Here is a 57,671-nt window from a genome sequence, read left to right on the forward strand (position 1 = left end):
CCAGGGTGTCATCGCTGCAGGCCGGAGAGTATTCATCGCGCCAGACCAGCCCGTTCTGCGTCATCGCGCTGCGAAAACCAAGAAGGCGCTGCTCGCGGATAAGGCAGCCTTCACGTCCGCCAATGTAGGCGATATTGCGATGGCCGCGCTCGATAAGATAACGCACCGCCAGATTTGCCGCCTGGCGGTTATCGCGCATTACCAGATTGCATTTTTCATCCAGCAGCGACTGAGAAACCACCACCAGCGGCAGCGGGCAGCGGCGAATTTGCTCCGGCAGGGTGGAGGTGCGGGTATCCGAGGCCAGATAGATAACCCCGGCGACGCCCTGCTGCTTAAACGACAGCAGGCAGCGCTCAAGATGGTCATGGTCGTTCTGGGGCTGGCCGAGAAAAACCATATACCCCTGTTTTTCAAGATCCTGGACGATGCTCGCCATCACCTTGATGGAGAAACTGTCGCTAAAGTCGCGGAGGATCAGGCCAATCAGATTGGACGTATTGGCGCGGAGATTGGCAGCGGCAACGTTATGAACATAGCCCAGCGTATTGATGGCAGCGTTGACCTTCTCGATCGTTGCCTCTGAGATTTTCCCTTTCTGGCGCAAAACCAGCGAGACGGTTGAGACCGACACGCCCGCGTGCTTTGCGACATCAATAATGCTGACTTTCTTCAAAACCGCTCCCTGAAATTCACCGATTATCAGTCAGATACGACAATGCGTCTCCCAGACTACAGGAGACGCGTCGTTCAGGCATCTTATTATTTGCCGATCATGGTGGACATGGTCTGGGCGATAAACTGTGCTCTGGCACCGAAAATCACCTGAATACCGTTGTCGCCGACGAAGACCACGCCGCGCGCGCCGAGTCCGTTCAGGCCGTCCTTATCGACCACCTCGCTTTTTGCCACTTCCAGGCGAAGGCGGGTGATACAGGCGCCGACGGAGTCGATGTTGTGCGCCCCGCCCAGCAGGGTGATGATCTCGGTCGCGAGTTCTGAATCAGACTTATCATCCGCGTTGGCGGTCACTTCAGTGCGGCCCGGCGTTTTCACATCGAAACGACGGATCACAAAGCGGAACGTGAAGTAATAAATCAGGCCCATTGGAATGCCGATGATAATCGCATTCAGGAAGTTGGTCTTGTAGCCGTTAAAGGACGGCAGGATCCCGAATGACAGATAGTCGATAAAGCCCGCGGAGAACGACTTGGCGATATGCGCATGCAGCAGATACATGGTCATGTAGGCCAGGCCCGCCATGATGGCGTTAAAGACGTACAGGATCGGCGCCACGAAGATAAAGGTAAACTCGACCGGTTCGGTGATCCCCGTCAGGAAGCAGGTCAGCGCCGCAGAGAACAGAATACCGGCCGCGATTTTCTTATTCTTCGTATGGGCTTCGTGATACATCGCCAGGCACGCGGCGGGCAGCGCGAACAGCATCAGCGGGAATTCGCCCTGCATGAATTTACCGGCATTCTGGTAGGTGTCGCTGCTGAAGGACTTCACTCCTTCTTCCAGCATCTTAAACCAGATGGTCTGGTCGCCGTGGATCACCTGTCCAGCCTGGGTGGTGTAATCCCCGAACGAATACCAGAAGGACGGATACCAGATGTGGTGCAGGCCGAGCGGGATCAGCGCGCGCTCTACCAGACCGAAGATAAAGGTCGACGCCGCCTGATTATCGCCGTTAACCACCACGGAGAGCGCGTCGATACCGGCCTGGATATGCTGCCATACGTACGGCAGCAGCAGCCCCATCAGGAACGACAGAAACGCCGTTGCAATGGCCACGAAGCGCTTGCCGGAGAAGAAGCCCAGGAACTCCGGCAGCTGCATGGTGTGGAAGCGGTTATAGCACCAGGCCGCGAGAATACCGCAGATCAGGCCGCCGAAGACGCCCATCTGCAGCGTCGGGATGCCGACCACCATGGCGTATTTCCCACCCTGGGAGGCCATTTCCGGCGTGATGCTCAGCACGGTGCTGATGGTGATATTCGTGACAAACACCGACACCGCCGCAGACAGCGCCGCGATGCCGGATTCTGACGCCAGACCCACGGCGGAGCCAATGGCAAACAGCATCGGCAGGTTATCAAAAATAACCCCGCCCGCGTTCATCATCAGCGGCAGATGGAACTTATCGCCGAAGGCCAGCAGCAGGCCCGCAGCGGGAAGCAGTGAAATTGGCAGCATTAAGGCGCGACCAATCATCGATAACTTAGACAGCGATTTAACAAACCCTGATATCAGACTCATGCTGATTTCCCCCGAGTAGCGCTTTTTTGGCGCTGTTATTGTCAGTAGAACGTTTTAGTAGAACGTTCTACTTATCGTGGGCAAAGAGTGAAAAACGCGCAACAGAATTTTCATGTTTCAACAGATGAAATAGTGATTATTTGAAGTTGATCGATAAATAACCGCGATGGGTGTGAGGGGATTTTATATCCCCTCTCCCTGTGGGAGAGGGTTAGGGTGAGGGCATAATACGGCTCAGGCCGTAACGGTTACGCTCTGTCCTTCAAAGCTAACGGTCTGACCCGCGACAATCTTGCAGCGCTTGCGCGTTTCTACCACGCCGTCGACTTTTACCAGCCCGTCGGCGATAACGATTTTCGCCTGCGCGCCGCTTTCGCTCCAGCCTTCCAGCTTCAGCAGATCGCACAGCTCAACGTGCGGGTGTTTACCTAATGAAAAAGTCGCCATCTTACGCGTCCTCTACGTCGTGATATTCTTCGCACGCCTGCAGCGTGTTCTGAATCAGCGTTGCTACGGTCATCGGGCCTACGCCGCCCGGTACGGGGGTAATGTAAGACGCGCGCGCGGCGGCATCTTCGTACACCACGTCGCCGACCACTTTGCCGTTTTCCAGACGGTTAATCCCGACGTCCACGACAATCGCGCCCTCTTTGATCCACTCGCCCGGAATAAAGCCCGGCTTGCCGACCGCGACGATCAGCAGATCGGCGTTTTCGACGTGGTGACGCAGGTTTTTGGTGAAGCGGTGGGTCACGGTGGTGGTGCAGCCCGCCAGCAGCAGCTCCATGCTCATCGGGCGGCCCACGATGTTGGACGCACCGATAACCACGGCGTTCAGACCGTAGGTGTCGATGTTATAGCGCTCCAGCAGCGTCACAATGCCGCGCGGCGTGCACGGGCGCAGACGCGGCGCGCGCTGGCACAGGCGGCCAACGTTGTACGGATGGAAACCGTCCACGTCTTTATCCGGCGCGATACGCTCCAGCACCTTCACGTTGTCGATACCCGCCGGCAGCGGCAGCTGAACCAGAATACCGTCGATCTCTTTATCGGCATTCAGGGTGTCAATAAGTTCCAGCAGCTCTGCTTCGCTGGTGGTTTCCGGCAAATCGTAAGAGCGGGAGACGAAGCCCACCTCTTCACACGCTTTGCGCTTGCTGCCGACATAAATCTGCGATGCCGGGTTGCTGCCAACCAGCACAACGGCCAGCCCGGGGGCGCGTTTTCCGGCAGCTTTACGCGCCTTCACTTTTTCCGCGACCTCAGAGCGCACCTGCTGCGCAATCGTTTTACCGTCAATAATCTTTGCTGCCATCAGAGAGAAGATTCCGTCTGTAACGTTTGAAAGGGGGGATGGCGTGTATTTTGTCAGAAGCGAGCGTCGCTGTCAGTCACCCTTTACGCGTTTTTATCGGTGAGACGCAAAAACCCTTCTTAAGGGATGGTCAATTTCTTAGGCGGGATTAGGATGTGACCTGGCGAAATGGCAGCGTTTTGACATATTTAAAAAACGCGTCCTGAGCTACTTTGTCTCCTCCGAAATAAGCTTTCAATTAATCAATTGAACGTATTTCTTATTCCCGATTATTCGCGGGAAGGGTTATTTACATTTTAAAGGAATAGACATGAAACTCAGCAACATTGCTTCTACTGTTATTGCTACTTTGGCCCTGGTTGCAGGTGCCGCAAATGCAGCAGATCCTGCTGCGCCGGTTTCCGTAAATGGCGGTACCGTACATTTTAAAGGTGAGCTGGTTAATGCGGCTTGTTCAGTAAATACTGATTCTTCCGAGCAGACCGTTAATCTGGGTCAGTATCGCACCGCGAAATTTACCAAAGTGGGCGACACCACCTCTAATATTCCATTCAACATTGAACTGAATGATTGCGATCCGCTGGTTGCCAAAACTGCCGCTGTTGCGTTCACCGGTCAGATCGACCCAACCGACAAAACCCTGCTGGCCGTGACCTCCGGTAACAACGACAACACCGCGAAAGGCGTGGGTATCGAAATCCTCGACAGCAAATCCAGCGTTCTGACCCCAGACGGCGCGACCTTCTCTGCTGCGCAGACGCTGATCGAAGGGACCAACACCCTGAAGTTCACCGCACGTTACAAATCAACGGCTGCCACCACTGAGCCAGGCCAGGCAAACGCTGACGCCACCTTCGTAATGAAATACGAGTAATTCCTCCGCACAGGGATGTTCAGGCCTCACGGACGAGGCCCGTCATACGCTAATGCCAGGAACGAAGGATGACAAGGACTGGAACACTACTGCTATTAACCCTTGCGATGGCTTGCCCGGCATCGGCGCATACCGTGGTGATCGAAGGTGGCAAGGTTCATCTCAGAGGTGAACTGGTGAACGGCGGCTGCGCCGTGGCGCCCGACAGCCAGAATATGCGCATCGACATGGGGCAGTACCGAACCAATTCATTTTCCGGTGTGGGCAGTTTTTCCACGGTTAACGTGCCTTTTACCGTGCGGCTGCTGGACTGCAGCGTTGATGTTTCGCGCACCGTGGGGATCCAGTTTCAGGGCGTGACGCCCGCAGAAGATCCGCAGGTCTTTCTGGCGACCTCGCGGCCGGGTGAAACGCCCGTCAGCAGCGGCGTGGGGCTGGCGCTTTTTGACGAACAGCAGCGTCAGATTATCCCAAATGCCACGGCCGTCAGCTGGCTGCCGATCGATACCCGCGAGCTCGCGTTCCATTTTAGCGCCCGCTATCGGGCTATTTCCGAACACCTCGAGCCAGGCAAAATTCAGTCGGATGTCTGGTTTACGTTGATTTATCCATAACACCTGCGAACACATTATTAAAGGTACGGTTGTGATGAATACCCTAATTAAACCAGGACTTTTTTTATCGTTTATTTTGATGATGGTTTCTGCCTGCGCAAATGCTTCCGGCGGTATTGCGCTGGGGGCCACGCGCGTTATTTATCCCGCAGAGGCGAAGCAAACGTCGCTGGCGATCACCAACAGCAACAAACAGGAACGCTATTTAATTAACGCGTGGATCGAAAATGCGAGCGGGCAAAAAGAAAAAACCTTTGCCGTCACTCCGCCCCTGTTTGTCAGCGAGCCGAACAGTGAAAACACGCTGCGTATTATTTACGCCGGGCCAGCGCTGCCAGCCGATCGTGAATCGCTCTTTTACATGAACGTGAAGGCGATCCCGTCGGTGAATAAAGCGAAAACGGAAAACAATAACGTGCTGCAGCTGGCGATCCTCTCACGCATCAAGCTGTTTGTGCGCCCGAACAACCTGGCGATGCAGCCGGAAGAGGCGCTTTCCCAGCTGCGGTTTGAGCGCGCGGGCAGCCATCTCAAAGTCAGCAACGCTTCCCCGTATTACATCACCCTCGTCAATCTGAAGATGGGCGGGCAGACGCTGGAAAACCTGATGGTTGCGCCGAAAAGCTCGGCACAGCAGGTGCTGCCAGCCGGTGCCAGCGGCACGCTTTCCTGGCAGAGCGTGAATGACTACGGTGCCATCACCCCGGCGCGTAGCGTCAACCTGTGAGCAGAGTCAGGGCGATGAAAAACCACCAGGGACGTTACTGCCCGGTTGCACTGGCGCTGATGGCTGCGCTCTGGCCGCAGGCTGGCTGGAGCGAAAGTTATTTCAACCCGGCCTTCTTGTCGGACGACACCGCCAGCGTGGCGGATTTGTCGCGTTTTGAACAAGGACACCAGCAGGCACCCGGCGTTTATCGCGTGGATATCTGGCGTAACGATGAGTTTATCGGTACCCAGGACGTGCGTTTCGAGCAGGCCGAGAACACGCCGCCGGTGGCGGGCGGTTTGTCGGCGTGTATTACGCGCGCGATGCTCGATCGCTTTGGCGTCAACGTCGCGGCGTTTCCCGAGCTGGCTAAGGTGCAGGGCGACACCTGCGTTCCGTTGACCACGGCCATACCCGGCAGCGAAACGGTATTCAATTTTGCCTCTCAGCGTCTGGACGTCAGCCTGCCGCAGGTGGCGTTGCAAAACAGCGCCCGGGGCTACATTCCGCCTGAACAGTGGGATGAAGGCATTCCCGCTGCGCTGGTGAACTACAGCTTCACCGGTAACCGGGGAAGCGAAGACGACAGCTATTATCTGAACCTGCAGAGCGGGTTGAACTATGGCGCCTGGCGTTTACGTAACAACGGCGCATGGCGGTACACGCAGAATAACGGGCAGCGGCACAGCGAGTGGCAGAATATTGGCACCTGGGCGCAGCGCACCGTCATCCCGCTCAAAAGCGAACTGGTGCTGGGCGACAGCAATACCGGGAATGACGTCTTCGACAGCATGGGTTTTCGAGGTGGGCGGCTCTTCTCGTCTGACAGCATGTACCCGGACAGCCTGCAGGGCTACGCGCCGACCGTGCGCGGGATCGCCCGTACGCCCGCCAAAGTGGTGGTTCGCCAGAACGGCTACGTTATCTATCAAAGCTATGTCCAGCCGGGCGCATTTGCGATTACCGATCTTAACCCGACCTCCTCAAGCGGTGACCTGGAAGTCACGGTTGAAGAGAAAGACGGCACGCAGCAGCGCTATACCGTGCCGTACTCCACCGTGCCGCTTCTGCAGCGTGAAGGGCGCTGGAAGTATGACCTCGTTGCCGGGGATTACCGCAGCGGTAACAGCGATCAGGATACGCCGTTTTTCACTCAGGGCACCCTGATTACCGGCCTTGCCAACGGTTACACGCTCTACGGCGGGACGCAGCTGGCGTCACGCTATACCGCGGTGGCCGTCGGGGCCGGGAAAAACCTGGGCGACTGGGGCGCGGTCTCGCTCGATATCACCCACGCCCGCAGCCAGCTCGCAGACGACAGCAGGCACGAAGGGCAGTCTCTGCGCTTCCTCTACGCGAAATCCCTTAACGGCTTCGGCACCAACTTCCAGCTGCTGGGCTACCGCTACTCCACAAAAGGGTTTTACACCCTCGACGATGTCGCCTGGCGCTCAATGGAGGGCTATCAGTATGCCGATAGCCAGAACGATAACGATGTGCCGGACGTGCAGAGCTATCACAACCTGACGTGGAATAAAAAAGGCCGCTTCCAGCTCAACGTTTCTCAGTCGCTGGGTGACTACGGCTCGGTCTATATCTCCGGCAGCGAGCAGACCTACTGGGGAACAGACGAGACGAACCTCTGGTACCAGCTGGGCTACGCGGGAGGCGTGAAGGGGATCAACTACTCCGTCTCGTGGTCGTGGAACAAATCCGTTGGGATAGACGGCACCGATCGGATCGCGTCGTTTAACGTCTCCGTGCCGTTCAGCCTCTTTACCCGTCAGGGCTATCGCCGGGACAGCGCGATTGACCGCGCCTACGCTACGGCATCCGCGAGTCGAAACAGCGATGGCGACACAAGCTGGCAAACCGGTGTCAGCGGAACGCTGCTGGAGGATCGCAACCTGAACTACAGTGTGACCCAGGGACACGCCAGCACCAACGGCGCAAGCGGAAGCGCCAGCGCCAACTGGCAGGCGACCTACGGCACGCTGGGCGTGGGCTACAACTATTCCCGCGACCAGCACGATCTCAACTGGCAGCTCTCCGGCGGGGTGGTCGGCCACGCCGACGGCGTGACCTTCAGCCAGCCGCTGGGCGACACCAACGTGCTGATCAAAGCGCCGGGGGCATCGGGCGTCAGTATTGAAAACCAGACCGGCGTGAAAACCGACTGGCGAGGCTACGCGGTGATGCCGTATGCCACCGTCTATCGCTACAACCGCGTGGCGCTGGATACCAACACCATGAGCAACAACACCGATATCGAAAACAACGTGAGCAGCGTGGTGCCGACCAAAGGCGCGCTGGTACGCGCCAGCTTTGATACCCGCATTGGCGTGCGCGCCCTGCTGACGGTAACGCACGGTAACCAGCCGGTGCCGTTCGGCGCGGTGGTGCGTGAGACCAAAAGCGGCGTGACCAGCATGGTGGGGGATGACGGGCAAATTTACCTGAGTGGGCTGCCGCTGGAGGGCGAACTGCTGATCCAGTGGGGCGACGGGGCGCAGTCCCAGTGTCGCGCACCTTACAGCTTGTCTGAACAGAGCCTGCAACAGGCAATCACACTTAAGGGGATCGGCTGTGATTAAAACTCAACTCTTTGCCTTATCGCTGCTGGCGCTACTGCCCGCGACAAACGCATTAGCGACCGTGTGCGTCAATGAAAAAGGCGTACCGACGGAAGTGCATTACGACCTGACGGATAAATTCAACAGCTCGAATAACCAGATTGGGCAGGTCGTGACGCTCAGCGAGAAATCGCAGTGGGTAGGGGTGAATGCCGTCTGCCCGAAGGGCACGACCGGGAATACCACCAAGCGCAGCTATGTCACCGATTATACGGTCACGGGAACGAGCGATGGCTATCAGTATCTGAAGCTTAACGACTATCTGGACGGGGCGATGAAAATTACGGACAGCTATGCTGGCGTATTTTATCCGCCAAAAAGCTATATCCAGATGGGGAGCCATCCTAACGTCTCCAAAAACAAACCGTTTGGCGTTCAGGATTCCAGCCTGGTCTTCCGTCTTAAGGTGACCCGGCGTTTCATCAACATGGTGGTGATCCCGCGTGCCACCATGTTCCGCGTTTACGTCACCACTACCTCTTCCGATCCGTTAACCACGCCGGTCTATACCATCAGCTACAGCGGAACCATTCAGGTGCCGCAAAGCTGCGCCATTAATGCCGGTAACGTGGTGGAGTTTGATTTCGGCGACATTGGCGCCTCCTTGTTCAGCAAGGCGGGCGTGGGTAACAAGCCTGAAGGAGTCTCATCGCAAAGCAAAACCATCGCCATCAAATGCACCAACGTGGAGGCGAACGCCATGCTGACGATGCGCGTCGAGGCGGAAAAAGTCTCTGATAATGTGCTGGTGTCGGATAACCCGGATGTGGGGTTCATCATCGCCAACGAGAGCGGGGCGCCGCTGACGCCCAACAACCTGACGAGCAAAATTCCGTTCCGCCTCGACGACAGCGCGCAGGCGCAGGTGGGGATCCGGGTCTGGCCGGTGAGCGTGACGGGCAATAAGCCAGCGGAAGGGCGCTTCACCTCGCGCGGGTATTTGCGCGTGGATTACGACTAAGGAGCCGATATGCGAAACAGGATCCGTTTTCTCACCGTAGCGCTCTTTGCGCTTTGCACGCAGGCTCAGGCGGACACCGCGTTGGGCGAGATTAACATTCGGCTCTACGGCAATATCGTCGATTTTACCTGCGTTGCCGAGGGCAGCGACAGCGACAAGGCCGTCCCGCTGGGCACCTGGCCCACGAAACAGCTCAGCACCACCGGGAGCCGCACGCAGCCGATGCCGTTTACGCTGAAGCTGACCGGCTGCCCGCCGGGCGCGGCGTCCATTACGTTTTCGGGTAAAGCCGACGGAAGCAATAGCGGCCTGCTGGCGCTGAATGACGCCAGTACTGCAAGCCATGTCGCCGTTGAGATCAGGGATGCGGATAAAACGCGGCTGGCGCTTCAGCAGGCCAGCCAGCCGGTCTCGGTTGATGCGCAGGGGAATGCGATTCTGTCATTTTATGCCAATTATATTGCCACTGCCGATAACCCTCAGCCCGGACGGGCTGATGCGGATGCCACCTTCATGATTAATTATAATTAGCACTGACCGCACTCCCTGCAGCTCAGATAAGCTGCAGGGAGTGAATTCAGGTTATAGCAGCTCGTGGGCTTTAGCGTAATCAATTAATTCCACGATGCTTTGCACACCCAGCTTGGAATAAATATTGGATTTGTGCGCGCTAATGGTCTTGTTGCTTAATAGTAGCTGTTCAGCAATTTCCTTGTTGGATAATCCATTCGCCAGATACCTTAATACCGTGACCTCGCGATTCGATAATGGCATATCTACTGCCATCCCTTTCCCTGAACCCAGGTGGTTTATAAAGTTCAGCGTTTCCGACGGGAAAAAGGAATAGCCCATCAGGATCATTTCTACGGCGTTGTAGATCTCCCCTAAATCTTTTCGTTTACTGACGAAGCCATTTGCCCCGGCGCGAATGGCGCGACCCGCGTAAAATAACTCTGATTTAGACGAGAGGAACAGAACCTTAATGTTCTTGTTTAAGTTTCTGATTCTCTTAAGTAAAGCGAAAGCATCCGTGCCCGTGAGTTCAATGTCAAGGATCACCAGATCGATAGGGTGATTGCGGATACAGTCAAGGACTTCATGGCTATCGCCAGACTTGAGCTTGACTGTGATATTCTTATTTTTCTGTAGCAGGACTTCTATCGACATTCTGACGATAGGATGTTCGTCCATAATGATAACGGATGCCGGTTTCATTTTTAATGCCTCAGATTGTTAAAAGCGTTATGCAGAGTTTGGTAAAACTCTCGAAATGCCGGAAGGATATAATGTGCAGATCCCTATACCGTAGTATTTCCCTGGAAAGAGCGAAAGCATCCTTGTTTACGTAATGAAAAGAACTATGCCTCAGCGCGGTCATCTCATTAGGCTGGTGTTGGCAAAAAGGTTTTTCTTATTCATATTTGATACGCATCTTATTATACAGGGTAAGTTTTTTCCGAAAACCCTGTAAATTAATATGAGGGTATTGGTTTGTATTATCTTCTGGATCTGAATCGCTATTTTTTTAAATTTAGCGGAAATATCCTGTTATCTCATTTACCGCATATTTTCATCTTTATGTAATAACAAAAAATAACAGATATCTCTGTATGTTGATTAATTGTTAACAAAAATACGCCTCTTTGAAAGGGACGAACCCGCAAAAGTGAGGTTGAAAATTGCCCTCGCAGGCCGTCTGACCTTCATCTGAAAGTGCTTACGCCGATCCGGATAACGGCGTCTGGTGCACAGGAGAACGTGCTGCCCGCTTTGCTTTTTACTCCTGGCAGTTGTCGCTAAGCTGCTTGTTTTTACATCATTATCATCTTGTTAACGCCTTCTGTATTCGCTTAACGGATGGAGGAAAGTGCTGCCGTTCCGCTAATCTGTGGCATTTCACAAGGTTCGCGCCCATAAATTAGGAATAGTTATAAATTCGATTATATTGTTAAAAATTAACATTTTCGCAACGCAAGTGGTAAGTAAATTCTTAAACCGCTTTAGGAAATAAGGGGTTAGGAGGTGAGTGAAAACGTGCAGTCTGAGAGGTTATTAAGAAGATGCAGCAATTCCTGGCGATGGCTTAGCCCCAGCTTTAGGAGGATGCAGCTGAGACGATAGATAATGCGGCTATAGGGGCGATTCTGCATAAGGGCAATCTGACGCAATGTCTTGCCCCGGGAAAGCTCCTGCAGAATGGGCCATTCGTTGCGCGAGAACCAGTCTTTCTCGGTACCCGGCGGAGGGAGGGGATCCTGCAGGCTGTGCTGGAGCGCGGCGGCGTTCAGCTGACGTTCGAGCACATGAAAGGGACCTGCCGCTTTGCAGAAGAGGCGGGTGTCGTAATTATCGGCCCGGACCAACAGCCAGGGCGTCAGGAACGGAGAAAACAGGCTATGCCGTCTCAACTGATCCAGTTTCTCCAGAAGCCCCGTGGATCGGCTTTCAATATCCACGACCAGACGGGCTGAGGGCCACTGCGTCTGAGCGATAAGGGCGTCGTCCAGCGTGGCGTAGTCGCAGCAGCTGCTCAGGGGAAACTGCCCGTGGAGAAAACCGGTGCGCAGGTAGTGATCCTCTGTCACCAGAAGGATAAACGGGGCGTCTGTTTTGCGGGGCTGGCTGATGGACTGGCTCAAAAATTCGAGCCGGTCGAAAAAGGGGGGAGCAAAAGGTGAGCGCGTAAATCCCAGTGCATCACTTCCTGTACGCCGCCGCCGGTAACGGCGCACTGTCATTCGCATGGTCTCCCTCCTGGAAATGGCGTTTTAATCCTCCGGCCATGTCCAGGACGGCCAGTAATATCCCTGGCCGAGGTCTGCGCCTGCCTGCAGTGCCCAGGTACGATCGCGTTCAGTCTCAATACCTTCAATAAGCACTTTCCCGGCAAGCTGAAAGCAAAGGGAAACCAGTTGCCTCAGCGCAGGGGTGTCGCGTAAACGCCAGAATGCTTCCTTATCTATTTTGATGCCGCTTAACGGGAGTCGGCAGGATAAAAACGACTGCACTGTGACGTCATCCACGTCATCAAGCCAGATTGCGTGTCCCTGTCTGCAAAGTTGCCGCAAATTTTGAACGACATGCTGCTTCTCTACGAGGGAAAGCGCCAAAAAGGACGCGAGGCCGACAATCTCAATATTGAGCTGCACGCCTGTTAACCGGATAAGTCGCTGAAAAGACGCGGGCTCTGTCAGGACGGTTATCGGCAGATTAATAAAAAGATTATGACCGTGCGGCGTATTTTTTAACGCGGCAAGCTGCGCTTCAAGCAGCGTTATCGACCACTCTGCGGAGCGATCGCAAAAAAAGTTCTCGCTGTCCCGCGTGTCGGACAGAACGCTAAGGACCTCCACGCCAACCTGGCGCAAGGAGGAAAGGGCGACGATGGGCTCAAGCTTAATGCCGACGATGTCCTGAGAAATGTACTGTAACCGGGGGGGCGTATCGATCAGGTTTTGCGCTGTCACTCCATTGTCCTGTTGTCTGTCAGCCTCCAGGCGGCCGGGATACCTGACTCTAGTGTGACGAGCTGACGGTCAGGAAAACAGCAGGCGTTACTTAAATGCAACTAAGCCTTTTCGCAGCGCTAAATTTTACGGTGAAACAGGGCGAAATGTTGAGAAAATAGCCGTATTTACAATCGGCTAGCGGTAATTGGCCCTGAAAACGGAAAAGGCATTGACTCACCTGCCATTGACCGTATAATTCTTCGCGTTTCACCACCGCGAAGTACACGCATATCAGTGCGCCCTTAGCTCAGTTGGATAGAGCAACGGCCTTCTAAGCCGTAGGTCGTAGGTTCGAATCCTACAGGGCGTGCCATTTCATTTCATAGAGTTACGCCTCTTTCATATCCTCCTGATTTCCGTTGTGGGACATATTTGGAACATCGCCCCTAAAATTTACCGGTCAAGAAGGACATTTATGTGGTATCTACTCGCAACTTCGCTTGCCGCACTCTCCCTTAATAAAAGCCTGGCTTATCTAATGCTGGTATTAACGGCATTTCTCGGCTGGAAACAGGGCATTCTTGACGCCCCGGCGCTGCTGGTTATTGCATCGATCGTTGTTGGCTGGTCTGCTGTTGAATGGCTACGGAATAAAAATAATAAATATACGTATCTGGTCGAAGGCCTGTGCGTGGCCATCGCCGTTGCCCTGGTTTTGCATGTGATCCCGGGTTTTCATAACCCCAAAGTGCTGGATGCTGTCGTCGTTGGTCCGCAAAGCATACCGTTCAGTATGTACTTTAATATGGACAAGGCAGTGGTGCCGTTCTTTTTAATTACGTGCATGCCAACGTTATTCGTCGCAAAACCCCTCTATAAAGCGGGCAAGGTCGGCTGGGGAATATTGGTTCTTGCGATACCCGTGCTGTTACTTCTGGCTGTTGCGTTGGGCGGACTTAGAATTGAGCCGCATGCGCCTGAATGGTTCGCTCAATTTGCCCTTGCGAATATTTTTTTCGTCTCTTTGGCTGAGGAAGCCTTGTTCAGAGGCTACCTGCAGCAACGCTTGTCCCGGATTATTCATCCTGTTGTCGCGCTGTTGATTGCCTCAGTCATCTTTGGACTGATGCATTATAGCGGCGGTTTACTACTGATTATTTTTGCCAGCCTCTCCGGCATTATTTACGGCCTGGCGTGGATGTGGAGCGGCAGGCTCTGGGTTGCGACGTTATTCCATTTTGGGCTGAACTGCATGCATTTATTGTTCTTCACCTATCCTATGTATGCCCCTCATGCGGTTATGTGATGCTTTTTAAATTAGTCGCCTTATAAATTTAGCGACCTCCGGATAAGCATAAAAAGCCCCGCAAAATCGGGGCTTTTATATCTTCCGGGCGCATGAATAACAGATTTAACTTCGCGTCATAATGAATAGAAGGCTAATGAATTTCACTGTAGGCAGGCTTAAGGTTTTCTTAATCTAAAAATTATCTCTCATTAAAATTTGGATTTTTATCATTCTAAAATCTGCTAAAAAGAAATTTTACACTTTTACGACTAAACTCGATTGATACTAATTATCATTAGCGTTGTTGTATGCTTTAATCCTGTCCCACAAAGCTATGAGTTGTTAATCCCGTTGGTCTATAAAGGATATGTTCATGAATTCTCGCCTGCTGTCCTGCTTCTCGCTTGCCTTGTTGTCTTCATCCCTTTTCCTTTCCACACAAGCGGTTGCCGCCGATAACAACGAAGGTATCGTTGTTTATAACGCGCAGCACGAAAACCTGGTGAAGTCGTGGGTTGACGGTTTTACCAAAGAAACCGGCATTAAAGTCACTCTGCGTAATGGCGATGACAGCGAGCTGGGTAACCAGCTGGTTCAGGAAGGCAGCGCGTCCCCGGCAGACGTATTCCTGACGGAGAACTCGCCTTCTATGGTGCTGGTGGATAATGCCAACCTGTTTGCGCCGCTGGATGCAGACACCCTGAAGCAGGTACCGGCAGAATATCGTCCGGCGCACGGCCGCTGGATTGGCATCGCCGCCCGCAGCACGGTGTTTGTGTATAACCCGGAAAAGCTGAACGAAAAGCAGCTGCCTGAATCGCTGATGGATCTGGCAAAACCCGAGTGGAAAGGCCGCTGGGCGGCATCACCGTCAGGCGCGGATTTCCAGGCCATCGTGAGCGCGATGCTGGCGCTGAAAGGCGAAAAGGCCACGCTGGAATGGCTCAAGGCGATGAAAGCCAATTTCGTTGCCTATAAAGGCAACAGCACCGTGATGAAAGCGGTCAACGCCGGTCAGATTGATGGCGGCGTGATTTATCACTACTACCGTTTTGTCGATCAGTCCAAAACCGGTGAAAACAGCAAAAACACCCAGCTCTACTACTTCAAACACCAGGATCCGGGCGCGTTTGTGAGCCTCTCTGGCGGCGGTGTGCTGGCGTCCAGCAAACACAAAGCGCAGGCGCAGGCCTTCATCAAATACATTACCGGTAAAGAAGGCCAGGAAAGCCTGCGGACCAACAACGCCTTTGAATATGCCGTGGGCGTGAACGCGGCCTCAAACCCGAAACTGGTCCCGCTGAAAGATCTTGATGCACCGAAAGTTGAACCTTCAACGCTCAACAGTAAAAAAGTTATCGAGCTGATGACGCAAGCCGGTCTGCTGTGATCCTGAGAGTGAAGTGAACGTCTTATGTCTGGTCTGAGTCTCGACATCGGAAAAAACAGAGCGCAGGAGCCTGCCCGCAGGCGTCCTGCACTGCCGATGGTTGCGTTAGCTGTATTGTTTTCATTGATGGCGCTTCTGCCTTTGGGTTTTATCATTGCCATTGGCATTGAGACCGGCTGGGAAACCATTAAGGCGCTGGTGTTTCGCCCGCGTGTTGCTGAGCTGCTCAGCAACACGCTGTGGCTGACGGCTTTAGCGGTTCCGCTGTGTATCGTGACGGGCGTGGCAATCGCCTGGCTCACGGAGCGCACGCAGCTTGCCGGGCGAGGGATCTGGTCCGCACTGGCGGTCGCCCCGCTGGCGATCCCCGCGTTTGTGCAAAGCTATGCCTGGGTGAGCGCTGTCCCGTCCATGCACGGGCTCTCCGCGGGCGTGTTCCTCTCGGTTCTTGCCTACTATCCGTTTATCTATATGCCGGTTGCGGCGGTGCTGCGTCGCCTGGACCCGACGCTGGAAGATGTCGCCGCTTCGCTGGGTACGCCGCCGTGGCGGGTCTTTTTCCGCGTGGTGCTGCCCCAGCTTAAGCTCGCTATCTGCGGCGGCGCGCTGCTGGTGGCGCTGCACCTGCTGGCGGAATATGGCCTGTACGTGATGATCCGCTTTGATACCTTCACCACGGCAATTTATGACCAGTTCCAGTCTACCTTCAGCGGCCCGGCGGCGAACATGCTGGCGGGCGTGCTGGCCTTGTGCTGTCTGGCTATATTAATGCTGGAGGGCGTGACGCGCGGAAAAGCACGCTACGCGCGCATTGGCGCCGGGGCCGCGCGCGAGCAGAAACGCTGGCCGCTGAAGCCTGCGGCCGCCGCGCTGGGCCAGCTGTTTTTCATCGTGCTGATTGTTCTGGCGCTGGGCGTGCCGTTAATTGTCCTGTGTCGCTGGATTTGGCTCGGCGGCATGCAAAACTGGATGAGTGCCGATCTCTGGCACTCCCTGCGCCAGACGCTGATGCTCGGCGTGGGCGGTGCGCTTTTGACGACCGCGTGCGTGATCCCCATCGCGTGGCTCGGTATCCGCTATCCGCACCGCATCTTCCGGATGCTGGAAGGGTGTATCTATATCACCAGCTCGCTGCCGGGCATCGTCACGGCGCTGGCGCTGGTCACCGTCACCATTCATTACGCCCGTCCCATTTACCAGACGGAAATTACCCTGTTCCTGGCCTACCTGCTGATGTTTATGCCCCGCGCGCTCATCAACCTGCGGGCGGGGATTGCGCAGGCGCCGGTTGAGCTGGAAAACGTGGCGCGCAGCCTGGGCAGCACGCCCGCGAAGGCGCTCTGGAGCGTCACGATGCGGCTGGCCGCGCCGGGTGCGGCGGCAGGGGCCGCGCTGGTTTTCCTCGGCGTCAGCAACGAGTTGACCGCCACGCTGTTGCTCTCTCCGCTGGGCACGCGCACGCTCTCCACCGGATTCTGGGCGCTGACCAGTGAAATTGACTATGTTGCCGCCGCGCCTTACGCGATGCTGATGATCCTGATTTCACTCCCGCTGACCGCCATTCTCTATATGCAGTCGAAAAAAATTGCAGGGCTATGACATGCTTGAATTAACCGCCATTTCTAAATCGTTTTCTGATGTGCAGGTGCTCGACAGCTTAAACCTGAGCGTGGCGCCGGGGAGCAGGACGGCGATTGTCGGGCCGTCCGGGTCGGGGAAAACCACGCTGCTGCGTATTCTTGCCGGGTTCGAAACGCCTGACACCGGGCGCATTGTCATGCAGGGGAGAACGCTGTTCGATGAAAACAGTTTTGTTCCCGCCCACCTGCGCCGGATCGGTTTTGTGCCTCAGGAGGGTGCGCTGTTCCCGCACCTCAATGTGGCAGACAACATCGCCTGGGGGCTGGACGGCACTCGCCACGAGAAGCGCCAGCGCGTTGAGGCGCTGATGGAGATGGTTTCTCTGGACTGGCAGCTCGCAACGCACTGGCCCCACGAGATTTCCGGCGGACAGCAGCAGCGCGTGGCGCTGGCCCGTGCGCTGGCCCAGCGACCTTCACTGATGCTGCTGGATGAACCGTTCTCGGCGCTGGATACCGGCCTTCGCGCCATGACACGTAAGGCAACGGCCGATCTGCTGGCCGAAGCGGGCGTGGCCTCGATTCTGGTCACCCACGATCAGAACGAAGCGTTGTCCTTTGCCACGCAGGTTGCCGTCATGCGCTCCGGGCGCTTCACGCAGGTCGGGACGCCTTATGACGTTTACACCCGTCCCGTTGATGAAGAGACAGCGCTGTTTCTTGGCGATGCCGTGATCCTGCCTGCTCAGCTCGCTGCCGGGTATGCCGTGTGCGCGCTGGGTGAAGTGCCGACGGACAACGCGCAGGCGACAGGACAGGGCAGGGTAATGATGCGTCCTGAACAATTACGCGTGACGGCATGTGCAGCGCATGAAAGCCCGATCTCGATTCTCGACGTGGACTTCACCGGCCAGCTGTCGACGCTCACCCTTGCGTTAGCCGGGGAGAAACAACCCGTGATTCTGAAGACCGTAAGCCAGCCAGGATGGAACCCGGGCACGGCGGTACGCATTGATATTGCTGGCACCGCGCGGGTATTCGAATATTCTTAATATTCGTTAGTAATTTCATGCAACGGGTTGTTATAAAAGATTTTTCCCGAACACATGGCAATTCCTGAGATTCTCTACCATGCTCATAAAACCTCACCACAATGCGTGAGGTTTTTCGTAGTTGCTGATTAATCTCAAGGAAAAAGGTTATGAAAAAGACGACTGCTATTTTGTTGGGAACGGCGTTACTGTTTACGACCAATGCTTTTGCTGCCCAGCTGCTGACAAAAAATGAGTTCAAAAAAGTTGCTTCTCAGTATCAAAAGATCGGTACGGTAAGCACCTCGAATGAAGTATCGGTGGATGATGCGAAAAAAGAACTGATTGAGAAAGCCGATAAGCAAGGCGCGGATGTCCTGGTGCTCACTTCAGGGAACACCAACAATAAAATTCACGGTACGGCCAATATCTACAAGAAAAAATAACGTTATTGCAGCCATCCCCGAAACGGGGTGGCTGTTCCCCCTCTTTTCTCGCCAAATCTCCTTATGAACGCGGTTACACTTGCTAACGCATGGATAATGCGTATAGTTCTCATTTGCATTGCATTCAATACATTCTAAGGCCCGACAACGGGTCATTTTTGCGCGCACTTTAAAATGAGTTAACGATGAACAACACCATCATGCACAAAACGCTGCTGGCGCTCGCCGTTGGCGCGGCGACACATTCCGCCTTCGCGGCGGACAATCAAAAAGAGGACACCCTTGTTGTCCAGGCTGCTCCAGCCAGCGATTTCAAACCCGGTGGCGACCAGTTGGTACCGGCCTTCCTTGATGGACAGGTGGCGAACGGCGGGCGCATGGGGATGCTGGGCCAGCAAAACGCCATGGACGTGCCGTTCAACATCATCAGCTACACCTCGAAGCTGGTGGAAGATCAGCAGGCGAAAACCATTGCCGATGTCGTCGCGAACGACGCGGGCGTGCAGTTCGTTCAGGGGTACGGCAACAGCGCGGAGACCTACCGCATCCGTGGCCTGAAGTTCGACGGCGACGACATGACCTTTGGCGGCCTGTCCGGCGTGCTGCCGCGCCAGGTGGTGGATACCCAGATGGTTGACCGCATCGAGATCTTCAAAGGGGCCAACTCGCTGATGAACGGCGCGGCAAGCTCCGGCGTGGGCGGGATGATTAACCTTGAGCCAAAACACGCGGGCGAACTCCCGCAGGCGAAAGTCGGCGTGGACTACACCTCGGATTCCCAGATTGGCACCACGCTGGATGCGGGTCGTCGCTACGGTGACAGCGACCAGTTCGGCGCGCGGGTGAACCTGGTTCATCGCGAAGGGGAAACCGGCATACCGAATGACCGCCGCCGCACCACGCTGCTCTCTACCGGCCTGGATTACACCGGCGACCGCTTCCGCACCTCGCTGGATCTGGGCTATCAGAAGAAAACCTTCCACGGCAGCCCGACCAGCGTCAATATTTCCGCGGTGGATTTCGTTCCCGAGCCGCCGAAAAACGATCGCAACTTCTCGCAGAAGTGGGCCTACAGCAACATCGAAAACGAATTCGGGATGTGGCGCAGCGAGTACGACATCACCGACGGCTGGACCGCCTATACCGGTCTTGGCGCGCAGCACGCGCACGAGGAAGGCATCTACAGCGCGCCGAAGCTGGTGGATAAAAGCGGCAAGGCAACGGTCAGCCGTCTTGATACCAACCGCATCAGCGATTCCGTCAGCGGCATGGCGGGCGTTCGCGGTAATTTCAATACCGGCTTCGTCTCGCACAAGGTCAACGTTGGCTATTCGGCGATGACCAAAAATGAAAAAATCGCGTGGAAAATGTCGGCGACGAAGGATAACCCGACCACCAACATCTACCACAACACCGGCGTCGACATGCCGGACAGCACCAACTTCAACGGTTCCGGCGGAAAGTACAGCGATCCGCTGACCAGCGGGCGCACCCGTACCCAGGGCTGGCTGCTGAGCGATACGCTGGGCGTGCTGGACGACAAGCTGCTGTTCACCGCAGGCGCCCGCCATCAGAAGGTGGTCATTCGCGGGTATAACAAAGTCACCGGGGCGGAAAACGCGGCGGACGGTTTCGACGGCAGCCGCTGGATGCCCACCTATGGCGTGGTCTACAAGCCGTGGGAGGCGATCTCCCTTTATGCAAACCACACCGAAGCGCTGCAGCCGGGCAAAACCGCACCTAACACCGCCACCAACTACGGCCAGAGCACCGGTATCGTTCACTCTAAGCAGAACGAAGTGGGCGTGAAGGCGGACTTTGGCCGCGTGGGCGGATCGCTTGCGCTGTTCGAAATCAAAATGCCGTCGGCGATCCTCGACGACAGCGGCCACTACGGCCTGGACGCCGAGCAGCGTAACCGTGGCGTGGAGCTGAACGTCTTCGGCGAGCCAATGCTGGGGATGCGTCTGAACGCCAGCGCCACCTGGCTGCAGGCCGAACTGACCAAAACCAAAAATGGCGTGAATCAGGGCAACGATGCGATCGGGATCCCGAACTTTTACGCCGTGCTGGGCGCTGAGTACGACATCAAGCCGATTGACGGCCTGACCGCCACCGCCCGCGTGAACCACTCCGGCGCGCAGTACGCTGACCTGGAAAACACCAAAAAGCTGGACAGCTACACCACGCTGGATCTGGGGATGCGTTATCGCTTCGCGGTGAACCACAATGAAAACCAGATGACGGTTCGTGCGGGCATCGACAACGTGACCAATGAAAACTACTGGGCCAGCGTGGATGATTCCGGTACCTATATTACGCAGGGCGAACCGCGCACCTTTAAGGTTTCGGTTGGCTACGCGTTTTAAGCGTTCCATCTCGTTATCCGGGGCAGGGATGCCCCAATCCCTTGCTACCTCCAGCATGAAGTGTTAAAACGTGCCCCTTCTAAAAAAGAGACAGGGGTAGGACGTGAAAGACGCGTCATCCGCTTCAGGCCATGGTAGCGCTGAAGCCTCGTCGGATCAGATTCCGACGCTGCAACGTGGTTTGCAAAATCGACATATTCAGTTAATTGCCCTTGGCGGCGCGATCGGTACCGGGCTGTTTCTCGGCATCGGCCCCGCTATTCAGATGGCTGGCCCGGCGGTGCTGCTGGGTTACGGTATCGCCGGGATTATCGCCTTCCTGATCATGCGCCAGCTTGGCGAAATGGTCGTTGAAGAGCCGGTTTCAGGCTCCTTCGCGCACTTTGCTTATAAATACTGGGGCCCGTTTGCTGGCTTCCTGTCCGGCTGGAACTACTGGGTAATGTTCGTGCTGGTGGGGATGGCGGAGCTGACCGCCGCAGGCATTTACATGCAGTACTGGCTGCCGGACGTCCCGACATGGATCTGGGCGGCGGCCTTCTTCATCATTATTAACGCCGTTAACCTCGTCAACGTGCGCCTGTATGGCGAAACCGAGTTCTGGTTTGCGCTGATCAAGGTGCTGGCGATTATCGGGATGATCGGCTTTGGCCTGTGGCTGCTGTTCTCTGGCCACGGCGGCGAGCGCGCCACGATCGACAACCTGTGGCAGCACGGCGGCTTCCTGGCGACCGGCTGGAAAGGGCTGATCCTCTCCCTGGCAGTGATCATGTTCTCCTTCGGTGGACTAGAGCTGATCGGCATTACCGCCGCGGAAGCGCGCGACCCGCATAAAAGCATTCCCAAAGCGGTCAACCAGGTGGTGTACCGGATTCTGCTGTTCTACATCGGCTCGCTGGTGGTGCTGCTGGCGCTCTATCCGTGGGTGGAAGTGAAGTCCGACAGCAGCCCGTTCGTGATGATTTTCCACGATCTGAACAGCAACGTGGTGGCCTCGGCGCTGAACTTCGTCATTCTGGTGGCGTCTCTGTCGGTCTATAACAGCGGCGTTTACTCCAACAGCCGCATGCTGTTCGGCCTCTCCGTGCAGGGCAACGCGCCGAAGTTCCTCACCCGCGTCAGCCGTCGCGGCGTGCCGGTGAATTCCTTGTTACTTTCCGGCGCCATTACGTCGCTGGTGGTGCTGATTAACTATCTGCTGCCGAAAGAGGCCTTTGGCCTGCTGATGGCGCTGGTTGTTGCCACGCTGCTGCTGAACTGGATCATGATCTGCCTTGCGCACCTGCGCTTTCGCGCCGCGATGCGCCGCAAGGGACGCGAGACGCAGTTCAAAGCGCTGCTTTACCCGGCGGGGAACTACATCTGTATCGCTTTCCTCGGGCTGATTCTGGTGCTGATGTGCACTATGGATGAGATGCGTCTTTCGGCGATGCTGCTGCCGGTGTGGGTTATCTTCCTGTTTGTGGCGTTTAAGATTTCCCGCAAAAAGTGATCCGCTTTTCTCCCTCTCCCTGTGGGAGAGGGCCGGGGTGATGGCACCAGACTGCACCAGCCTTCACGCCCGGCAACCCACCTCACCGATGCTGTAGAGTCAACGAGCGAATATCGTTTCCGGTCGGGGACTGATGAATACGCAGCCCAAATTCATCCACCACCGCGAAAATATGGTCGAAGATGTCGGCCTGAATCTCCTCATATTCTGCCCAGACCACCGTGTTGGTGAAGGCATATATTTCAATCGGCAAACCATTCGCGTCAGGCGCTAGCTGGCGCACCATCAGCGTCATATCTTTGCGAATACGCGGATGGTTGCGCAGATATTCATTCAGGTAGGCGCGGAAGGTACCAATATTGGTCATCTTACGCAGATTTAATACCGATTCCCCTTCACCGTTCTTCTGATTCCACAGGCTAATTTCCTCATGTCGCGCGGCCAGATAGGGCTTCAGCAGCTTCGCCTGAATGAGTTTCTGCTGCTCCTGCTCGTCGAGAAAATGAATGCTGGCGGTATCAATATTCAGGCTGCGCTTAATGCGTCGCCCGCCGGAGGCTGACATGCCGCTCCAGTTGATAAAGGCGTCGGAGACCAGCGCCCACGTCGGAATGGTCGTAATCGTATTATCGAAGTTGCGCACTTTAACGGTGGTCAGACCGATGTCCGTTACCGTGCCGTTGGCACCGTATTTGGGCATCTCCAGCCAGTCGCCGAGCTTGAGCATGTCGTTGGCGGAAAGCTGGATCCCGGCCACAAGTCCGAGTATCGGGTCTTTAAACACCAGCATCAGCACGGCGGCCATGGCGCCCAGACCGCTGATCAGAATCGCCGGGGACTGGCCGATCAGCAGGGAGATAATCAATATCCCCACCAGGATGGCGCTCACCAGCTTGATGCCCTGGAAGATCCCCTTCAGCGGGAGCTGCGATGCGGTGGCCATTTTCTGCGACAGATTAAAAATCACGTCCAGCAGCGAGAAGAAGGAGAGCAGGGCATACACCATGACCCACAGCTTTGCGCAGGTAGTGAGAATTTCCGCCGCTTCGCTGCCCTTTTGCAGCCACAGTACCGCCTGAACGTTGACGATTATCCCCTGAAGGGTGAAGGCCAGACGGTGAAATAATTTATTCTGGGTAATGATCTGCAGCCATAAATGGCTGCTGGCCTGCGCGCGTTTTTCGAAAGCGCGAAGCACCACTTTGTGCAGAATAAAATGAACGATGATGGCGGTAAGAAAAATAATACCAAAGATAATCACTAAAGAGGTGGTGTGATTAATTTCAATGCCTAACTCTTCAACCTGAGCAATTAATTCCTGCATAACGTCTCCTGTATTGATGCAGCCCCATAATGGCGGCTGCGGATCTATTATGCAAATTCCCGGGCTTATTTGGTGGCCTGGCAGACCTTCACCACCGGCAGGCACAGGCTATGGCGGATGCGCAGCGTCGCCAGGGCGAGCACCACCATCATCGCCGTTTCCACCATCAGGAAGACGTTCACCGCCTGGGTGTAATCCCCGTGATGGTTTTGCAGCGCGTGGAGCAAAATCGCGCCAAAAATGGCCGGGCCAAGCCCCAGCGCGGCCTGCTGCAGCGTGCTGAGAATGGCGCTCGCGGCCCCCGCGTCGTCAGGCTGAATATCGCGCATCCCGATGCGGTAGAAGCTGTTCACGATCAGCGCCTGCCCGTAGCCGACCAGCCCGGTCGCGGGCGCCAGCGTCAGGGCGGTATTCTCCATTCCCCAGACGCGGAACGTAGCGATCAGCGCCAGCAGGCCGGCAATCTGGATCGTCAGACCCGTCAGCAGAATGGTACTGGTGCTGTAGCGAGCAATCAGCCGCGGCGCGAACCACGCCGAAATAAAGTAAGTTACGCCCAGCGCGATAAAACTGTTTCCGGACTGCCACGGTGCCATCCCCAGACCGGTTTGCATGGTCAGCGCCATACAGAACATAAACCCGGACCAGACGCTGAAAAAGAGCATCGCAATCAGAATGCCAAAGCGAACGCTGCGAAGCTGCAGCAGGCGCGGCGGGATCAGCGGGTGGGCATTCTCACGCTCCTTTTTGCGCGCATTCATCGCCGTCAGCCAGCCCAAAGGAATAATGGCGAGAAGCATAACCTTCAGCGGCCACGACCAGTGCCACTGTGGGCCGAGCGCCATCGGGAACAGCAGGCAGCAAAGAATGATCGCCAGCAGCACGGTTCCGGTCCAGTCGATGCGTGACGGCGTCTCGCGACGGGTTTCGGGTACGAAATGTCGGCTCAGCCCCAGCACCACCAGACAAATCGGCACGTTGATGAAGAAGGCGTTACGCCAGCCCAGCCCGGCGATATCCGCCGACACCAGCCAGCCGCCGCCCATCTGGCCGACGATAAACGCAATCCCACCGATGCCGCCAAACAGGCTGATGGCTTTAGCGTGCGCCGTACCTTTCAGCGTCACGTGCAGGGTAGCAAGAATTTGCGGCACGATCAGCGCGGCCCCCGCCCCCTGAACGATGCGTGCGGCCAGCAGCTGTTCAATGTTCCCCGCCATCCCGCACAGCAGCGAGGCCAGGCCAAAGCTCGCGACGCCCCACATGAACAGACGCCGACGGCCAAAGTTATCCCCCAGCTTGCTGCCGAGCGCGAGGCAGACGGCGAAGGCTACGCCGTAGAGCGCGACAATCAGCTCCAGCTCGGTGGCGGTCGCGTGCAGCGAGTGGGTGATGGCATCAAGCGCGACGTTGGTGATTGAGGTATCAATCATCGGCAGCATCTGGCCGGTTAGCAGCAATATCAGGCCAGCGCGGCCCGGTGAAACAACTGACGTATTCATGGTAACTCCATTGCGTCATTCAACAGATGGTCGTAGCATCAACCATCTGATAAACGGGTACCAGTTCTTGCTTATACTGGTACTGCCACTACCATGCAGGGGGATTTATGGCCTTGATGTCTGAACCCGTCGTCTCACTTCAGGATGACACCCGAAAACAGCTGGGGGCATTTTTACGCGCGCGACGCGAAAGCCTCGATCCGCAGCGTCTCGGCCTGCCGCGCAGCGGTCGTCGCCGCACGCCGGGTCTGCGCCGGGAAGAGGTAGCGATGCTCGCGGACGTGGGAGTGACCTGGTACACCTGGCTTGAGCAGGGCAGGGACGTCAATCCGTCCAGCGCGGTGATGGCGGCTGTGGCAAAAGCGCTGCAATGCACTCCGACCGAGGCCCGACACCTGTTTGTGTTAGCCGGGTTGCCGCCGGGTGAAGCGCCGCAGGCGGTTTGCTGCGAGGGTATCAGCGAGGGCACGCGCCGCCTGCTGGATACGCTGATGCCTAAACCCGCCAGCATTCAGAAACCGAATTTCGACATCGTGGCGTGGAACGACAGCTTCGGGCACCTGATGGGCGTCGATTTCAATGAAATCCCGCCGGAAGACCGCAACTGTATTTATCTGTTCCTCACCCATCCGGCGTGGCGCGCGCGTCTCGGCAGACGTGACGATGTGCTGCCGATATTTGTCTCCTATTTCCGGGCAGCGATGGCCGAGCACCGGGGCGATCCGCTGTGGGAGGCCAAACTGGCGCGCTTCTTTGCGGTGTCAGAAGAGTTTAAAATCCTGTGGCACCAGCGCAACGACGTGCGCGGCGTGGAGAACCAGCTCAAGCTGTTCACCCATCCCGAGCTGGGGGATTTTACGCTGCAGCAGATGTACTGGTACTCCGCGCCGCGAAACGGGTCGCGGCTGCTGGTGTATTTACCGGTGGATGAGGCGGGAGAAAGGGCAATGGCATGGTTGGCGGAGCAGAACAAATAAACCTGGTTTACCGGGTCAGTAGTTATCCGGAAGCCTGTTTATTGCCATTAAGAGCCCACGTTCAATTTTAATATAGTTGCCTGTTTTCAAATCGCTCAGGATCTTCATAATTCGACTGCGCGAAAGATGAGTTTTTTCCTGTATATAGTCACAGGCATTAATCGACAGACGAAGGTCCTCTTTTTCGGTCATTAGTGACACAAGGTTTAAACGAATCAACTCGTATGTAGACAACCCAACCGAAGTTTCGTGAGCTTGCAGTAACCGTTTTATGGCATACATATACGAATAGGCGGCTTCCTGCCAAAGATTGCGATTGTTAATAATTTCAAGTGTGGATTTTCGTGGTTTGATTTCATATCTAATCTCACCGCAGGCCTGCATATAAAAGCCCGCATTGGTATCAATAAGGTCATTCATGCCAACGATCATCGGGGCTTCGATAAACTTCAGCAGAAGCTGGTCTCTCGTACGGTAGACGGCGACGATGCCGGAGTGAAGAATGAACGTCATCGGTTCTTCAAGTTGATCGAGTGAGATGATTTGGCGTTGGCGGCCGACTCTTATACGCGCGGGTTCAGAGAGCTCACCAATAAGTTTTATAATGTAATTTTCAGGTTTCATAGCGCACAGCATTCCCAGAGAAATATCACTACGAGTATATCAGAGGCTGATAAAAGCGCTGCCAGTACGAAAAGGTTCGTGCTTACCCCACCAAATTACACAAGATATTAGGCGTTGTTTTGACGGAGACAAGAACGAGTAATGGGGGTAACGTTCAATAGAGGACGAAAGGGGATGAAGCAGGAAGTGAACGGCAGCGTGAGAAAAAATAAATCCCTTTCAGCACTCAACATCGAAAATATACCCGGAAACCGCCATCCACTGGCCGTTTCCGGATCAAGCATACGATAAGCCAGCCTGTCAGTTATAGGTGAACGACATGGTGATGGCGGCTTTAATGCTGCCTGGCGTCACGCCACCGGCTTTACTGAAGGCACGCGTTTGCATTTTAAAGGTGGGGGTTGCACCTGCTGAAGCAATGTCGATGGTCGCCGTTTTGCCATCGCCGTAAGGTTCGCTTTCCAAACCTTCCAGCTGAACCGCGACATTTTTCGCCGCTAAGTTTGTACCGTCATCGACCGCTGTATTGCTGTAGAGTGTTGTAGCATCGTCATCGTCAGCTGTTCCGTGGAATGTCGCGGTAATGCTTGAGGTACCCGCCGGGCAGCTTTTAAACTTAACGTTAATGGGTACCCATGCTGAGCTACTTCCTGCTGCGTTGAGGTCGGCGCTTTGCAATGTGCCAAGCGGAATAGTTAAGCCCGAGGCGGCGGAGTCATCAATCGTACAAGGTGAAGCGACAACCGTTCCGGTTACGTTAATGGCAACCGGGTCAGCTGCAAAAGCAGAATGGACCATACCAGCAGAGAGCAAAAGACATGCTACTGGTGACAAAAAAACGTATTTGAGATTAAACATAGTCATAACCATTTTATGCTGAATGAGAGTGCATATTGCCGACAGCGCCGAAGTCGCTGATGACGCTGTACTGGATATTTCCGCCATTCACACCTGCAGGCAGGGTAAACGAAGCGGTACTTCCCGGTGCTGCCCAGGTGACATTGGATAATTTTTTCCCGGCCACTGTAATTTCATTAAAATTAATGAAATACGGTGTCGGGTTTTTAACCTCCAGCTGGTTACCGGTTATCCGCCAGCTCAGTTTTTCGCTCTCTTTTTCCACATCAGCGCCTTTTAGCGCATCCGGGCGATAGATCAGCTTAATACTGGTGGCAACAGCTATCTGCAGAGTATTCTTTTCACGCGGTGCTGAAGGGATCGCTTTAACGCGCAGCCAGTACATTGACTCTTTATCCTGCGGCAGCGTACCTGCAAGGATTATGCGCATCAGGTTCTCCTTGCCCCCATTCAGACGATAAAGAGGCGGAGTGATGACAAACGGCGGTTTTTGCGCATCGTCGTTGAGATTGCTCACCACCGTCTGGATTAAATAGGGTGTGCTATCCGGATTACGTACGCTCAATGACACTTCTTTCTTCGCACCGTCATAAAGCAAACGTGTGCCGCCAATATTAACGGTGGCGTTAGCGTAAAAACAGCTGGACGAAATAACACAGCTAAGAAGTGCAGATAATATTTTTTTCAACGATAAACTCCAGGGTAAATAAATCACTCCATAATAAATTTGCAGGCATAATCCTTGCTTATTGCAACACTATATTCGTTATGTCTGTGTAATGTCTTTACGCTTTCTGTCCTGTTTGAAATCCTGAAAAGGACTTTTTTGAAGTTGAGAGATGGATTGATACCGGAAACAATATTCCTGTCAATAAAACGTGGTAACAACGTGGGTTATTGAAACATGGCAAGGATAATTTTAAGTTTGTTTATGGAGTTTTGAATAATGAAAAAGCAAGTTTTGGCTATTATTGCCGCGTCCTTTATCGCTGGTACTGCGTTTACTGCACAGGCAGCAAGTACGACACTGACGGTAAGCGGCGGCACAATCCAGTTTATGGGGTCTGTTGTGAATGCACCTTGCTCCGTGAGTGCTGATTCTGAACACGGTATCGTGATTCTCGATCAGGTTACTCTGGACAGCATGGGTGCTAAAGGTGAGACCTCTGGTCAGGCTAAGGCGTTCAATATCAGCCTGGAAAATTGCGATGTGACCACCTATACAAACGCGACAGTGACCTTCCATGGCCAGTCCAGTCCAGACCAGGCCGGCGTGCTGGCGAATACCGCGGGTTCTGGTGCGGCAAAGGGCGTTGCGCTGCAGTTGTTTGGCCCAGATGGTAACAAACTGAACGTGGAAAAAGAGTCCTCGAAGCAAATTCTGTCTACCGGAACGAACAAAATCCCGATGAGTGTGGATTACGTGACGACTGCTGATGCCGCTACTGCAGGGGCAGTGGAATCAGTAGCAACATTCCAGGTTACCTATTCCTGATCAAAACGCTCTCCCGGAACAAAGGGAGAGCGCGCATTTCGCGTCATATAATTATTCTTAATGAGCAAGAGAAAATGTTTCGTCTGTTTTTAATAATAATTATTACACCGTTACTCAGTTTCTTTGCTTGCGCCAGTAGTTCTAATAATCTGACGGGGGGCGATATGCATTTTTATGGTTCAGTGGTTAATGCCCCCTGTTCCATAGAAGCACAAAGTCTTCATCAAATCGTCATGATGGATCCAGTTTTGGCAGCAAGTTTCCCGTCGCCCGGCAGTTGGGCTGCACCGAAGACTTTTTGGATCAAATTGGTTAACTGCAGTAATAAGCTATTTCAGTTTGCCACGGTGGCTTTTACGGGTACAACCGATGCGAATGACCCACAGGTTTTTAAGGCCGGGTTTGGCCCAGATGCAGCGAAAGGCATGGGGATCGGTATTTTTGACAGTAAAGGAAATTTAATTATTCCTAACTCAGCACCGCTTTCACAATATCCACTTCTTGATGGAGAGTCCGTTTTATATTTTACCGCAAAATATCGGTCGGTTTCTGAAAAGGTTGTAGCAGGCGACGCCAGTGCGGCGGTAAACTTCTCAGTAATCTATCAGTAAGCAGCACAGGAAAAGGAACAAGGATTACATAACTTTTATTTCGGAATTTGCTATGAAATCTATTTTGACATTATCACACTATGTACGCGTTTTGTTAACCGTTGTTGGTTTAATGGCTTCTGTCATTTCCCTCGCATTGTCAAATAATGCTGCTGCTGCGGGTGTAGCTTTAGGGGCGACTCGTGTGATTTATCCGCAGGACGCTAAACAGGCCAGTATTAATGTGACTAACAGCGAACTGCATGAATCCTTCCTGGTCCAGTCCTGGGTATCAGACGATAAGGGTAATAAAGTGCCATCTTTTGTCGTCACGCCGCCATTATTTGTATTAAAACCCGGCAAGGTCAACATCCTGCGTATTATCTATAGCGGCCCGGCTCTGCCTGAAGATAAAGAATCCGTTTTCTATCTCAATAATAAAGCGATTCCATCGCTGGATAAAACCACCCTGACGGGTAACTCCTTGCAGATTGCTACCCAGTCTGTGATCAAACTTTTTGTTCGCCCGGCGCACCTCACTGTTAAGCCAGTCGATGCCGCTGCCATGTTGCGTTGCCAGTCAGAAGGCCCAAACCTCACTATTTCTAATCCATCGCCTTATTTCATCACCCTGGTCAATTTTACTGTTGCCGGTATAAAACAGCCGAACATGATGGTGCCGCCAAAAAGCAGCCAGACGATCAAAGGGGCTGGTGCCGTCAAATACCAGACGCTGAATGACTACGGCGCGGTGACCGCTGAGCTGAGCTGTAAAGCTTAACTGTGGTGGACACGATGGGTATCCGGAAAGAAAAACGCATGTTATCAGTAGTGCGCTGGCGCATTTCGCCGTTGGCGCTGATGATTGGCGCCAGCCTGTTTTCAGGCTGTGTACTGGCGGATGAGTATTTTAACCCGGCCTTTCTGAGCGACGGCAAAGGGCAAGTGGCCGATCTCTCGAGCTTTGAGGCGGGTGGCGGCCAGGCGCCAGGCACCTATCGCGTTGATATTTACCTGAATAATGATTTTGTGGTCAGCCGTGACGTGGAATTTAGGGCACAAAAAGAGGTTAATCCCAACGCCAAAACTGTGGATGACACGGGGTTGGTGGCATGTCTGTCAGCAAAAACGCTGTCAGATATGGATATTGAACTTAACATTCCTGACGATAAAAAGCAGGCTGCTGACGGGCAATGTATCACTATTGCTTCCCTGATTGACGGCGCGACAGCAAGCTTTGATTTTGGCCATCAGCGTCTGGATCTCAGCGTACCGCAGGTGGCGCTGAAGAACACCGCGCGAGGCTATATTGCACCAGAAAAATGGGATCAGGGCATTAATGCCCTGCTGATGAACTACAGCTTCAGCGGATCCAACAGCAAAGATCAGAGTGGTAAAAGCAGCAGCAACTTTCTCGGCCTGAACGGAGGGGTTAACGTTGGCCCGTGGCGCTATCGCGATTACTCTACCTTTAACCGTAATACCAGCAGTAATGGGCAAACATCAACCGAGTGGGAGCACGTCAGCGGCTTTATTGAACGCACCATTATCTCTATGAAAAGCGAGCTGACAGCTGGAGATAGCTATACCTCCGGTGAGGTCTTCGACAGCATCAGCTTTCGCGGCGTACAGCTGGCTTCTGATGACAACATGCTGCCGGACAGCCTTAAAGGGTTTGCGCCAACGGTGCGCGGCATTGCTAACAGTAACGCTCAGGTCACGATTAAACAGAACGGTTATATCGTCTACCAGACCTATGTTGCACCGGGTGCATTTGCTATTAACGATCTTTTCCCGACATCTTCGAGCGGAGACCTGATGGTCGAAGTCAAAGAGCAGGATGGGAAAACACAAACGTACAGCCTGCCGTACTCGGCGGTGCCGTTGCTACAACGAGAAGGGCGTCTAAAGTACTCTCTTACCGCCGCGAAGTACCGTACCAGCAACGATCAACAGGATCAGACTCCGTTTGGTCAGGGTACCCTGATGTGGGGTCTGTCGCACGGCATTACCCTTTATGGCGGCACGCAGTTCTCCAGCAATTACAAAGCCGTTGCGTTAGGAGCGGGGGTCAATATGGGAGACTGGGGCGCTCTGTCTGCAGATATCACTGGCGCGAAAAGTACGTTGATTGACGACACGCAGCATACCGGGCAGTCGCTGCGCTTGCTGTACGCTAAATCCCTTAACGACTTTGGCACTAACTTCCAGCTGTTGGGTTATCGCTACTCCACATCCGGGTATTACACCTTCGCAGACACTACCTATAAGCATATGGATGGTTATAACAGCGATCCGGAGAACGAAGATACCGATCCGGGCAATGACCATCCTCACTGGTATGACTATTACAACCTTTACTACACCAAACGTGGCAAGTTGCAGGTCAACATTTCCCAGCAGCTGGGAGAACTGGGTTCATTATATGTGAGCGGTAGTCAGCAGACCTACTGGCACACCGAGGGTAAGGATACACTGTTACAGGTGGGGTACAACACGTCGTGGCACGATATCAACCTCGGTCTGAGCTACAACTACAGCAAATCCTCTGGCCAGCCGGAGGCGGATAAAATAGTCGCTTTTAACGTTTCTCTGCCTATCGGCAAGTGGCTGTCGCCAAAAGACACGACTACGCCAAATAACGCCTTTGCCACCTACAGCGCAAACCATGACAACCACGGTAGCGCCACGCGTAATGCCGGTATCAGCGGCACCCTCCTGGAAGGTAACAACCTGAGCTACAGCGTGCAGCAAGGTTTTGCCAACAACGGAGCAGGCAATAGCGGCAATGCCAGTCTGGCTCATCAAGGCAGTTACGGCAGCTCTAACATCAGCTACAACTACAGCGATAACGGTGATTCCCAACAGGTTAACTACGGTATCTCTGGCGGCGTAGTCGCCCATCGTCACGGAGTGACCCTCAGCCAGCCGCTGGGAGAAACTAATGTACTGATTGAAGCCCCGGGTGCGAACCGCGTGCGCGTTGCAAATGCCACCGGCGTGAAGACTGACTGGCGCGGGTATGCCGTCGTGCCATACGCCAATACCTACCGCAAAAACCGCATTGCGCTGGATACCACAACGCTGGGTGACAAAGTGGATATTGATGATGCCGTAGTTGACGTGGTACCGACCAAAGGGGCACTGGTGCGTGCTTCATTTAAAGCCCATGTGGGGATTCGTGCACTGTTGACAATGCTGCACAACAGCGAGCCGATTCCGTTTGGCGCCACCGTCACGCGCGACGATGAAGGCACAGGCAGCATTGTCGGGGAAGACGGTCAGGTCTACCTCTCAGGACTTGCACCGAAGGGCAAGCTAAAGGTTCAGTGGGGTGAGGGGGCCGATCAGGCTTGTAGCGTAGACTATCAACTGCCTGTAGATGCAGAAAACGCCGCTATTACCCAGATGAACGTTATCTGCCGCTAACAGGGATGAACATGAAGAAGCCATTATTTTTGATGATGTTCTCAGGCGCTTTAATGATTTTTTTGCTGCCTTCAGGCGTGTCGGCTGCGGACTCAACGTTGGCGGTCACCGGCAACGTGATCGCCAGTAGTTGTGAGGTGGATACGGGAAGCGAAAATCAGAAAGTGAAGATCGGCACCTTTTCCGGCAAAGATTTCCCGTCTGTGGGAAGCACTTCTGCATTTAAGGCGATGAACATTAATCTCTCAAATTGCTACGACAAGCTGACGACGATTCAGGTGACATTTTCCGGCACGTCTGATGTAGATAACCCTACATTATTGGCGGTGACAGATAACGGGACTGGTGGGACGGTGGCAACAGGGGTTGGCGTAGAGTTACTGGACAACAGCGGTAAAACCATACCATTTAACGAGGAAGCCCCACAGACGTTTGAACTGGATGCAGGAAATAACACGCTTTCGTTCCTGCTGCGCTACAAATCTACACGTTATCCCGTCACTGCGGGTGAGGCCTCGGCTGTGATGTATTTCGATTTAACCTATCAGTGAGTATTACTTAATGACTTCTGGACAATGGAAAGGTGTGATTATTCTTCTGATGGTGTTATTTATTTCGGCGGCTCAAGCTCATGATGGTACGGTGAGTATTTCTGGAACCATTCAGGATAATACCTGCGAGCTGGCACCGGATTCAAAAAATAAAACGGTCAATATGGGGGCTGTCGCAGGGCCGCAGTTTAGACGGATTGGGGATATTTCTCCGGCTAAACCTTTTACGCTTAGCCTGGAGAATTGCGGCCCGGCGGCCAGCGAGGCGACGGTGACATTTTCGGGCATGGCAGATACGCAGAACCCTGGTCTCTATGCTCTCGACGCGGGTGCTGATTCAGCCAGCGGTCTGGCTCTGGGGATTTATGACAGTAAGGGTCAGCGCATCGCACCGGGAGAAACCAGCGCGGGCGTTGTTCTGAAGCCAGGGCAGGCTTCGGTGACGATGGATTTTTCAGCGAGATATGTGGCTGTTTTGGATAGTGTTATGGTGGGAAGTGCGAATGTGACGGTGACGTTTGTTGTAAATTATAATTAGCCACGGTCCTGTAAAAGACTAAATATTCATTTCAAATATTGATTTAGAGACCTATTCTTCGGGTAGTAATTTGGCTGATGGGCTTACAATCTCGTATGAAATACTGTGTTTTATTGATGTTGTTATTTATTTCGTTCTCACAGAGTTGTTTCGCTGTAGGATCGGATGAAAATGTATGCACCAGCAATCCCGTATCTGTCGTCCTTTCGGGTGATGTTCATTTTCAAAGGGACGATCCTGTTGGTCAGGAAAGTGATTTTATAAATCCTTTGATCGGAACAACATTGACATGCAATGGTATTCTGGATACCGGAGGGGCTGATAGAGATTTATGGTTCAAATTTTTAGTCGTACCTACTCAGAGTGTTTCTGGATTTGATGGTGTTTTTGCAACAAATCTTGCCGGAGTGGGTATAAAATATTATTTCACTATTAGTGATTTTTCTGGTTTTTCAGTATGTGGTGCAGAATCTTCACAGGATTATTTTAGGAATAATAATTCATATTACGGATTGAAATGTCATTGGGTGCATGGTACTCAAAATTCCTCAGTCACAGTCCAAATAAAAGCAAAGTTGGTAAAAATAGCCCAGTCTTTAAACCCTGGCGCTCTTTTGACTATTCCTTCAGTAATTAACACAAAGGTTGAATATAATTACACAGGTTATACGAAAAAAACCTCAGACATTAATCTGACATCATCAGTGAAGGTCTTTTCTGATAAATGTACGTTGATGAATGATAAGTTGCTGTTTGATATGGGAAATGTCAGCGTTGATAAATTCTCATCACAAATAGGCTTTTCACCGGACAACAGTGTCACTCAAAATATGGTACTTAGCTGTGATGCAAATGCAAATATTAATATTATGTTGACTGGGGTTAAAAATCCTGACTCATCTAAAGATTCAGTGTTGTCTTTAAGTAATCAAGGTCAGCCCGGAGTGGCGGATGGTGTGGGTATTGAAATACTGTATGATGGTCAGTCTCTGGAATTAAATAAACTGCTAAACCTTATGCGATCTAATGGAGGACAGGAAATCTTACCAATAACCGCCCATTATTATCAAACGAAGAGTCAGGTAAAACCTGGCAACGCTAACGGGATTGCAACGCTGAACCTAACCTATCAGTAAATTCATTTGAGATAAACCGGGCAGGATGCCCGGCCTCGTATTCTTCACCCGTGCTTCTTTTTAATTCTCTCGCCTCTCGCACCGCCAGAGCTAATTCCACTGCTTTTACCACGAGCTTCTCTGGCTTAAGCTGTGCCGTTATCACATCTGGGCGTCTTCCACTACGACCTAAATACTGATGAGAATTACAGATCCAGCTGGCAACGTAGAGTCCGTTTTAAATTACTTAAGTCTGTATTTAAATTATATCTTGAAATATATTAAGCCGCGTACCATCACGCGGCTTAATATTAATGAGCTATCTCTCAAGGTTTAAATCTGTCGTCCCACGGCATTAAGCGATGGGCTTCGGTTTTTAATTTTTCTGCTTCTGTATGCCGGTTTAAAAAATAAAGAATATTGATCTGATCGTTATACGCATCTTCTTCCATATGCAGCTTTATCCACTGGGCGTTACTACGCATGAACATTTCCAGTTCCGCCAAATCTCCGTGTTCATTGAAATTCGCCAGATGCAACAGTGTAATATCGCGCTGATAGCGCATCTGCATCAGCCATGGAACATGCAGACGAGTAATGCTCTGCCGATCCGCAAGCCGGGCAGTTTCAAAATTGCCGAGCGCGATGCTGGCAGAAAAGAGCTGGAAGGAGAGTACGATGCCGTATGACGCAATAGCAACCAGCGGCAGACGGATCAGGGCAGGGCGCATGGTGAAAGCAGTAGCATTCCCTTCTGAAGCCGCCATCAGCAGCAGCACGGCAAAGAAATGCGCCACAGAATAGTAAAGCGGAAACTCCACCTGCGTATGCAGCAGGATCGGCAGCGTGGTTAACAACGCCGCCCACTGCCAGAGGTTTTTGCGTCGGCGGCACAGTACCATCCAGCCCAACAGCAGCGCCACGCCCCCCGCCAGCGCCGGTACGCCGCCTTCAGCCCAGATAAAGAGCGTTTCGTTGTGCGGGTGCTGCATCATTTCGCGGCTCGGGTTGTCACCGGGTAACGCGGCCATAAAGAGCTGAAATGCAGATTCGAACATCCCCAGCCCCCAGCCCTGCCAGGGGTGGACGCCGATCATGCGCAACGTGTACGCCAGGGTCACCCAGCGCTGGTGGTTAGAACCTTCATGCAGGAGCGATGCCACAACCGACTGCTGAAGTATCATCGTGCTGAGCAGGCCGCCGAGTACGGGTAACAGGATTATCAGCGTGCGCCGCCAGCGTGTAGTGCGATGTCGAAAACGAGCCTGTGCGAACAATACCGATGCGCACCCTATGGCCGTGATTCCGCCCATCCAGCCAATACGGGAATGGAAGAGCACCAGCGTCGCCGTTATCACGATAATGGCGACGCTGATGGCCACGAATCGCACACGCTCGGCTTGCGGCAGATAAAGCGCGCGCCGCGTATCGGCAAGAAGATAGAGCAGGGCGGCAAGCCCGGTCGCGAGAAATGAGGCGGTCACGTTGAGCTGTTGAAAGATGCCGGGCGCGTGCCCGTCATATATTTCCGCCAGCGAATTGAGTGGAAAAGGCAAATATTGAGGACAGTAAAACCCGGCCAGAGAGAGGGTGCACTCAATAACAGCTGCGGCGGCCAACAGGTAAAAGAGGGCAACGGTTTCATTTTCGCGAATGGGTTGCTGCAGAAGCGTGATATAAACCAACGCTCCGCCCCAGATGCCGACAAGCCTCGGCAGAGCGATGGGTAAGGCCTCGTGCGGGGACCAGAAAGCCGGAACGGTAAACAGTATCGCGCTAGCCAGCATCAGCAAACCGGTAGGGGTGAAGCGCACCGTTTTTTCCCGCTGTAATAGCCAAACTATCAAACCCAGCAGTGAGATAATGCCCCAGCTCAGCAGGTTCATGGGCAAGTTCATGCCGTAATCGCCGCTGTTCGGCCAGGGAATATGGAGCAGCACCAGCCAGTAAAGGCTGAAAGTGGACAGTATCAGCACGCGAATCGTGCGGGCGTTTAGCAATGTATTTGCCAGCGTAATCAAAGAGAATGTCAGCGTGTTCATTAGAGCCTGAAGAGGGTAAATCATCATTGTATTTACCCTCTCCGACAAGGGTTAACGCTCCCGCGTCCTTTCTTAGACTTTCTCCGTCAGTACTGCCATTGCACCGAAAACCCAAGCGTGACGGGACTGGTATGCATCTCATCCGGTTTTGCCAGAGGCACACCCGCAAAAAGGTCATACCCCAGATAGCCTTTTATCCCGCGCGCGCCTGCGACCGCACCGGCAATGTGCGCCCCGCTCCAGTAATCATTTTCTGAGCCGCTGACTTCGCCATAGTCTGCGCCAATGTACGGCTGCATTCCCCATACCGGCAGATTCAGGTTGATATCGTTGCGCAGATACCACCCTTTGTCGGCATACAATGAGGACTCTCCGTCAAAGCCGCGCACCGTCCAGCGGTTGCCGATGGTGAACTTATCGGGCTGGGTCAGCCTGTCCGGAGTGGTCTGTTGCTTGAAATGCGGTTCATAGCTGAGGGAAAACTTGCCCAGTTTGAACGGGAAAGTACCGTCTGCACTCAGCGTAATGATGCGCGCCTGCGCGTCGGCACTGCCCACTATCTCTTCAGCATCGGGTTCTTCACCAAACCACGGTGCGGCATGTTGATAACCGAGGCTTGCCGTAAGCTGACCGAAGGGAAGATAGGCTAAATGTTCCAGGCTGAGCTGCCAGCTGCTGGTGTCCCGGTGCTGAACCTCCACTTCCACGTCGTTAAGATCGTAGCGGGAATCCCGCTTGATCCCTTTAAAGTCCAGCGTGGTTTTCTGGCTCGCGCTGCGGTAAACCACGCGGTTAAGCGCGGCGGTCATTAACTTTTCATCGCTACTGTACCGGTAGTTAAAATCACCGCTATGGAGAGTCTGCGTCGTTCTGTACTGACTGGCATAAAGTTCCAGCGCCCAGTATCCCCAGGGAACGGAGTAAAACGCCGAGGTATTATCGTTACGCTTGCCGTTTTCATTTTTGAAGCCACCGCCATACGCGGCATAAAACATATCGTTGAGCGAGGTGGGGTTATCCAGATACAGCGCCAGGCCCCCCTGGTACCGTCCGGTGTATTTACTACCGGAATCATCAAACCAGCTGCCCAGTCGCCAGGCTTTACGCTGGTCGCGCTTGATCTCAATGCGGGTATCGCCAGGATTTTCCCCCGGCACCAGACGAATACTGGCCTGCGAACCGGGAATACGCTGCAGGTTTTCCAGCCCCTGTTCCAGACCGCGTAAATCGAGGAGATCGTCCGGCCCTTGTGGGACGTTATTCCAGCGATGAACGGGGAGGCCGCTTTCATCCTGAATAATGACATCACTGACGCGTCCAGGCAGAATTCGCAGGGTTAACGTTCCCTTATGCAAATTTTGCTCCGGTATTAATACGCGGGTGGTAATAAATCCGTGGGATATTAATCGATTCTGCACGGCCGTATGTATGGCTTTAATTCCCTTCACGCCGATACAGTTATTCTCAGCCTGACGAATGATATCGCGAAAAGTGAGCCAGTGTGGAAGCGACTGCGTATTGTCGATGTTCAGATGCTGAATGTCGTAGCACACTGTCTCATGTGGCAGTGCAAGTGCATCAGTTACGAGCATGCCTTCTGATGAAAGGACTGACTTCCCAGGCGGTGCAAGCTGTTCGTGCCTCGCCTGATCCTGCTGCTGAGTGGTGGCCGGTTCAGCATGTACAGTGTCGGGAAGTGACGCGAGCAGTGATAGCAGAACGAGGCCAGATCGATAATTAGTCATGTAAATAACTTTATGGACCGCGAAGGATCCTGAATATAACGAAAAAATAGATAGCCCCATTCCAGGAATGGGGCTTTGGTTTATTTCAAACGATTACGCGGTATAAATGGAGTAGCCGCCTGGGTAATAAACGATATCCTGAATGGGATACCCGTAATACAGATCGCCCGGATAATAGACAACGCCGTTTTCCCAAACGCCATTACCTTCAGGTGTACCGTTTGGCTTAACGGTGGTATTTCCACTATTATTCGCCGTGGTATCTGAATCTGGGTTGGTATTATTGTTATCAGCAGTGTTACTACCGTTGTCTTGATTTGCTGTACCGGTCTCGTTAATCACACCCATGTTATTGACGTAACCCATGGTGTACACGCGATCGCCGGTAATATTACCGCTGGCTTCGTTGTTAATGCCGTTAGCCGTGTTCAGCGTAATACCGCTTGCACTGGTGATGTTACCGCTGTTGGTCAGGTAGTTGCTGACCAGGGTAATACCGTTATCAGCAGACAGCGTACCGCCGTTGATGAGGGTTACGCGGTCCATCTGTGCGTTCAGTTTATTACCCGCGGTCATCGTGCCGTAGTTATAGGCGGTACTCTGAGACCAGCCGTAGCTGCCCATTACGTCGAGATTAATGTCATGCGCCGCGCGGATGTCACCGCTGTTGTCCAGATTGTTCATGACAAACAGCATGGCATCAGAACCCGCGTTGATCTGGCTGCCTGCATCGGTCATCAGATAAGAGGCGGTAATGTTGATGTTATGGTCTGCGACGAGCGTACCGTTACCCCGGTTTTCCAGGCTAGTGGTGTTCAGGTTGATATCATTCTTGCTGACGATCGAGCCGCTGTTGGACAGGTCTGCCAGCTGAAGATCCATCTGATTAGCGGTAATGTCACCGCTGTTGTCGAACTGACTGCTGTTCATCTGCAGCGCCAGGCGACCGCCAGCCGCGATGGAACCGCTGTTCTGCGCCGGGCCGCCATAGTTATTCCAGCCATTAGAACCGATGGTTAACATCATATCCTGACCCGCTTTAAGGGTTCCGGCGTTCTGGAACGTACCGGTCACGGTCATGTCGATATTGCCGCCTGCTTCCATCTTACTGGCAAGGTCAGAATAGTAGGACGTGCCGTACATAAAGAGGTCTTTTTCGGCTGCGATGGTGCCGGACATATTATCCAGCGCGCCATTGATTGAAACAGAGCCGTCGCTGTGGATTGATCCATTGCGGTTAGAGAGCATGTTGTTGCCGCTCACCTGAAGCTGGCTGTCAGATCCCAGAGACTGAATCACACCGTTATCGTTATTCAGCATGGAGGCGCTAATCATGTTCCAGCCGTTCCCGGCGGAAATGAGACCGTTGTCGTTCGTCAGCGTGTCGACATTGACGCTCATCGCACCGTTGGTTTCTACGCGGCCAGCGGAGTTGTTCAGGCTGGCAGCGTCAACGCTGAGGGCACCCTTAGCAACAATGCGGCCATGGGTGTTATTCACGCCCTGCGCATTGTAATTCCAGGAGGCGCGGCCGATCGTCAAATCGCCATTGCTGAGAATTTCACCGTCGCTGTTGTCCAGCGAGTCAGCGGTAATAAAGGTATTCTGGCTGCCCTGAATGGAACCATGGCTGTTAACGGTATTTTTGCCGGAAACATTCACCATCGCGGCTTTAATGACGCCGTTAGTGTTGTCCAGCGTGTTGTCTGCGGTAACGGACACCATACCCTCAGAGGTAATCTGACCGTTATGGTTCAGGACATCACTTCCCATCACGTTAGCTGAATTTTTACCGCTGATACGTCCGCCGTTGTTTTCGACCACACCCTCAACGTTGATTGACAGCGTGTCGGATGCCGTCAGGTCAGCACGATCGATATGCACGCCAACACCGGCGTCAGTGCCTTCCATATAGATTTTATTCGCGTACATGGAGCCCAGCGCAGACACATCCAGCGCTACGTCCGGGGCATTGCTGCTGTCATACTTCTTCTGCACACGGCCATATTTATCAATGTGGTTATTACCCGTGACGATATTCAGTTCGTTAGCCTGAAGTTTCGCATTGACCTTCACTGAACGGGCAATAATGTCGGTGTACTGCGTAGAACGAGTATCCATCCCTTTACCGGTGATGGTCACCTGACCTTTGCTCACATCCAGACCGCTAACATCACCCTTGTTGTCGTAGGTGGCAGTACCGGTGGTCAGCGTAGCGTGGTTGGTATTGATAAAGCCGCAACCGTCACAGGTGATGCCTGATGGGTTGGCGATAATCACCTGCGCGGACTGGCCTGCCACTTCGACCATGCCGTTCAGCTGGCTCGGATCGGATGAACGCACTTCGTTCAGGATCACTTTAGCGCTGCCGCCGGCCATATTAGCGTTGCCATTGATCTGGCCTGCTAATTGGGTGTTGGTTGCTGTGCCGCTGTTATTCAGGATCACGCCGTTGCTGTCGACGTTAAATTCGGAATAAACGTTATGGGAAACTCCACCTGCGCTCGCCTTGTTGATATCAACAATGGTAGCGCCACTTGCATCCGTATGAATGGCCGGTTTATCGGTATTACCTGCCACGATGGCAGCCTGAGCTGGCATAATCATGCCCAGTGCAAGCATGGTCGCAAAGCAGGTCGGCGCCAGTTTGGCGTGCAATACCTTTGAATTAGCCTGTGTGCTCACTGCACTTTTATTTTTCATATATCTATCCTTGTAATTCCTTGAAAAAGTATTCCCATTTCTCTTTATGTGAAATGGACGCACATAAAAACATGCACAACCTCGATTACAAAAATAGACATGTAACAATTCATACAAAATGCGCATTAATTAATGCTGCACCAGAAGGGAATAATTAACGTGAGCGTGACAAAAAATAAATGGATATATTTTTGAGGGTTATTGATTGGAGTGCTGAGAGGCTATAACTGGTTGATATCACATAAAAGAACGTAATTATTAATTATAAAATTGTATGCGAAATTTCCGATATAAGTATTTCTATGCTGTTACAAATAATTTGCCTGCTAACGGATGCATCTATACACAACGGGAGTACGCGGTATTGAAAACAGGCACGCCGGATCCCAGCGTGCCAGAGGAGATCAGCACTCAGTGACAATCGTGCTCAGCGGCAGGCGAGACTTCGGCAGCGTGGCGTTGAAATCTTCCACGCTGTGGTGCCCAACCGGTACTACCACCAGGCTGGTAAAGCCTTTCTCTTTCAGGCCAAACTCTTCGTCGAGAATAGCGGCGTCGAAACCTTCAATCGGTACCGCGTCCAGACCCATCGCGCCCACGCCCAGCAGGAAGTTGCCGACGTTCAGGTAGACCTGTTTCGCCATCCACTGGTCGTCATCCTTCAGATCCACGCGGTGCATGTCGGCGAAGTAGGTGCGGCCCTTGTGGTTTGCGGCTTTGGCTTCCGGCGTGTTGAAACGGCCATCGGCCTCTTCCTGATCCACGACGCGCTCCAGCCATGCGTCATCCAGCGCGGTTTTCGCGCAGAACACCACCACGTGAGAAGCATCCAGCATTTTGCGTTCGTTGAACACATAGGTGCCCGCGGCGGATTTTGCCACGCGCGCTTTTCCTTCCTCGGTGCTGGCCACAATGAAGTGCCACGGCTGGGAGTTGGTGCTGGACGGGCTGTACTGCAGCAGGGTTTTGATTTTTTCCGCTTCTTCCGCGGTCAGTTTTTTGCTTGGGTCGAACGCCTTGGTCGAGTGGCGTTTCAGGGCGACAGAAATGATATCCATAACAACTCCTGGTGATGAAATTCGCCCGCACGCGGGCGCGAAAGGAAAGCAGATTACAGCGGGACGCGGAAAAAGATAAGTGCAATTCGAGCGCTTAATCTGTTCGTCTCAGACGAACAATCAGACCGGACGGATCCACTTCTGGTCTTTTTTCGGCAGCTTATCCACCACCAGATTCCAGGAATCATGAATGAGGTCGGTAACCAGTTCCGGCGTCACGTCGTCGGTGCCGTAAAGGGAAATCCAGTGCTTCTTACTCAGATGGTAGCCCGGCTCTATCCCGCGATAGATCTGCTGATTTAACAGCGATTTCTCCGGGTCTGACTTCAGGCTGACGTGCGGTCGTACGTGCGCGACCGCGACGATCATGAAAATCTTTCCGCCCACTTTAAACACGTCAAACTCCGGCCCAAACGGCCAGCAGTGTTCAGTAAAGGGCAACTCAAGGGCCACGCGCATTGCGTGCTCCTGCAAGGATTTACTGTCCATCGCTCTCTTCCTGGGCTAGCCCGCGCCACATCACTTCAAAACCGAGCGCTTTAAAATCAACGGCGCGGGAAGGGTCGCGAGTGGCAAATTCCATCGTGGATTCGGCCAGCGATAAGAAAAGCGCATCGCCAAAGGTTTTAAATTCATCTGACATAAACACCTGACGCACCGAGCGGCGGCACAGCTCATGGAGTTCCGGGAACATCTCTTTCACCGCCTGTTCCGTTTCGGCGCTCAGCTTTTCACTGACGCCAATCTGGCGGATAGCCGCATGAGAAACGGGGTTACGAATACCCCAGTCCACGTAGCTGTTCCAGATATTGCGGGTATGTTCTTTGGGCAGCGTGATGGTGCGATCGAGGTTTGCCAGCATGGCCTGGCAGAGATCCTGCTTCAGGTGCAGATAGAGGGCATTCAGCAGATCGTCTTTAGTGGGAAAGTAGCGAAACAGGGTCCCTTCGGCGACGCCCGCGTTACGGGCGATTAACGACGTTGAGGCGGCAATACCTGACTGTGCAAACGCCACCGTTGCGGCTTCCAGTAAGGCCTGTTTTTTATCTTCACTCTTCGGACGTGCCACTAAATTTTTCCCCCTGTCAATTATAAAAACCCTGATTGAAACACGTGCTTTGACACGCTGCAACGCGGAATGTCAAAGATCGAAAACGTCTTGACGACTTTATCATCATATCTATAATGAGTGCTTACTCACTCATAATCAAGTTTACCCCGCGCAAACTATCGGATGGGGCGCGTTTTCGGGTCTGGATATGAAAAAACCTCTCTTCATCTGCGTGGTGTTAATCATGATTATTGCTTCAGCTGCGAGTTTACCGTTTGTACTGAATGCCGGATTCGGCCAGCCGCCGCAGGGTGAGCAGCTCACTGAAGTGGAGGCTTCTCCCCAGTATCGCGACGGGAAATTCCATAATACGCTGCCGACGCCGGGCTATAACGGCGACAAAAACATGCTGGTCGCGACGTGGGATTTTCTGACCAAAAAAACCGAAAACGCGCGCCCGGCCCAGCCGCTGCCGCTGGTGAAAACCGATCTTGCGAGCCTGCCGCTGGAGGAGAACACCCTGGTGTGGCTCGGCCACTCCTCGTGGTACCTGCAGCTCGCGGGCAAACGCATCCTGATTGACCCGGTGCTCGGCAACTACGCCGCGCCGTTCTCGTTTCTGAATAAAGCCTTTGCCGGGGAATATCCGTGGCGCGCTGAAAGCATGCCGGAAATCGACCTGCTGATTATCTCGCACGATCACTACGATCATCTGGATTACGCCACCATCCGGGCGCTACTGCCGAAGGTGAAGCGCGTGGTGACGCCGCTGGGCGTGGGATCCCACCTGCGCTACTGGGGGATGAAGCCTGAGATTATTGACGAACGCGACTGGAACCAGTCGGTACGCATCAGCGATGAACTGACGGTGCATGTTCTGCCGGCGCGTCACTTCTCCGGGCGCGGCATCAAGCGCGATCGAACCCTGTGGGGCAGCTTTATGTTCGTCACGCCAGAGCAGAAGGTTTATTACAGCGGGGATTCCGGCTACGGCCCGCACTTTAAGGCCATCGGCGAGCAGTTTGATGGCGTGGATGTCGCCATCATGGAAAACGGCCAGTACGACCAGGACTGGAAGTACATCCACATGCTGCCGGAGGAAACGGCGCAGGCCTCGGTGGATCTGAACGCGAAAGCCGTGGTGCCCGGGCATAACGGGCGCTTCGTGCTGGCGAAACATACGTGGAACGATCCGCTGATCCAGCTGGCTAAAGCCAGCAAGGATAAAAACTATCGGCTACTGACACCGGCGCTGGGCGAGCCCGTGCGGGTGAATGACGCCACGCAAACCTTTCGCGCGTGGTGGGAATAATGTTTAAGCGAGAAGCAGAGGGGGACAGCAGCATGACCATTTCCGCTCAAGTCATCGACACTATCGTCGAATGGATCGACGACAATCTGCATCAGCCATTACGTATAGAAGAGATTGCCCGCCACGCGGGTTACTCGAAGTGGCACCTGCAGCGGTTGTTTATGCAGTACAAAGGGGAGAGCCTGGGGCGTTATATCCGTGAGCGCAAGCTGCTGCTGGCGGCGCGCGATCTGCGTGAATCCGACGCTCGGGTGTACGACATCTGCCTGCGTTACGGGTTTGACTCGCAGCAGACGTTTACCCGTATCTTCACCCGCACGTTCAACCAGCCGCCTGGGGCGTACCGCAAGGAGAACCACAGTCAGGCGCATTGAGTTGTTATCGCCCGGTGGCGCTATGCTTACCGGGCCAAAAGTATACCCTGGCATTTCTCTATTATCATTTCCTGTAAGATCCTCGCTATTTCATTACTATGCTGCTTATTATTCTACTTCAAGTAATTTAGGATCCTGATTTGGATTGCCTGTTTCTTGTTATATTCACGGTCTGGATATTTAATAGGCGCCACGGTGGGGTTAATTAATATTGCTTGATATTTGTATATGTACCTTTTGGGTTAGGGCGATATATAGCGTGCACCGTTAAATATTATAGCAGAACGGATAAAATATAGGTGTCGTAAATGAAAAAAGAAATGATTGGTAAGGTATTGACCTCAGCATTATTAGTAAGTGCAACCTTCTCTGCATTTGCTTCTGATACAGTTGATCTGAAAGTAAAAGGGGTGTTGGGAAATACAGCCTGTACACCAACACTGAGTAATAATGGTACTGCCGATTTTGGTCGTATTAAAATGAGTGGGCTCAGTGCTACTGATGTAAATCAGTTAGGCAAAAAAGAAATCACATTAACGATTACATGTGATGCAGCTATGGCAGTCGGTGTTTCTACAATGGATGGTCGTAGCTCAAGCCTGCAAGCACTCCTGATTACTCAGGGTACGAGCAATAACGTTAACATCAACTCTGCTGCCTGGGAGTTTGGTTTAGGTCAGACAACGGGAGGCGTTAAGCTAGGGGCTTATACCATTACAACCGCTACCACAGATGCAGCAGGCGTAACTCTGGATGGCGTTGCGGCTGATGCGATTGTCCAGAAAACAACTGGCGCTTCGACGACCAGTACTGACTGGAGAAAAATAGCGGCAATGAGCACCGATTTCAAACCGGATGGTACAGAAGTCTGGAGCTTTGCCGCAGCAGGTACTCTTGTGCCTAAGGCTTTTAAAGTTGCCGTGCTGCCACTGCGTGTGACCGCTGCGATTCAAAACACAACGACTCTTGCTATCACCGACGACACGAATCTCGATGGGCTGGCAACCTTCTCTCTGGTTTATCTCTAATATCTATTTAGATACGAATTTAAATTTTTGTTAGAGGTATTGAGGGTGTAATGATTTCATTGCACCCTTATTTAAATATGTTTTATTTTCGCCCTTCATTTTCATGGTGAAATCAATGTCTAACCGTAATTATCCTTTCAGTTTGTTATTTTTTATTTTGCTTGGTGTTTTAAATACTCCTTCCGCTAAGGCAATGGGATTGATTCCAGAAACGTCCATGCTCTTCATCAATGAAGAAGCGAAGGGTGGAAGCATGAATGTTAAAAATAGCGATGAAAGTCCGCAGCTTCTTTATACCAGTATAACCGAGTTGCCCGGAGAAAAAGGTTTTCACCTGATTGCCACGCAGCCAGTAACGCGTGTGGAGGGTGGCGATACTCAGCATGTACGATTTGTATTGCAAACCGATGCGCCATTGAAAGTGGAACACATGGCACGCGTCGTTTTTGAAGGAATTCCGCAGAAGAAGGTTGGAAAAGACGCTGTTGGATTTAATATCCGCCAGGATTTACCGGTGATTATTCATCCGTCAGGCATACCTGAACGACAAGATGCATGGACTCTGCTTACCTGGAAAGTGAATGGCACAACTGTCACTTTGCAGAATACCAGTCCATACGTCGTACGTTTTCAGCCACAGAGTGTAGCATTACCGTCTAAAACGACGATCAAATTTCCGCGCAGCTATATATTGCCAGGTCAATCCATAGTGGTTGATACGGGTAGATCTCTCGCGGGAGATACTCAGGTCACGTTCGCGCCGGTCAGTCGCTATGGTGTGCAAATAGAAAATTATACAGCACAACTGAACGCACATTAATCTCGTTATCGAGTAATCAAAACAACTTCTGGTATTTTTTTGTTCGTTAATTATGAAACCTGAAAATATAACGTTTAAAATAGGCATTGTGTGCAGTGTACTCCTCTGTGCTGCGATCGATGCAAAATGTTTTGCTGCAGATAACATGGCTGAATTTGACAAAGACGTTTTGAAGACACGTGGTCTTGATAGCGCTTTGAGCGATTACTTTGCGGATAAAGCAAAATTTGCACCAGGACGAAGCCCGGTTACTCTGTATGTTAATGGAAAAAATATTGGTAGCGTGACTGCTCGATTTGATAATGCCGGTGAGTTATGCGTCGATAATGATTTCCTGACAGCGGCAGGGCTGCAGATCCCCGATGAGATAAGCCAGTTTTTTACCGGGCAAGAAAATCAGGATGCTAAAGCTATTCCAGAGAAAAAGGCTGATACCTGTTTTGATTATAAAAAATATTATCCTACAGCCATTATTATTAAACGCCCTGGTCAAGAGCGTCTGGACCTCATTGTACCAGAGGAGGCACAAGTCCATGACAATATGCTTATCAAAAACTATCAAAAGGGCGGAGCAGCAGGTCTGTTGAATTACGACGTCTTTACGACTAAAAATACCTACAGTAATGATCAAAGTCATTATACTCAGGCTTCGGCGGAAGAAGGTCTTAATTTTAACGACTGGCTTTTACGCAGTCGTCAGATTTTCACAAATAATGATGGCCAGTTGAGTAATGATGCGCTGTATACCTATGTACAACATACGTTTGTTGATCAGCAAGCATTAGTGCAGGCTGGGCAGATCTACATCAGTAATACCTTATTTTCTGGCTCCGCAATTTCTGGCGTGCAAATGGTTCCAGAAGCAGGTCTTAACGTTAACTCGGGTTCAGGTGTGACGGTTAAGGGTATTGCCCAGGGTCCACAAGCGCGTGTCGAAGTTCGACAAAATGGCGCACTGGTGTATTCTACGCTGGTTCCTGCTGGTCCTTTTTCGCTAAGTAATGTTCCGATTACCAGCGTAAATACACCGCTTGATGTTAAGGTAAAAGAAACTGATGGCTCAGAGAACCATTATGTTATTCCCGCTGAATCATTGCATCCTAACCAGCTAGGTGGACCACAGGGGTTCTCCATCGCCGCAGGTAAGCTTCGGGATATAGACAGTAACGATGAATTGCCCTATCTGCTGACTGCATCCAAAGGCTGGAAAATTTCGCCCTGGATGAATGTGAGTGCCGGTGGATTGACGGCAACAAAATATAATGCCCTGGCTTTCTCTGCGGATGTTTCACCTGTGTCTGAAACGCTTCTGTCTTCGGTCATTAAAGCTTCACAGGATTCTAAAGATGATAATAAAGGAACGGAGGCCACGCTCAGTGCCAGTTATTCACCAGGCAATAATATTTCCTTGTCTGCCGCCGCGTCGCATTTCACCTCAGGTTATCGTGAATTAGCCGATACACTGCAGGATGATTTTATTCAATATAGCGGTCAATACAGCGGTAACGTGGGATGGAGTAATAACATATTAGGTTCATTTAATCTTGGATACAGCCTGAATAAAGGCAGTAAGGGTGAAAGCGACACGCGTTACGTTACGGTGGCATGGGGCAAAACCTTCTCGCGATTCAGCATAACGGCAAACTGGCAAAGCCAGTTAAACCGCGATGACAATGACAATGACAATCGCAACACCAATGCTGATATGTTTTATGTGAATATGAGTGTTCCTATTGGTTCTCAGCGTGTCGGCGCGTATATGCGCAAACAAGGTGATTCCGAGCATAGTGGATTACAAAGCAGTGGAACTATTAGCCCTGAGGTCTCTTATTCCATCGCCGCGGAGCGCGACATGTCTGACAATGAAAACAGTTTTGATGGCAGCCTGAGCGACAATTTGCATTTCACTCAACTGGGTCTCAATGCAGGGACAACGGGTAATGACAACAAGAATTATGGTGCACGACTGAGCGGCGGTGTACTGGCCCATTCCAAAGGCGTGACATTTTCATCGTATCCAATTGATGACACCTTCGCGTTAGTGTCGCTGGATGAAAAAGTGAGTAATGTTGAAATATCGACTCCGTCCGGTGACGTTTGGACAGATCGCTGGGGGCGTGCGGTGATCCCTTCACTGCCTGCTTATCATAATGCTCGCATCGAAATTAATACTGAAACCTTACCCAAAAATATCGATGTAAACAACGGTATTTCAATCGTTGCGAGTGGACATGGTGCCGTGAGCCAGGTTCATTTTGGTGTGATCAATACCCGGAGAATCATGTTACATGTTTCGCGCCAGGATAACGGAATATTGACGAAAGGGAGTTCTGTGGTTGATAGCAAAGGTAATTATGTTGCCACTGCGATTGAAGATGGTCTGGTATTTTTAAGCGATGTGCAAAATTTACCGGCCTTGTATGCAGTTGATGAGCAGGGAAGACATCAATGTCAGTTGCATTTCAAATTGCCAGAAAAACAAGACCTTAATAACTTCTATGAGGATATCACCGGAGTATGCCAGTGAGACATTATATGAAATATATCGTGGCAGGACTGATGCAATTGGTCTGTATGCCATATTCACTTGCTGATTGCCAGGTATCTCTGTCACAGCATGATGTTAACTATGGTCAAATTAAACCTGACGATCTCGTCAATACCGTTAAACAGTGGAATGCGTTAGCGCAACGAGATGTTCATCTCACGGCTTTGTGTACTGAACCACAAAAGATGGCGCTGTTCTTTAGCGGTAAATCGGGAGAGCAAGGGGCATTTATTTTCGGCGATCGGAGTGGGCTGTACATTCAGGCCACTCAGGCCACACTGGATGGGAAAAATGTTTCGCTGAGCCATACTGTTTCCCATGACCCGTTTGTTATTGCAGGGCAAAGCGGGGATGATCATCTAGTCCAGGCGCAACAGGGATTGATTCCTGTCCAGGGTTCGCAGATTCTGGCTGGTAAGCAGTTCAGCGTTACGCTCACACTCAAACCTGTTCTTAACAAAAATGAGCTTCATGTCAGAGATAAGCATGATGTTATGAGCGATATACAGATTAATGTTGAAACGGAATAAGGCTTTTTAGCGTTATATCCAGAACATATGCCGGGTAAGCATAAGCGCTACCCGGCAATTTCGCTTTACTGGCAACCGTTCACCGTCGCCATCATCGTGTGGCCAATCCCATATCAGCTCGCCGTATTGCTTGCGCATGACGCCACATACCTGGTATCCGCCACGTTGTCCTGGGTTAAATCGTGTAGCGCGACAGTCATCGGTGTGCTATTGACCCGCTGTTCCGCGAGGCCACGGCTTCGCGACCTGGTGTGAAGCGCTGATCACGGCATACGCGATTTCATCGGCTTACGATGCCAGTGAAAACCAGCGGCGCCAGACGAAACGCAGCACGAAGAATTCGATGGCACCCAGCAGTAAAAACCACACGCAGAACAGAATGGTGTAAAGCTGGTTCAGATCGACCATGTGAAAGGTCTGAACCAGCTTCTGCGCCAGCACCAGACCCAGCGACGGCGCGGGTAACAGCAGGCAGGAGAGCAGGGCCAGCAATAAAATGCCGCCTGCCGTAAGCAGCGATTCTAACGGGTGTTTCATCGTAATGTTAATCGTCAGTTAAAAATGTCATTGTCCGGCATCCTGTAACGTAAAGCAATATCAGCGACTAAGACGTTATTGAACAAAACGAAGATATTATTTTTCGAATAAATAACAAAATACGACCCGGCATTTATATTAATATCGCGTTATGTAAATAAATGTCTTTGTCAGGAAAGTAATTTTACAAATGTATAGGTGCTATAACCAATTAACGTAGCAATAACAATGGCCGCGATAACGTATAACACCAGTCGGCGTCCGCGATAAATACCCCACATGGTTCCCCCTCGTTTAGTGTTGGTTTAGAAATATTTTGTAAAAATCAGGCCATCGAAATAGTTTTAATCAGTTTTGAATAACCGAGAAGTCATTATATTGCGGTAGATCAATTTTACCCGCAAGACTTTAAAATGAATTTATTTAAGCCAGAAAGGAATTCAGGCTTCTGTTCACCGGATATTGAAGGAAAAATACGATGACCGAAAAAAAATTGTCCCCAAACGTGCCGCCTTCCGGCGGGCTGGCATACCAGCAGACCGTAGAGCAGGTGCTTACCCACACGCAGAGCCAGGCCAGCGGTCTGGATCGTGCAGAGGCGCAGGCGCGTCTGCAAAAAACAGGGCCGAACGCGCTGCCGGAGAAAAAAGGCAAACCCGCCTGGCTGCGTTTTTTGGCCCATTTTAATGATGTGCTGATTTATGTCCTGCTGGCCGCCGCCGTATTAACGGCAATAATGGGCCACTGGGTTGATACGCTGGTTATTCTGGGCGTGGCGGTAATCAATGCCTTAATTGGCCATATTCAGGAAAGCAACGCGGAAAAATCCCTGAAGAGTATTCGCAATATGCTCTCCAGCGAGGCGCGCGTTATTCGTAACGGCAATCACGAAACTCTACCCACAACTGAAATAGTCCCGGGCGATATTATTGTATTACGCGCGGGAGATCGTATTCCGGCGGATATGCGTTTAATCGAAGCGCATAATTTACGCGTGGAAGAGGCGATTCTGACCGGTGAATCCACCGTGGTGGATAAACATATTAATCCGCTGAGCGGCGAACTGCCGCTGGGCGATCGCACCAATATGGTCTTCTCCGGGACGACCGTAAGCGCGGGCGGCGGCGTCGGCGTGGTCACCGCGACCGGTAAGGATACGGAGCTCGGCCACATCAACCAGATGATGGCGGGTATCGAAAAGCACCGCACGCCGCTGCTGGTGCAGATGGACAAGCTGGGTAAAGCGATCTTCGCCATTATTCTGGCGATGATGGCCGCGCTGTTTGTCTTCAGCCTGGTGTTCCGCGAGATCCCGATGGGCGAGCTGCTGCTCTCTCTGATTAGCCTGGCGGTGGCCTCCGTGCCGGAAGGTCTGCCGGCGATTATCTCCATCATCCTCTCGCTGGGCGTGCAGGCGATGGCGCGCAAGCGGGCGATTATCCGCAAGCTGCCGACGGTGGAAACGCTCGGCGCGATGACCGTGGTCTGCTCGGATAAAACCGGCACCCTGACCATGAACGAGATGACGGTTAAAGCCATTATCACCGCTGACGCCTGCTACCGCGTGGACGGCAACAGCTACGAGCCGGTGGGCAACATCTACCTGGAAGGCAGCGACGAGCCGGTCCACATCCAGCCGGGCACCGTGCTGGAACAGTACCTGCGCACCATCGACCTGTGTAACGACAGCCAGCTGATTCAGGACGAGCGCGGCCTGTGGGGCATCACCGGTGGGCCGACCGAGGGCGCGCTGAAGGTGCTGGCGGCGAAGGCCAGCCTTGAGCCGGTCATGACCACGCTGGTTAACAAGATCCCGTTCGACTCGCAGTACAAGTACATGAGCACCCACTACCAGATTGGCGGTGAGGAGCAGATCCTGATCACCGGCGCGCCGGACGTCATTTTCTCCCTGTGCGCGCAGCAGCAGACCCGCAACGGTGCGGAAGCCTTCAACCGCGCGTACTGGGAAGCCGAGATGGAGCGTTATGCGCGTCAGGGGCTGCGCATGGTCGCCGCGGCGTTCAAGCCGGCAAACGGCGAGCAGGAACTGACGCACGACGGCCTGAGCCACGGCCTGATCTTCCTCGGTATCGCCGGGATGATGGATCCGCCGCGTCCGGAAGCCATTGATGCGATTAACGCCTGCCAGCAGGCGGGGATCCGCGTGAAGATGATCACCGGGGATCACCCGCAGACGGCGATGAGCATCGGCCAGATGCTGGGGATCGCCAACAGCGAGCAGGCGGTCACCGGCTACGAGCTGGAGAAGATGGACGACGCCGCGCTGGCGGAAGCGGCGGTGAAGTATGACATCTTCGCCCGTACCAGCCCGGAGCATAAGCTGCGCCTGGTGAAAGCGCTGCAGGACAAAGGCGAAATCGTCGGCATGACCGGTGACGGCGTGAACGATGCCCCGGCGCTGCGTCAGGCTGACGTCGGCATCGCGATGGGCATCAAGGGCACGGAAGTGACCAAAGAGGCGGCGGACATGGTCCTGACGGACGACAACTTCGCCACCATCGCCAGCGCGGTGAAAGAGGGGCGTCGCGTTTACGACAACCTGAAGAAGACGATTCTGTTCATCATGCCGACCAACCTCGCGCAGGGGCTGCTGATTGTGATTGCGCTGCTGGCGGGGAACATCATTCCGCTGACGCCGGTGCTGATTCTGTGGATGAACATGGCCACATCCGCCACGCTCTCCTTCGGCCTGGCCTTCGAAGCCGCCGAGCGCAACATCATGCGTCGTCCGCCGCGTCAGACCGGGCAGCACGTGATGGACGCCTACGCCGTGTGGCGCGTGGCCTTCGTCGGCACCATGATTGCCATCGCCGCCTTTGCGCTGGAAGCCTGGCTGGCCCCGCGCGGCCACAGCGCGGAGTTCATCCGCACCGTGCTGCTGCAGATGCTGGTCTGCGCCCAGTGGGTGTACATGATTAACTGCCGCAACACCGAAGGGTTCTCCCTGAACCGCGGCCTGCTGGCGAACAAAGGGATCTGGCTGGTGACGGGCGTGCTGTTCCTGCTCCAGGCGGCGATTATCTACCTGCCGTTTATGCAGATGCTGTTCGGCACCGAAGCCCTGCCGCTGCGCTACTGGTTTGTGACCCTGGCGGTAGCGGGCGTGATGTTCTTCGTCGTCGAAATCGAGAAGCGACTGACCCGCAGGTTCCGTAAGGCTGCATAACCTTTTGCCCTCACCCTAACCCTCTCCCACAGGGAGAGGGGACTCTGACCTCCCTCTCCCCGTGGGAGAGGGCCGGGGTGAGGGGAACACATCTGAGGTACCTCTTAATGAAACTCCCACTCCTGTTCGCGCTCCTCGCCTGCACCCTGCAACCCGTATTCGCTGCCGCCATCCCCGTTCGTGTCGCCACCGTGGAGCAGACCGCCCACGCCGCCGAGCGCCAGATCCCGGGCCGCATCGAAGCCATCCACACCGTTGAGCTGCGCGCGCGTACCGAAGGCGCGATCGCCAAAATCCACTTCCGCGACGGGCAGTACGTGAAAAAAGGCGACCTGCTGTTCGAGCTGGACGACGCCGAGCCGCGCGCCGCCCTGCGTCTGGCGCAGGCTGAGGTGAGAAGCGCCGAAGCCACGCTGCGCCAGGCGCAGCAGCAGCTGTCCCGCTTTGAAAGCCTGGGCAGCAGCAACGCCATCAGCCGTCACGACGTGGACAACGCCCGCATGCAGCGCGACGTCGCCAGCGCGGCGCTGGAGCAGGCCAAAGCCCGTCTCGAAACCCGTAATGTCACCCTGAACTACACTCGCATCACCTCACCGATTGACGGCCGCGTGGGGCACCGCCGGTTCCACGTCGGCAGCCTGGTCAACCCTGCCAGCGGCGTGCTGGTGGAGGTGGTGCAGCTCGATCCCATCCGCATCGCCTTTGCGCTGGAAGAGGGCGCGTTTGCCACCAAAGCCGGACAGCATGCGGATATCAGCGCCATGAAGCAGGCCTGGCAGACGTTCATTGACAGCAACGGCCAGCGCGTCAGCGGCGAGCTGACGTCCGTGGACAACCGCATCGATCCGCGCACCGCCAGCGTGATGCTGCGCGCCGAGTTTGCCAACCCGCGCCATCAGTTGCTGCCCGGCGGCAGCGTGAACGTGACGCTGCGCCCGGCCAGCGAGCAGCCGGTTCTGACCCTGCCCGCCGCGGCGGTCCAGCAGAACGGCGACGGGTTCTTTGCCTGGGTGGTTAACGCCGACGGCAAAGCCGAAATGCGCCCGCTGAAGGTCGCCGGACAGATCGGCCAGCAGTTCCGGATTTCATCCGGCGTGAAGTCCGGTGAGCGAGCGATTACTGACGGCGCGCAGCGCGTGCAGCCCGGCGCGGCCGTCCAGATACTGAATTAAGGAGCCATCATGCTGACGTTTTTCATCAAACGCCCGCGCTTCGCGATGGTGATTGCGCTGGTCATCTCCCTGCTGGGGGCCATTGCGCTGAGAATTATCCCGGTGGAGCAGTACCCGCAGATCGCGCCGCCGGTGGTGAATGTGTCTGCCAGCTGGCCGGGCGCCAGCTCGGCTGACGTGGCGGAGGCTATCGCCACGCCGCTGGAGACGCAGCTGAACGGCGTGGATCACATGCTCTACATGGAGTCCACCAGCTCGGACGAAGGCTCGTATAGCCTGAACATCACCTTCGCGGCGGGCACCGATCCGGACCTCGCCGCCATCGACGTGCAGAACCGCGTCTCGCAGGCCGTGGCGCAGCTCCCGACCGAAGCGCAGCAAAACGGCGTGCAGGTGCGCAAGCGCGCCACCAACCTGATGATGGGGGTAAGTCTTTACTCACCGGACAACACCCATACGCCGCTGTTTGTGAGTAACTACGCCAGCACCCAGGTGCGCGAGGCGCTGTCGCGTCTGCCGGGCGTCGGGCAGGTGCAGATGTTTGGCGCGCGCGACTACAGCATGCGCATCTGGCTGCGTCCGGACCGCATGAACGCCCTGAACGTCACCACCGACGACGTGGCGCAGGCGCTGCGCGAGCAGAACGTGCAGGGGGCGGCAGGCCAGGTCGGCACGCCGCCGGTGTTTAACGGCCAGCAGCAGACCCTGACCATCAACGGCCTGGGGCGCTTAAACCAGGCCGAAGACTTTGCCGACATTATCATCCGCGCGGGCGAGATGGGCCAGCTGGTGCGCCTGAAGGACGTCGCCACCATTGAGCTCGGCTCGCGCAGCTACAGCTCCGGCGCGCAGCTGAACGGGCACGACTCCGCCTATCTCGGCATCTACCCGACGCCGTCCGCCAACGCCCTGCGCGTGGCCGACGCGGTGCGCGCGGAGCTGGATCGCCTCTCGACGCGCTTCCCGGACGACCTGGTCTACGAGGTGAAATTCGACACCACCTCCTTTGTGGCCGCCACCATTAAAGAGATCGGCGTCTCGCTGGCGCTGACGATGCTGGCGGTGGTGGTCGTGGTGTCCCTGTTCCTGCAAAGCTGGCGCGCGACGCTGATTGTCGCGCTCGCCATTCCGGTATCGCTGGTGGGCACCTTCGCGGTGCTCTACACGCTCGGCTACTCCGCCAACACGCTCAGCCTGTTCGCCATTATTCTGGCGCTGACCATGGTGGTGGATGACGCCATCGTAGTGGTGGAGAGCGTCGAAACGCTGATGGCGGAAGGGCAGAGCCGCACGGCGGCGACCGCGCTGGCGCTGCGCCAGATCGCCGGGCCGGTCATCGCCACGACGCTGGTGCTGCTGGCGGTGTTTGTGCCGGTAGCGCTCCTGCCGGGGATTGTCGGCGAGCTGTACCGCCAGTTTGCGGTGACGCTCTCCACCGCCGTCACGCTCTCAAGCCTCGTGGCGCTGACCCTGACGCCCGCCCTGTGCGCGATGCTCCTGCGTCCGCGCCCGGTGCAGCCCGCGGCGATTTTCCGTGGGTTCAACCGGGGGCTGGAGGCCACGCGTGGCGTCTACACCCGCATCGTGACTGTCTTCAACCTTCGCCCGTGGCTGGCGCTGCTGGCCACCGCAGGCGCGGCGGCCGTGGTGGCGTTCAGCTTTACGTCGATGCCAAAAGGCTTCCTGCCGCAGGAGGATCAGGGCTACTTCTTTGCCAGCGTTCAGCTGCCGGAGGCGGCCTCTCTGGAGCGCACCGAAGCGGTGATGACCACGGCGCGCGAACTCATCGCTAAAAATCCGGCGGTGGAGGACGTGATTCAGGTCTCCGGATTTAACATTCTCAACGGCACCAGCGCCTCCAACGGCGGGTTTATCTCCATCATGCTGAAGGACTGGAGCGAGCGTCCACCGCTGGACGAGGTGATGGGTACCCTGCAGCGCCAGCTGCTGGCCCTGCCGGAAGCAACCATCATGACCTTTGCCCCGCCGACGCTGCCGGGGCTGGGCAACGCCTCCGGCTTCGACCTGCGCATCCAGGCGCAGGCGGGGCAGAGCCCGGCGGAGCTGGAGCGCGTGACGCGTGAGGTGCTGGCGAAAGCCAACCAGCACCCGCAGCTGAGCCGCGTGTTCACCACCTGGAGCAGCAAC

The 57,671-nt window shown here is 53.8% G+C and carries 49 protein-coding genes and 1 tRNA gene (2 of these 50 running past the window's edge); 31 read left to right on the plus strand and 19 right to left on the minus strand.

Annotated features, from left to right (window positions below; all coding sequences use genetic code 11):
* The 4 genes from malI to folD all read right to left on the minus strand — a co-directional run.
* Positions 1-676, minus strand: the 5' portion of a protein-coding gene (gene malI, locus NI40_RS05050) for a Mal regulon transcriptional regulator MalI (protein WP_023310638.1). The gene continues 341 nt to the left of window position 1, outside the view; only the first 676 of its 1,017 coding nucleotides appear in the window; the start codon lies at positions 674-676; the stop codon falls past the left edge of the window.
* Positions 677-762: 86 nt separating this feature from the next.
* A complete protein-coding gene (locus NI40_RS05055; protein ID WP_029741054.1) occupies positions 763-2,262 on the minus strand; it encodes a PTS transporter subunit EIIC in 1,500 nt (499 codons plus the stop codon).
* 234 nt (positions 2,263-2,496) lie between these two features.
* Positions 2,497-2,709, minus strand: coding sequence for a ribosome-associated protein YbcJ (gene ybcJ, locus NI40_RS05060; protein WP_023334767.1), 213 nt, complete (start codon positions 2,707-2,709; stop codon positions 2,497-2,499).
* 1 nt (position 2,710) lies between these two features.
* Positions 2,711-3,577, minus strand: coding sequence for a bifunctional methylenetetrahydrofolate dehydrogenase/methenyltetrahydrofolate cyclohydrolase FolD (folD, locus tag NI40_RS05065; protein ID WP_008499332.1), 867 nt, complete (start codon positions 3,575-3,577; stop codon positions 2,711-2,713).
* A 310-nt stretch (positions 3,578-3,887) separates the two neighbouring features.
* Here folD and fimA point away from each other — a divergent pair, with 310 nt between their 5' ends.
* From fimA to sfmF, 6 genes are all read left to right on the plus strand, one after another.
* A complete protein-coding gene (fimA, locus tag NI40_RS05070) occupies positions 3,888-4,451 on the plus strand; it encodes a type 1 fimbrial major subunit FimA (RefSeq protein ID WP_023310641.1) in 564 nt (187 codons plus the stop codon).
* Between the two features lie 68 nt (positions 4,452-4,519).
* Positions 4,520-5,065, plus strand: a complete 546-nt coding sequence (gene fimI / locus NI40_RS05075; RefSeq protein ID WP_023310642.1) for a type 1 fimbrial protein subunit FimI — start codon at positions 4,520-4,522, stop codon at positions 5,063-5,065.
* Positions 5,066-5,099: 34 nt separating this feature from the next.
* The gene (fimC, locus tag NI40_RS05080; protein ID WP_023310643.1) at positions 5,100-5,792 is read left to right on the plus strand and encodes a type 1 fimbria chaperone FimC; all 693 of its coding nucleotides are present in this window, start codon (positions 5,100-5,102) and stop codon (positions 5,790-5,792) included.
* Positions 5,793-5,806: 14 nt separating this feature from the next.
* On the plus strand, positions 5,807-8,368 hold the full coding sequence (locus NI40_RS05085; RefSeq protein WP_039263989.1) for a fimbrial biogenesis usher protein: 2,562 nt from the start codon (positions 5,807-5,809) through the stop codon (positions 8,366-8,368).
* Entirely contained in the window at positions 8,361-9,368 is a 1,008-nt protein-coding gene (gene fimH, locus NI40_RS05090) for a type 1 fimbria D-mannose specific adhesin FimH (protein ID WP_039263990.1), read from the plus strand. The genes NI40_RS05085 and fimH overlap by 8 nt, the downstream gene beginning before the upstream one ends.
* 9 nt (positions 9,369-9,377) lie before the next feature.
* Positions 9,378-9,899 (plus strand): fimbria assembly protein, encoded by a 522-nt coding sequence (sfmF, locus tag NI40_RS05095; RefSeq protein ID WP_039263992.1) that lies wholly within the window; start codon positions 9,378-9,380, stop codon positions 9,897-9,899.
* A gap of 51 nt (positions 9,900-9,950) precedes the next feature.
* Here sfmF and fimZ read toward each other — a convergent pair whose 3' ends face one another.
* The 3 genes from fimZ to NI40_RS05110 all read right to left on the minus strand — a co-directional run bounded on the left by fimZ (position 9,951) and on the right by NI40_RS05110 (position 12,835).
* The gene (gene fimZ, locus NI40_RS05100; RefSeq protein WP_033144828.1) at positions 9,951-10,583 is read right to left on the minus strand and encodes a fimbria biosynthesis transcriptional regulator FimZ; all 633 of its coding nucleotides are present in this window, start codon (positions 10,581-10,583) and stop codon (positions 9,951-9,953) included.
* 800 nt (positions 10,584-11,383) lie between these two features.
* Positions 11,384-12,112 (minus strand): helix-turn-helix transcriptional regulator, encoded by a 729-nt coding sequence (locus NI40_RS05105; protein ID WP_033144829.1) that lies wholly within the window; start codon positions 12,110-12,112, stop codon positions 11,384-11,386.
* Positions 12,113-12,136: 24 nt separating this feature from the next.
* Positions 12,137-12,835, minus strand: a complete 699-nt coding sequence (locus NI40_RS05110; RefSeq protein WP_039263993.1) for an EAL domain-containing protein — start codon at positions 12,833-12,835, stop codon at positions 12,137-12,139.
* Between the two features lie 278 nt (positions 12,836-13,113).
* Between NI40_RS05110 and NI40_RS05115 the strand changes: the two genes are divergently transcribed.
* From NI40_RS05115 to pheP, 8 genes are all read left to right on the plus strand, one after another.
* Positions 13,114-13,190, plus strand: a tRNA-Arg gene (locus NI40_RS05115).
* 102 nt (positions 13,191-13,292) lie between these two features.
* Positions 13,293-14,123: a CPBP family intramembrane glutamic endopeptidase gene (locus NI40_RS05120; protein ID WP_039263995.1), complete on the plus strand. Its 831-nt coding sequence runs from the start codon at positions 13,293-13,295 to the stop codon at positions 14,121-14,123.
* Between the two features lie 355 nt (positions 14,124-14,478).
* Positions 14,479-15,495, plus strand: a complete 1,017-nt coding sequence (locus tag NI40_RS05125; protein WP_039263996.1) for an iron ABC transporter substrate-binding protein — start codon at positions 14,479-14,481, stop codon at positions 15,493-15,495.
* A 24-nt stretch (positions 15,496-15,519) separates the two neighbouring features.
* Positions 15,520-17,094: an ABC transporter permease gene (locus NI40_RS05130; RefSeq protein ID WP_039263997.1), complete on the plus strand. Its 1,575-nt coding sequence runs from the start codon at positions 15,520-15,522 to the stop codon at positions 17,092-17,094.
* Position 17,095: 1 nt separating this feature from the next.
* Positions 17,096-18,127, plus strand: a complete 1,032-nt coding sequence (locus NI40_RS05135) for an ABC transporter ATP-binding protein (RefSeq protein WP_039263999.1) — start codon at positions 17,096-17,098, stop codon at positions 18,125-18,127.
* Positions 18,128-18,276: 149 nt separating this feature from the next.
* Positions 18,277-18,552, plus strand: coding sequence for a DUF1471 family periplasmic protein YahO (yahO, locus tag NI40_RS05140; RefSeq protein WP_039264001.1), 276 nt, complete (start codon positions 18,277-18,279; stop codon positions 18,550-18,552).
* 185 nt (positions 18,553-18,737) lie between these two features.
* On the plus strand, positions 18,738-20,921 hold the full coding sequence (locus NI40_RS05145) for a TonB-dependent receptor (protein WP_039264003.1): 2,184 nt from the start codon (positions 18,738-18,740) through the stop codon (positions 20,919-20,921).
* Between the two features lie 103 nt (positions 20,922-21,024).
* Complete coding sequence (gene pheP / locus NI40_RS05150) at positions 21,025-22,413, plus strand: phenylalanine transporter (RefSeq protein ID WP_039264004.1); 1,389 nt, start codon at positions 21,025-21,027, stop codon at positions 22,411-22,413.
* An 82-nt stretch (positions 22,414-22,495) separates the two neighbouring features.
* Here pheP and NI40_RS05155 read toward each other — a convergent pair whose 3' ends face one another.
* Complete coding sequence (locus tag NI40_RS05155) at positions 22,496-23,737, minus strand: mechanosensitive ion channel family protein (protein ID WP_039264005.1); 1,242 nt, start codon at positions 23,735-23,737, stop codon at positions 22,496-22,498.
* Positions 23,738-23,802: 65 nt separating this feature from the next.
* Positions 23,803-25,239, minus strand: a complete 1,437-nt coding sequence (locus NI40_RS05160) for an MFS transporter (RefSeq protein WP_039264007.1) — start codon at positions 25,237-25,239, stop codon at positions 23,803-23,805.
* A gap of 107 nt (positions 25,240-25,346) precedes the next feature.
* Here NI40_RS05160 and NI40_RS05165 point away from each other — a divergent pair, with 107 nt between their 5' ends.
* The gene (locus tag NI40_RS05165) at positions 25,347-26,216 is read left to right on the plus strand and encodes a helix-turn-helix transcriptional regulator (RefSeq protein WP_039264009.1); all 870 of its coding nucleotides are present in this window, start codon (positions 25,347-25,349) and stop codon (positions 26,214-26,216) included.
* 15 nt (positions 26,217-26,231) lie between these two features.
* Here the strand turns inward: NI40_RS05165 and NI40_RS05170 are convergent, their stop codons facing one another.
* The 3 genes from NI40_RS05170 to NI40_RS05175 form a co-directional block, all read right to left on the minus strand.
* Positions 26,232-26,840: a helix-turn-helix domain-containing protein gene (locus NI40_RS05170; RefSeq protein ID WP_052206784.1), complete on the minus strand. Its 609-nt coding sequence runs from the start codon at positions 26,838-26,840 to the stop codon at positions 26,232-26,234.
* A 300-nt stretch (positions 26,841-27,140) separates the two neighbouring features.
* Positions 27,141-27,698 (minus strand): fimbrial protein, encoded by a 558-nt coding sequence (locus NI40_RS23795; protein WP_071884867.1) that lies wholly within the window; start codon positions 27,696-27,698, stop codon positions 27,141-27,143.
* A gap of 13 nt (positions 27,699-27,711) precedes the next feature.
* Positions 27,712-28,386, minus strand: a complete 675-nt coding sequence (locus NI40_RS05175) for a fimbrial biogenesis chaperone (protein WP_039264010.1) — start codon at positions 28,384-28,386, stop codon at positions 27,712-27,714.
* Positions 28,387-28,644: 258 nt separating this feature from the next.
* Here NI40_RS05175 and NI40_RS05180 point away from each other — a divergent pair, with 258 nt between their 5' ends.
* The 7 genes from NI40_RS05180 (at position 28,645) to NI40_RS23575 (ending at position 35,437) form a co-directional block, all read left to right on the plus strand.
* A complete protein-coding gene (locus NI40_RS05180) occupies positions 28,645-29,193 on the plus strand; it encodes a fimbrial protein (protein WP_039264012.1) in 549 nt (182 codons plus the stop codon).
* Between the two features lie 74 nt (positions 29,194-29,267).
* Positions 29,268-29,804 (plus strand): fimbrial protein, encoded by a 537-nt coding sequence (locus tag NI40_RS05185; protein ID WP_052206785.1) that lies wholly within the window; start codon positions 29,268-29,270, stop codon positions 29,802-29,804.
* 52 nt (positions 29,805-29,856) lie between these two features.
* The gene (locus tag NI40_RS05190; RefSeq protein ID WP_039264014.1) at positions 29,857-30,564 is read left to right on the plus strand and encodes a fimbria/pilus periplasmic chaperone; all 708 of its coding nucleotides are present in this window, start codon (positions 29,857-29,859) and stop codon (positions 30,562-30,564) included.
* 14 nt (positions 30,565-30,578) lie between these two features.
* The gene (locus NI40_RS05195; RefSeq protein WP_045142938.1) at positions 30,579-33,212 is read left to right on the plus strand and encodes a fimbrial biogenesis usher protein; all 2,634 of its coding nucleotides are present in this window, start codon (positions 30,579-30,581) and stop codon (positions 33,210-33,212) included.
* Between the two features lie 11 nt (positions 33,213-33,223).
* Positions 33,224-33,763 (plus strand): fimbrial protein, encoded by a 540-nt coding sequence (locus NI40_RS05200; RefSeq protein ID WP_052206787.1) that lies wholly within the window; start codon positions 33,224-33,226, stop codon positions 33,761-33,763.
* A gap of 10 nt (positions 33,764-33,773) precedes the next feature.
* A complete protein-coding gene (locus NI40_RS05205; RefSeq protein ID WP_045142937.1) occupies positions 33,774-34,301 on the plus strand; it encodes a fimbrial protein in 528 nt (175 codons plus the stop codon).
* Positions 34,302-34,378: 77 nt separating this feature from the next.
* Entirely contained in the window at positions 34,379-35,437 is a 1,059-nt protein-coding gene (locus NI40_RS23575; RefSeq protein WP_080338141.1) for a fimbrial protein, read from the plus strand.
* A gap of 305 nt (positions 35,438-35,742) precedes the next feature.
* Here NI40_RS23575 and NI40_RS05215 read toward each other — a convergent pair whose 3' ends face one another.
* The 6 genes from NI40_RS05215 to NI40_RS05240 all read right to left on the minus strand — a co-directional run bounded on the left by NI40_RS05215 (position 35,743) and on the right by NI40_RS05240 (position 44,033).
* On the minus strand, positions 35,743-37,458 hold the full coding sequence (locus NI40_RS05215; protein ID WP_039264015.1) for a PglL family O-oligosaccharyltransferase: 1,716 nt from the start codon (positions 37,456-37,458) through the stop codon (positions 35,743-35,745).
* A gap of 86 nt (positions 37,459-37,544) precedes the next feature.
* A complete protein-coding gene (locus tag NI40_RS05220) occupies positions 37,545-39,203 on the minus strand; it encodes a ShlB/FhaC/HecB family hemolysin secretion/activation protein (protein ID WP_039264017.1) in 1,659 nt (552 codons plus the stop codon).
* A gap of 93 nt (positions 39,204-39,296) precedes the next feature.
* Positions 39,297-41,906, minus strand: coding sequence for a two-partner secretion domain-containing protein (locus NI40_RS05225; RefSeq protein WP_052206791.1), 2,610 nt, complete (start codon positions 41,904-41,906; stop codon positions 39,297-39,299).
* A 404-nt stretch (positions 41,907-42,310) separates the two neighbouring features.
* Positions 42,311-42,964, minus strand: coding sequence for an oxygen-insensitive NAD(P)H nitroreductase (nfsB, locus tag NI40_RS05230; protein ID WP_039264018.1), 654 nt, complete (start codon positions 42,962-42,964; stop codon positions 42,311-42,313).
* 120 nt (positions 42,965-43,084) lie between these two features.
* Positions 43,085-43,453 carry an MmcQ/YjbR family DNA-binding protein gene (locus NI40_RS05235; RefSeq protein WP_039264019.1) on the minus strand — a complete coding sequence of 123 codons (369 nt, stop codon included), beginning with the start codon at positions 43,451-43,453 and terminating at the stop codon, positions 43,085-43,087.
* On the minus strand, positions 43,443-44,033 hold the full coding sequence (locus tag NI40_RS05240; RefSeq protein WP_039264021.1) for a TetR/AcrR family transcriptional regulator: 591 nt from the start codon (positions 44,031-44,033) through the stop codon (positions 43,443-43,445). The genes NI40_RS05235 and NI40_RS05240 overlap by 11 nt, the downstream gene beginning before the upstream one ends.
* A gap of 190 nt (positions 44,034-44,223) precedes the next feature.
* On the opposite strand from NI40_RS05240, the gene NI40_RS05245 reads away from it, so the two are divergent.
* From NI40_RS05245 to NI40_RS05270, 6 genes are all read left to right on the plus strand, one after another.
* Positions 44,224-45,327 carry an MBL fold metallo-hydrolase gene (locus tag NI40_RS05245; protein ID WP_039264023.1) on the plus strand — a complete coding sequence of 368 codons (1,104 nt, stop codon included), beginning with the start codon at positions 44,224-44,226 and terminating at the stop codon, positions 45,325-45,327.
* A 32-nt stretch (positions 45,328-45,359) separates the two neighbouring features.
* Complete coding sequence (locus NI40_RS05250; protein WP_029741711.1) at positions 45,360-45,701, plus strand: RamA family antibiotic efflux transcriptional regulator; 342 nt, start codon at positions 45,360-45,362, stop codon at positions 45,699-45,701.
* A 308-nt stretch (positions 45,702-46,009) separates the two neighbouring features.
* Positions 46,010-46,729 (plus strand): DUF1120 domain-containing protein, encoded by a 720-nt coding sequence (locus NI40_RS05255; RefSeq protein ID WP_080338139.1) that lies wholly within the window; start codon positions 46,010-46,012, stop codon positions 46,727-46,729.
* Between the two features lie 115 nt (positions 46,730-46,844).
* A complete protein-coding gene (locus NI40_RS05260; protein WP_039264025.1) occupies positions 46,845-47,549 on the plus strand; it encodes a fimbria/pilus chaperone family protein in 705 nt (234 codons plus the stop codon).
* Between the two features lie 52 nt (positions 47,550-47,601).
* A complete protein-coding gene (locus NI40_RS05265) occupies positions 47,602-50,076 on the plus strand; it encodes a fimbrial biogenesis usher protein (protein ID WP_071884813.1) in 2,475 nt (824 codons plus the stop codon).
* Positions 50,077-50,084: 8 nt separating this feature from the next.
* On the plus strand, positions 50,085-50,627 hold the full coding sequence (locus tag NI40_RS05270) for a hypothetical protein (RefSeq protein WP_127353281.1): 543 nt from the start codon (positions 50,085-50,087) through the stop codon (positions 50,625-50,627).
* Between the two features lie 288 nt (positions 50,628-50,915).
* Here the strand turns inward: NI40_RS05270 and NI40_RS05275 are convergent, their stop codons facing one another.
* Positions 50,916-51,164 carry a DUF1158 domain-containing protein gene (locus NI40_RS05275; protein ID WP_013097677.1) on the minus strand — a complete coding sequence of 83 codons (249 nt, stop codon included), beginning with the start codon at positions 51,162-51,164 and terminating at the stop codon, positions 50,916-50,918.
* A 478-nt stretch (positions 51,165-51,642) separates the two neighbouring features.
* Here NI40_RS05275 and NI40_RS05280 point away from each other — a divergent pair, with 478 nt between their 5' ends.
* The 3 genes from NI40_RS05280 to NI40_RS05290 all read left to right on the plus strand — a co-directional run.
* The gene (locus NI40_RS05280) at positions 51,643-54,351 is read left to right on the plus strand and encodes a cation-transporting P-type ATPase (protein ID WP_039264027.1); all 2,709 of its coding nucleotides are present in this window, start codon (positions 51,643-51,645) and stop codon (positions 54,349-54,351) included.
* A gap of 107 nt (positions 54,352-54,458) precedes the next feature.
* A complete protein-coding gene (locus tag NI40_RS05285) occupies positions 54,459-55,523 on the plus strand; it encodes an efflux RND transporter periplasmic adaptor subunit (RefSeq protein WP_039264028.1) in 1,065 nt (354 codons plus the stop codon).
* A gap of 9 nt (positions 55,524-55,532) precedes the next feature.
* Positions 55,533-57,671 carry the 5' portion of an efflux RND transporter permease subunit gene (locus tag NI40_RS05290; protein ID WP_039264029.1) on the plus strand. Its footprint extends 1,017 nt past the window's final position, so the window shows 2,139 of its 3,156 coding nt (coding positions 1-2,139); the start codon lies at positions 55,533-55,535; its stop codon lies off the right edge, out of view.

This window comes from Enterobacter sp. E20 (assembly GCF_000801755.2).
GTDB classification, from domain to species: domain Bacteria; phylum Pseudomonadota; class Gammaproteobacteria; order Enterobacterales; family Enterobacteriaceae; genus Enterobacter; species Enterobacter asburiae_B.

Coding starts and splice junctions, on each gene's coding strand:
- NI40_RS05055 (WP_029741054.1), bottom strand. CDS start 2,262: ATGAGTCTGATATCAGGGTTTGTTAAATCGCTGTCTAAGTTATCGATG.
- ybcJ (WP_023334767.1), bottom strand. CDS start 2,709: ATGGCGACTTTTTCATTAGGTAAACACCCGCACGTTGAGCTGTGCGAT.
- folD (WP_008499332.1), bottom strand. CDS start 3,577: ATGGCAGCAAAGATTATTGACGGTAAAACGATTGCGCAGCAGGTGCGC.
- fimA (WP_023310641.1), top strand. CDS start 3,888: ATGAAACTCAGCAACATTGCTTCTACTGTTATTGCTACTTTGGCCCTG.
- fimI (WP_023310642.1), top strand. CDS start 4,520: ATGACAAGGACTGGAACACTACTGCTATTAACCCTTGCGATGGCTTGC.
- fimC (WP_023310643.1), top strand. CDS start 5,100: ATGAATACCCTAATTAAACCAGGACTTTTTTTATCGTTTATTTTGATG.
- NI40_RS05085 (WP_039263989.1), top strand. CDS start 5,807: ATGAAAAACCACCAGGGACGTTACTGCCCGGTTGCACTGGCGCTGATG.
- sfmF (WP_039263992.1), top strand. CDS start 9,378: ATGCGAAACAGGATCCGTTTTCTCACCGTAGCGCTCTTTGCGCTTTGC.
- fimZ (WP_033144828.1), bottom strand. CDS start 10,583: ATGAAACCGGCATCCGTTATCATTATGGACGAACATCCTATCGTCAGA.
- NI40_RS05105 (WP_033144829.1), bottom strand. CDS start 12,112: ATGCGAATGACAGTGCGCCGTTACCGGCGGCGGCGTACAGGAAGTGAT.
- NI40_RS05120 (WP_039263995.1), top strand. CDS start 13,293: ATGTGGTATCTACTCGCAACTTCGCTTGCCGCACTCTCCCTTAATAAA.
- NI40_RS05125 (WP_039263996.1), top strand. CDS start 14,479: ATGAATTCTCGCCTGCTGTCCTGCTTCTCGCTTGCCTTGTTGTCTTCA.
- NI40_RS05130 (WP_039263997.1), top strand. CDS start 15,520: ATGTCTGGTCTGAGTCTCGACATCGGAAAAAACAGAGCGCAGGAGCCT.
- NI40_RS05135 (WP_039263999.1), top strand. CDS start 17,096: ATGCTTGAATTAACCGCCATTTCTAAATCGTTTTCTGATGTGCAGGTG.
- yahO (WP_039264001.1), top strand. CDS start 18,277: ATGAAAAAGACGACTGCTATTTTGTTGGGAACGGCGTTACTGTTTACG.
- NI40_RS05145 (WP_039264003.1), top strand. CDS start 18,738: ATGAACAACACCATCATGCACAAAACGCTGCTGGCGCTCGCCGTTGGC.
- NI40_RS05155 (WP_039264005.1), bottom strand. CDS start 23,737: ATGCAGGAATTAATTGCTCAGGTTGAAGAGTTAGGCATTGAAATTAAT.
- NI40_RS05160 (WP_039264007.1), bottom strand. CDS start 25,239: ATGAATACGTCAGTTGTTTCACCGGGCCGCGCTGGCCTGATATTGCTG.
- NI40_RS05165 (WP_039264009.1), top strand. CDS start 25,347: ATGGCCTTGATGTCTGAACCCGTCGTCTCACTTCAGGATGACACCCGA.
- NI40_RS05170 (WP_052206784.1), bottom strand. CDS start 26,840: ATGAAACCTGAAAATTACATTATAAAACTTATTGGTGAGCTCTCTGAA.
- NI40_RS23795 (WP_071884867.1), bottom strand. CDS start 27,698: ATGTTTAATCTCAAATACGTTTTTTTGTCACCAGTAGCATGTCTTTTG.
- NI40_RS05180 (WP_039264012.1), top strand. CDS start 28,645: ATGAAAAAGCAAGTTTTGGCTATTATTGCCGCGTCCTTTATCGCTGGT.
- NI40_RS05185 (WP_052206785.1), top strand. CDS start 29,268: ATGTTTCGTCTGTTTTTAATAATAATTATTACACCGTTACTCAGTTTC.
- NI40_RS05190 (WP_039264014.1), top strand. CDS start 29,857: ATGAAATCTATTTTGACATTATCACACTATGTACGCGTTTTGTTAACC.
- NI40_RS05195 (WP_045142938.1), top strand. CDS start 30,579: ATGGGTATCCGGAAAGAAAAACGCATGTTATCAGTAGTGCGCTGGCGC.
- NI40_RS05200 (WP_052206787.1), top strand. CDS start 33,224: ATGAAGAAGCCATTATTTTTGATGATGTTCTCAGGCGCTTTAATGATT.
- NI40_RS05205 (WP_045142937.1), top strand. CDS start 33,774: ATGACTTCTGGACAATGGAAAGGTGTGATTATTCTTCTGATGGTGTTA.
- NI40_RS23575 (WP_080338141.1), top strand. CDS start 34,379: ATGGGCTTACAATCTCGTATGAAATACTGTGTTTTATTGATGTTGTTA.
- NI40_RS05215 (WP_039264015.1), bottom strand. CDS start 37,458: ATGAACACGCTGACATTCTCTTTGATTACGCTGGCAAATACATTGCTA.
- NI40_RS05220 (WP_039264017.1), bottom strand. CDS start 39,203: ATGACTAATTATCGATCTGGCCTCGTTCTGCTATCACTGCTCGCGTCA.
- NI40_RS05225 (WP_052206791.1), bottom strand. CDS start 41,906: ATGAAAAATAAAAGTGCAGTGAGCACACAGGCTAATTCAAAGGTATTG.
- nfsB (WP_039264018.1), bottom strand. CDS start 42,964: ATGGATATCATTTCTGTCGCCCTGAAACGCCACTCGACCAAGGCGTTC.
- NI40_RS05235 (WP_039264019.1), bottom strand. CDS start 43,453: ATGGACAGTAAATCCTTGCAGGAGCACGCAATGCGCGTGGCCCTTGAG.
- NI40_RS05245 (WP_039264023.1), top strand. CDS start 44,224: ATGAAAAAACCTCTCTTCATCTGCGTGGTGTTAATCATGATTATTGCT.
- NI40_RS05250 (WP_029741711.1), top strand. CDS start 45,360: ATGACCATTTCCGCTCAAGTCATCGACACTATCGTCGAATGGATCGAC.
- NI40_RS05255 (WP_080338139.1), top strand. CDS start 46,010: ATGAAAAAAGAAATGATTGGTAAGGTATTGACCTCAGCATTATTAGTA.
- NI40_RS05260 (WP_039264025.1), top strand. CDS start 46,845: ATGTCTAACCGTAATTATCCTTTCAGTTTGTTATTTTTTATTTTGCTT.
- NI40_RS05265 (WP_071884813.1), top strand. CDS start 47,602: ATGAAACCTGAAAATATAACGTTTAAAATAGGCATTGTGTGCAGTGTA.
- NI40_RS05270 (WP_127353281.1), top strand. CDS start 50,085: ATGAAATATATCGTGGCAGGACTGATGCAATTGGTCTGTATGCCATAT.
- NI40_RS05275 (WP_013097677.1), bottom strand. CDS start 51,164: ATGAAACACCCGTTAGAATCGCTGCTTACGGCAGGCGGCATTTTATTG.
- NI40_RS05280 (WP_039264027.1), top strand. CDS start 51,643: ATGACCGAAAAAAAATTGTCCCCAAACGTGCCGCCTTCCGGCGGGCTG.
- NI40_RS05285 (WP_039264028.1), top strand. CDS start 54,459: ATGAAACTCCCACTCCTGTTCGCGCTCCTCGCCTGCACCCTGCAACCC.